At 61.4% G+C, this 55881-nt stretch carries 48 protein-coding genes and 12 pseudogenes (1 of these 60 only partly in view); 27 read left to right on the top strand and 33 right to left on the bottom strand.

Going from position 1 to position 55881, the window contains the following annotated elements:
* A partial coding sequence (gene trhA, locus GR303_RS20530; protein ID WP_161747599.1) for a PAQR family membrane homeostasis protein TrhA occupies nt 1-650 on the top strand: 650 nt, incomplete at its 5' end.
* Nucleotides 651-837: 187 nt separating this feature from the next.
* Here the strand turns inward: trhA and GR303_RS24915 are convergent.
* A pseudogene (locus GR303_RS24915) lies at nt 838-1062 on the bottom strand (IS3 family transposase); the annotation flags it as partial.
* A gap of 397 nt (nt 1063-1459) precedes the next feature.
* Between GR303_RS24915 and GR303_RS25505 the strand changes: the two are divergent.
* The 5 genes and pseudogenes from GR303_RS25505 (at nt 1460) to GR303_RS20555 (ending at nt 4393) form a co-directional block, all read left to right on the top strand.
* Nucleotides 1460-1729 carry a PilZ domain-containing protein gene (locus GR303_RS25505; protein WP_425487130.1) on the top strand — a complete coding sequence of 90 codons (270 nt, stop codon included), beginning with the start codon at nt 1460-1462 and terminating at the stop codon, nt 1727-1729.
* On the top strand, nt 1695-2024 hold the full coding sequence (locus GR303_RS24390) for a hypothetical protein (RefSeq protein WP_201752172.1): 330 nt from the start codon (nt 1695-1697) through the stop codon (nt 2022-2024). Before GR303_RS25505 ends, GR303_RS24390 begins: the two co-directional genes overlap by 35 nt.
* 102 nt (nt 2025-2126) lie before the next feature.
* Nucleotides 2127-2399 (top strand): annotated as a pseudogene (locus GR303_RS20545) (SWIB/MDM2 domain-containing protein).
* 1229 nt (nt 2400-3628) lie between these two features.
* Nucleotides 3629-3907, top strand: a complete 279-nt coding sequence (locus tag GR303_RS20550) for a DUF3303 family protein (protein WP_161725586.1) — start codon at nt 3629-3631, stop codon at nt 3905-3907.
* A 36-nt stretch (nt 3908-3943) separates the two neighbouring features.
* Entirely contained in the window at nt 3944-4393 is a 450-nt protein-coding gene (locus GR303_RS20555) for a cupin domain-containing protein (protein WP_161725584.1), read from the top strand.
* A gap of 753 nt (nt 4394-5146) precedes the next feature.
* Here GR303_RS20555 and GR303_RS20560 read toward each other — a convergent pair.
* The gene (locus GR303_RS20560) at nt 5147-5344 is read right to left on the bottom strand and encodes a hypothetical protein (RefSeq protein ID WP_161725583.1); all 198 of its coding nucleotides are present in this window, start codon (nt 5342-5344) and stop codon (nt 5147-5149) included.
* A gap of 214 nt (nt 5345-5558) precedes the next feature.
* On the opposite strand from GR303_RS20560, the gene GR303_RS20565 reads away from it, so the two are divergent.
* The gene (locus GR303_RS20565) at nt 5559-5936 is read left to right on the top strand and encodes a hypothetical protein (RefSeq protein WP_161725582.1); all 378 of its coding nucleotides are present in this window, start codon (nt 5559-5561) and stop codon (nt 5934-5936) included.
* Here GR303_RS20565 and GR303_RS20570 read toward each other — a convergent pair.
* Entirely contained in the window at nt 5922-6128 is a 207-nt protein-coding gene (locus tag GR303_RS20570) for a hypothetical protein (RefSeq protein WP_161725580.1), read from the bottom strand. The two genes, GR303_RS20565 and GR303_RS20570, sit on opposite strands and share 15 nt — an antisense overlap.
* 290 nt (nt 6129-6418) lie before the next feature.
* Complete coding sequence (locus GR303_RS20575; protein ID WP_161725579.1) at nt 6419-6658, bottom strand: BrnA antitoxin family protein; 240 nt, start codon at nt 6656-6658, stop codon at nt 6419-6421.
* 1000 nt (nt 6659-7658) lie between these two features.
* Between GR303_RS20575 and GR303_RS20580 the strand changes: the two genes are divergently transcribed.
* Nucleotides 7659-9488 (top strand): calcium-binding protein, encoded by a 1830-nt coding sequence (locus tag GR303_RS20580; protein ID WP_161725577.1) that lies wholly within the window; start codon nt 7659-7661, stop codon nt 9486-9488.
* A 182-nt stretch (nt 9489-9670) separates the two neighbouring features.
* Here the strand turns inward: GR303_RS20580 and GR303_RS20585 are convergent.
* A pseudogene (locus tag GR303_RS20585) lies at nt 9671-10397 on the bottom strand (IS6 family transposase).
* A gap of 182 nt (nt 10398-10579) precedes the next feature.
* Between GR303_RS20585 and GR303_RS20590 the strand changes: the two are divergent.
* From GR303_RS20590 to GR303_RS20600, 3 genes are all read left to right on the top strand, one after another.
* Nucleotides 10580-10939 carry a hypothetical protein gene (locus GR303_RS20590; RefSeq protein ID WP_161725576.1) on the top strand — a complete coding sequence of 120 codons (360 nt, stop codon included), beginning with the start codon at nt 10580-10582 and terminating at the stop codon, nt 10937-10939.
* 44 nt (nt 10940-10983) lie between these two features.
* Nucleotides 10984-11199 carry a hypothetical protein gene (locus GR303_RS20595; protein WP_161725574.1) on the top strand — a complete coding sequence of 72 codons (216 nt, stop codon included), beginning with the start codon at nt 10984-10986 and terminating at the stop codon, nt 11197-11199.
* A 1318-nt stretch (nt 11200-12517) separates the two neighbouring features.
* Nucleotides 12518-13312: a M10 family metallopeptidase C-terminal domain-containing protein gene (locus GR303_RS20600; RefSeq protein ID WP_161725573.1), complete on the top strand. Its 795-nt coding sequence runs from the start codon at nt 12518-12520 to the stop codon at nt 13310-13312.
* A gap of 150 nt (nt 13313-13462) precedes the next feature.
* On the opposite strand, the gene GR303_RS20605 is transcribed toward GR303_RS20600, so the two are convergent.
* Together GR303_RS20605 and GR303_RS20610 are read right to left on the bottom strand one after the other, a co-directional pair.
* On the bottom strand, nt 13463-14812 hold the full coding sequence (locus GR303_RS20605) for a cytochrome c peroxidase (protein WP_161725571.1): 1350 nt from the start codon (nt 14810-14812) through the stop codon (nt 13463-13465).
* Nucleotides 14813-14816: 4 nt separating this feature from the next.
* Nucleotides 14817-15668 carry a hypothetical protein gene (locus tag GR303_RS20610; protein ID WP_161725569.1) on the bottom strand — a complete coding sequence of 284 codons (852 nt, stop codon included), beginning with the start codon at nt 15666-15668 and terminating at the stop codon, nt 14817-14819.
* Between the two features lie 109 nt (nt 15669-15777).
* Between GR303_RS20610 and GR303_RS20615 the strand changes: the two genes are divergently transcribed.
* On the top strand, nt 15778-16437 hold the full coding sequence (locus GR303_RS20615) for a Fe2+-dependent dioxygenase (RefSeq protein WP_161725568.1): 660 nt from the start codon (nt 15778-15780) through the stop codon (nt 16435-16437).
* A gap of 138 nt (nt 16438-16575) precedes the next feature.
* On the opposite strand, the gene GR303_RS25510 is transcribed toward GR303_RS20615, so the two are convergent.
* Together GR303_RS25510 and GR303_RS24395 are read right to left on the bottom strand one after the other, a co-directional pair.
* Nucleotides 16576-16977, bottom strand: a complete 402-nt coding sequence (locus GR303_RS25510) for a calcium-binding protein (RefSeq protein ID WP_161725595.1) — start codon at nt 16975-16977, stop codon at nt 16576-16578.
* Nucleotides 16965-17203 (bottom strand): annotated as a pseudogene (locus GR303_RS24395) (IS6 family transposase); the annotation flags it as partial. The pseudogene GR303_RS24395 and the gene GR303_RS25510, both read right to left, overlap by 13 nt.
* Before the next feature lie 390 nt (nt 17204-17593).
* Here GR303_RS24395 and GR303_RS24920 point away from each other — a divergent pair.
* The 4 genes and pseudogenes from GR303_RS24920 to GR303_RS20645 all read left to right on the top strand — a co-directional run.
* Nucleotides 17594-18208 (top strand): annotated as a pseudogene (locus GR303_RS24920) (AAA family ATPase); the annotation flags it as partial.
* Nucleotides 18209-18433: 225 nt separating this feature from the next.
* On the top strand, nt 18434-18643 hold the full coding sequence (locus GR303_RS20635) for a cold-shock protein (RefSeq protein WP_161725563.1): 210 nt from the start codon (nt 18434-18436) through the stop codon (nt 18641-18643).
* A 98-nt stretch (nt 18644-18741) separates the two neighbouring features.
* Entirely contained in the window at nt 18742-18921 is a 180-nt protein-coding gene (locus tag GR303_RS20640; protein WP_161725562.1) for a hypothetical protein, read from the top strand.
* Nucleotides 18922-19488: 567 nt separating this feature from the next.
* Nucleotides 19489-20220, top strand: coding sequence for a restriction endonuclease (locus GR303_RS20645; protein WP_161725560.1), 732 nt, complete (start codon nt 19489-19491; stop codon nt 20218-20220).
* A gap of 85 nt (nt 20221-20305) precedes the next feature.
* Here GR303_RS20645 and GR303_RS20650 read toward each other — a convergent pair whose 3' ends face one another.
* From GR303_RS20650 to GR303_RS20660, 3 genes are all read right to left on the bottom strand, one after another.
* Nucleotides 20306-20758: an RNA polymerase subunit sigma-70 gene (locus tag GR303_RS20650; protein WP_161725558.1), complete on the bottom strand. Its 453-nt coding sequence runs from the start codon at nt 20756-20758 to the stop codon at nt 20306-20308.
* Nucleotides 20759-21026: 268 nt separating this feature from the next.
* A complete protein-coding gene (locus GR303_RS20655) occupies nt 21027-24086 on the bottom strand; it encodes a PAS domain-containing protein (RefSeq protein WP_161725556.1) in 3060 nt (1019 codons plus the stop codon).
* Nucleotides 24087-25195: 1109 nt separating this feature from the next.
* Complete coding sequence (locus tag GR303_RS20660; protein WP_161725555.1) at nt 25196-25714, bottom strand: hypothetical protein; 519 nt, start codon at nt 25712-25714, stop codon at nt 25196-25198.
* Between the two features lie 763 nt (nt 25715-26477).
* Between GR303_RS20660 and GR303_RS20665 the strand changes: the two genes are divergently transcribed.
* Together GR303_RS20665 and GR303_RS24400 are read left to right on the top strand one after the other, a co-directional pair.
* Nucleotides 26478-26990, top strand: coding sequence for a GNAT family N-acetyltransferase (locus GR303_RS20665; protein WP_161725594.1), 513 nt, complete (start codon nt 26478-26480; stop codon nt 26988-26990).
* A gap of 258 nt (nt 26991-27248) precedes the next feature.
* Nucleotides 27249-27458: pseudogene (locus GR303_RS24400) on the top strand (IS3 family transposase); the annotation flags it as partial.
* Nucleotides 27459-27602: 144 nt separating this feature from the next.
* On the opposite strand, the gene GR303_RS20675 reads toward GR303_RS24400, so the two are convergent.
* Nucleotides 27603-30005 carry a bifunctional diguanylate cyclase/phosphodiesterase gene (locus tag GR303_RS20675; protein ID WP_161725554.1) on the bottom strand — a complete coding sequence of 801 codons (2403 nt, stop codon included), beginning with the start codon at nt 30003-30005 and terminating at the stop codon, nt 27603-27605.
* 179 nt (nt 30006-30184) lie between these two features.
* Nucleotides 30185-30571: pseudogene (locus tag GR303_RS20680) on the bottom strand (Tn3 family transposase); the annotation flags it as partial.
* A gap of 90 nt (nt 30572-30661) precedes the next feature.
* Between GR303_RS20680 and dmeF the strand changes: the two are divergent.
* The gene (dmeF, locus tag GR303_RS20685; RefSeq protein ID WP_161725551.1) at nt 30662-31687 is read left to right on the top strand and encodes a CDF family Co(II)/Ni(II) efflux transporter DmeF; all 1026 of its coding nucleotides are present in this window, start codon (nt 30662-30664) and stop codon (nt 31685-31687) included.
* A gap of 23 nt (nt 31688-31710) precedes the next feature.
* A complete protein-coding gene (locus GR303_RS20690; protein ID WP_161725550.1) occupies nt 31711-31899 on the top strand; it encodes a DUF411 domain-containing protein in 189 nt (62 codons plus the stop codon).
* A 362-nt stretch (nt 31900-32261) separates the two neighbouring features.
* Here GR303_RS20690 and GR303_RS20695 read toward each other — a convergent pair whose 3' ends face one another.
* Both GR303_RS20695 and GR303_RS20700 read right to left on the bottom strand, forming a co-directional pair.
* The gene (locus GR303_RS20695) at nt 32262-32636 is read right to left on the bottom strand and encodes a helix-turn-helix domain-containing protein (RefSeq protein ID WP_161725548.1); all 375 of its coding nucleotides are present in this window, start codon (nt 32634-32636) and stop codon (nt 32262-32264) included.
* 11 nt (nt 32637-32647) lie between these two features.
* Complete coding sequence (locus tag GR303_RS20700) at nt 32648-32899, bottom strand: type II toxin-antitoxin system RelE family toxin (protein ID WP_161725547.1); 252 nt, start codon at nt 32897-32899, stop codon at nt 32648-32650.
* 308 nt (nt 32900-33207) lie between these two features.
* Between GR303_RS20700 and GR303_RS20705 the strand changes: the two are divergent.
* Nucleotides 33208-33684, top strand: a pseudogene (locus GR303_RS20705) (IS5 family transposase); the annotation flags it as partial.
* On the opposite strand, the pseudogene GR303_RS20710 reads toward GR303_RS20705, so the two are convergent.
* A pseudogene (locus GR303_RS20710) lies at nt 33683-34311 on the bottom strand (IS6 family transposase); the annotation flags it as partial. The pseudogenes GR303_RS20705 and GR303_RS20710 overlap by 2 nt on opposite strands.
* A 95-nt stretch (nt 34312-34406) precedes the next feature.
* Nucleotides 34407-34934, bottom strand: coding sequence for a hypothetical protein (locus tag GR303_RS20715; RefSeq protein WP_161725545.1), 528 nt, complete (start codon nt 34932-34934; stop codon nt 34407-34409).
* A gap of 827 nt (nt 34935-35761) precedes the next feature.
* Here GR303_RS20715 and GR303_RS25515 point away from each other — a divergent pair.
* Nucleotides 35762-36583, top strand: a pseudogene (locus tag GR303_RS25515) (IS630 family transposase).
* Nucleotides 36584-36846: 263 nt separating this feature from the next.
* Here GR303_RS25515 and GR303_RS20730 read toward each other — a convergent pair.
* A pseudogene (locus GR303_RS20730) lies at nt 36847-37870 on the bottom strand (IS110 family RNA-guided transposase).
* A gap of 137 nt (nt 37871-38007) precedes the next feature.
* Nucleotides 38008-38703, bottom strand: a complete 696-nt coding sequence (locus tag GR303_RS20735; RefSeq protein WP_161725542.1) for a helix-turn-helix transcriptional regulator — start codon at nt 38701-38703, stop codon at nt 38008-38010.
* A 74-nt stretch (nt 38704-38777) separates the two neighbouring features.
* Here GR303_RS20735 and GR303_RS20740 point away from each other — a divergent pair, with 74 nt between their 5' ends.
* Together GR303_RS20740 and GR303_RS20745 are read left to right on the top strand one after the other, a co-directional pair.
* Entirely contained in the window at nt 38778-39146 is a 369-nt protein-coding gene (locus tag GR303_RS20740) for a VOC family protein (RefSeq protein WP_161725541.1), read from the top strand.
* A gap of 416 nt (nt 39147-39562) precedes the next feature.
* Nucleotides 39563-39982: a hypothetical protein gene (locus GR303_RS20745; protein WP_161725540.1), complete on the top strand. Its 420-nt coding sequence runs from the start codon at nt 39563-39565 to the stop codon at nt 39980-39982.
* 124 nt (nt 39983-40106) lie between these two features.
* Here GR303_RS20745 and GR303_RS20750 read toward each other — a convergent pair.
* Nucleotides 40107-40809, bottom strand: a pseudogene (locus tag GR303_RS20750) (IS6 family transposase).
* 59 nt (nt 40810-40868) lie between these two features.
* On the opposite strand from GR303_RS20750, the gene GR303_RS20755 reads away from it, so the two are divergent.
* Nucleotides 40869-41447: an NAD(P)-dependent oxidoreductase gene (locus GR303_RS20755; protein WP_161725539.1), complete on the top strand. Its 579-nt coding sequence runs from the start codon at nt 40869-40871 to the stop codon at nt 41445-41447.
* 216 nt (nt 41448-41663) lie between these two features.
* On the opposite strand, the gene GR303_RS20760 is transcribed toward GR303_RS20755, so the two are convergent.
* The 7 genes from GR303_RS20760 to GR303_RS20790 all read right to left on the bottom strand — a co-directional run bounded on the left by GR303_RS20760 (nt 41664) and on the right by GR303_RS20790 (nt 49297).
* Nucleotides 41664-42941 carry an alpha-hydroxy acid oxidase gene (locus tag GR303_RS20760; RefSeq protein ID WP_161725538.1) on the bottom strand — a complete coding sequence of 426 codons (1278 nt, stop codon included), beginning with the start codon at nt 42939-42941 and terminating at the stop codon, nt 41664-41666.
* A 44-nt stretch (nt 42942-42985) separates the two neighbouring features.
* Nucleotides 42986-44209 carry an MFS transporter gene (locus tag GR303_RS20765; protein WP_161725537.1) on the bottom strand — a complete coding sequence of 408 codons (1224 nt, stop codon included), beginning with the start codon at nt 44207-44209 and terminating at the stop codon, nt 42986-42988.
* 257 nt (nt 44210-44466) lie between these two features.
* Nucleotides 44467-45975 carry a tripartite tricarboxylate transporter permease gene (locus GR303_RS20770; RefSeq protein ID WP_161725536.1) on the bottom strand — a complete coding sequence of 503 codons (1509 nt, stop codon included), beginning with the start codon at nt 45973-45975 and terminating at the stop codon, nt 44467-44469.
* Nucleotides 45976-45985: 10 nt separating this feature from the next.
* The gene (locus GR303_RS20775) at nt 45986-46450 is read right to left on the bottom strand and encodes a tripartite tricarboxylate transporter TctB family protein (RefSeq protein WP_161725535.1); all 465 of its coding nucleotides are present in this window, start codon (nt 46448-46450) and stop codon (nt 45986-45988) included.
* A complete protein-coding gene (locus GR303_RS20780) occupies nt 46450-47406 on the bottom strand; it encodes a tripartite tricarboxylate transporter substrate binding protein (protein ID WP_161725534.1) in 957 nt (318 codons plus the stop codon). Before GR303_RS20780 ends, GR303_RS20775 begins: the two co-directional genes overlap by 1 nt.
* Before the next feature lie 171 nt (nt 47407-47577).
* Nucleotides 47578-48255 (bottom strand): RraA family protein, encoded by a 678-nt coding sequence (locus GR303_RS20785; protein ID WP_161725533.1) that lies wholly within the window; start codon nt 48253-48255, stop codon nt 47578-47580.
* Nucleotides 48256-48304: 49 nt separating this feature from the next.
* Nucleotides 48305-49297 (bottom strand): hydroxyacid dehydrogenase, encoded by a 993-nt coding sequence (locus tag GR303_RS20790; RefSeq protein WP_161725532.1) that lies wholly within the window; start codon nt 49295-49297, stop codon nt 48305-48307.
* 190 nt (nt 49298-49487) lie between these two features.
* On the opposite strand from GR303_RS20790, the gene GR303_RS20795 reads away from it, so the two are divergent.
* The gene (locus GR303_RS20795; protein ID WP_161725531.1) at nt 49488-50369 is read left to right on the top strand and encodes a LysR substrate-binding domain-containing protein; all 882 of its coding nucleotides are present in this window, start codon (nt 49488-49490) and stop codon (nt 50367-50369) included.
* A 200-nt stretch (nt 50370-50569) separates the two neighbouring features.
* Here GR303_RS20795 and GR303_RS20800 read toward each other — a convergent pair whose 3' ends face one another.
* The 4 genes from GR303_RS20800 to GR303_RS20815 form a co-directional block, all read right to left on the bottom strand.
* Nucleotides 50570-51187 carry a DUF938 domain-containing protein gene (locus GR303_RS20800; RefSeq protein WP_161725592.1) on the bottom strand — a complete coding sequence of 206 codons (618 nt, stop codon included), beginning with the start codon at nt 51185-51187 and terminating at the stop codon, nt 50570-50572.
* 92 nt (nt 51188-51279) lie between these two features.
* A complete protein-coding gene (locus GR303_RS20805) occupies nt 51280-52413 on the bottom strand; it encodes a flavin monoamine oxidase family protein (RefSeq protein WP_161725530.1) in 1134 nt (377 codons plus the stop codon).
* A gap of 3 nt (nt 52414-52416) precedes the next feature.
* Entirely contained in the window at nt 52417-53160 is a 744-nt protein-coding gene (locus GR303_RS20810; RefSeq protein WP_161725529.1) for an SDR family oxidoreductase, read from the bottom strand.
* 16 nt (nt 53161-53176) lie between these two features.
* Nucleotides 53177-54415 (bottom strand): MalY/PatB family protein, encoded by a 1239-nt coding sequence (locus GR303_RS20815; protein WP_161725528.1) that lies wholly within the window; start codon nt 54413-54415, stop codon nt 53177-53179.
* 122 nt (nt 54416-54537) lie between these two features.
* On the opposite strand from GR303_RS20815, the gene GR303_RS20820 reads away from it, so the two are divergent.
* Nucleotides 54538-55467, top strand: a complete 930-nt coding sequence (locus GR303_RS20820; RefSeq protein ID WP_161725527.1) for a LysR family transcriptional regulator — start codon at nt 54538-54540, stop codon at nt 55465-55467.
* A gap of 175 nt (nt 55468-55642) precedes the next feature.
* Here GR303_RS20820 and scpB read toward each other — a convergent pair whose 3' ends face one another.
* Nucleotides 55643-55881, bottom strand: the 3' portion of a protein-coding gene (gene scpB / locus GR303_RS20825; protein WP_161725526.1) for an SMC-Scp complex subunit ScpB. The gene runs 430 nt beyond the window's last position; 239 of the gene's 669 nt are visible here — the last part of the coding sequence; the start codon falls outside the window, past its right edge — the gene reads right to left on this strand; it ends in the stop codon at nt 55643-55645.

Genomic DNA, 55881 nt, shown 5'->3' on the forward strand with positions numbered 1-55881 from the left:
AGGGTCCGTCATGGCGTGGTCTCCAATGGGACCCTGGCGCTCCAACGCCCGAATCCCGTTTTGTGGGCTTCAACACCCGGAGACTACGCCACCCTCTCAAAAGTCCACCACATCCCAGACGGCACCCGTGGGAGTTCGCGTCAATTCTGATCTATGGCGTCAGCCTTCTGACGGCTCTCACTGTCTCGGCTCTGTATAACCTTTGGCCAGTCTCATCCGTCAAATGGATGCTGAGACGGTTTGATCATTCGGCCATCTACCTCCTGATTGCCGGCACTTATACGCCGTTCATCACTCAAATGAAGGCGAACGCGGAGTCTCTGGCACTGTTGCTCGGTATCTGGCTTACTTCATTTGTAGGAATCCTCCTCAAACTCCGCTTTCCAGGCCGTTTCGACCGGCTCTCGATCCTGCTCTACATGTTCCTGGGATGGAGCGGCGTGATGACTTATGAATCCTTCTTCGGCGCACTTCCAGGATCCACCCTGTGGCTTCTTGCCATCGGCGGCAGTCTCTACACGGTCGGCGTAGTGTTCCATCTCTGGGATGACCTGCGCTTTCAGAATGCTGTCTGGCATGGCTTCGTCCTTGTCGCGGCAGCCTGCCACTATGGGGCCGTGCTCGATTGCATGGTGCTTGCCCAAGCCTGACGTGCGTCATGACGGAGCACAATCAGCCTGGACTTGCGATTTGCTCCTGGTCACCAAGTCCGTACTGTTGCGTAGGGAGGCAAGGCGCTCCACGTCTTCTTGATCGGTTAGCATTGTCCGTCGTCGGAGTTTTTGAGACAGCGGGCGCTTTGAGCTAAGGGAGACTCTGGCTCATCCGGGCTGCAGATTAAGCGACCTGCCTCTGGTGCTGCAAGCGGCGGCTTTGGATGGTCTGCCGCTTGATCCTTTTGCGTTGCTTCAGAATGGCCTGTCCGCGTCCGAAGGAGACGTCGGCAGGCGTGAGATCGTCGAGGTTCTCGTGGTAACGCCGGTGACTGTCATGCGCCACAACGGCCTCGGTCTGCGCCTCCAAACCACCCGGCAGAAAGGAGTTCTCCAGCCGAACCCAGTTCCAGACCCGCATGGGGCAGAGCCGCCGATCCTCCAGAGCCTCAGGGCCGCCGGGCTGGTCGAGATCGACACCTGTAGAAAGTGGCCCTCGCGAGGCGGTCGAGCCCACGGACGCGGACTGCTCCGTGAGGGCACCGCTGACGGGAACAACCATCGTCCAGCCGAGCAGGTTGGGCTTGGCTCGCCACAAGACGTGCGGCTGCCAAACCACCTACTGCGTCTGTTAGTGCCGGTGGGCTATTGATCGGATTGCTCGTGCGGCTTTGACGGCTGTGGGCACCGATCGATCGCGAGAAATTATCATAGTGGCCCATGGGGACTGCTATGGAACTCAGCCGTTGGCAGCGTCATTCCCAAGCCTATGCATTGAGATAGAGGCATCGATCCAGAGGGAGGTTATGTCTAGGCAGGGCGAGCGCCGCGCACATCATCGGCGGCCAACGTCACTCAGGGCACAGGTTCTGCAGGGGATCGGATCGCTAGGCTTGAGTTGTACCGTTCGCGACATCTCGGCAGGTGGGGCTGGATTAATCTTCGCAGAACCGACCGAGCTGCCGGCAATGTTTGTCCTATCCGTACCCGATCTGGACCTTATAGTTGCGGCTCACCTGAGATGGAGCCGGGACGGGCGACATGGTGTATCGTTCGTATGGCCGCAGCATCAGTAGCGCGCAAGTAGGCACTTACCAAGGAGACCCTATGGCGAGAAAACCGCAAGACGAGGAAGCTCAAACCGATACCAAGGCTCAGGCCAGCACCCCTCAAATCGACCGGCTTGAGAGCCTTGCCAACACGGCTGCGACAGCCGCTCAGGCGAGGCAGTGGCGAGCCCGCCAATATGGCCTACGGGAGCAGGAAGAGGCCTCGGAGGTGCGCTCTCTGAAGCATGATGCAGAGGCCCGAGCACAGGCCGAGGCGGCGATGAAGCGGATGATGGCCAACCCCAAAGGCAAGCGTCGCTAGTTCAATGCTGAGGGTGCGATTAGCGGACCGTCTAACCTTCGCTGGCCATGGTCCGGCCCTTCGCCCGTGCAAGGGAGTGCAGCGTAACATAGGAGTTCTACAATGGCAGAAGCCTCCAAAACCAAGAGGCCGAACGCAGCTCTCGCAACGCCACTGCAGCCCACTAACGATCTTGCCGCTATTGTTGGATCGTCTCCCCTGCTCCGCACGGAAATAGTGAGTAAGGTGTGGGCGTACATCAAGGCTAATAACCTCCAGAGCCCTGCGAACGAGCGCTAAATCCTGGCAGTTGACAAGCTGCGTCGGGTCTTTGGTGGCAAGGACAAGGTCAGCATGTTTGAGATGAACGAGCACTTCGCCCAGCACCTCTCTTAACCTTCCGTTATTAGGGCACGCTGACCTGCACGAATTGTTAGGCTTAGTTGTCTGACGATGCGGGCAACGCGCGTATTGCGTATGCCCGTACATTTTCCATAGCTCCCAATGCTTGGAGCCGGCCCTAGCTGAGAGCCCTTCCCCTCTCGGCCGGGGCTTTTTCCTTCGTCATTTGCCGGTCGATGGCACGAGACCGTTTTGAGGCGCGTGAACCATTTGAGGCTGTTCATCTGCTGGAGCGGCTACCAAATGTGCCCGCCTGGGTGGTGGCGGATTGCGGCTATTCCAGTCACAGCTTCCACAAGCGCATCTGAAGCAGTGGAACCGCGGTTGTACGTCAGATGCGTTGCACGTATTTCAGCCGCGCAGCGAAGAGCTGCCGATAATGAATAACAACGTAAGGGAAATTCGATGAATGTTAGTCATGCACAGCTCGCGATCCTCAAGCTGCTGGAGGTAGGGCCGGCGAGACGGGTCTACAGAACAACGCGTATGGGCGACTCCTCCTGGGTGCATTCGGGCAGACCATCTCCGATCACTCAGGCGCTGCACCGTCTTCTTCATGGTCGGATATGCGACCGTGAGTGAGGCCGATAAGGATTCTGCGTTGATCACTGAACGGGGTTTGGCGGTTCTCGGTGAGAGAGATTCCTCAAGCCTGAGAATGGCTGCATAGGGCGCCCCCAGAACCGTCTCGATGAGGTAGGTTATTTCAATGGCCGACGCGATTTAGTAACAAAAAGAAATGGGGCCTGAGCGACCCCTCATTTTTCGCCCGTTACCTTTCGAGCTTAGGATGTGTGTATCCTTATCGACTGGGGCCGTTAGCATCTGAGCGCGTCGCCTTTGATCGAAGGGAACGATGATGCTGACAGGCATGCCGTTGACGTAAATTATCAATCCACCTCAGATTTGAGCTGCAACTCTCCAGGCGCGAGAAGCGCTAGCCACGCCCGCAGCAGCTGCGCCATCATGAAATGCCGAAGGTGTGCTGAGGGTCTTGTGGCCAGGGTGATGTTTCATCAGCGATGAGCATAAAGACTTTGCGATGTTCCGTAAGTCCCCTCGCCCGAGCTCCGGGGCAATTTTCCTACTTTTTTGAGGAACACACACGCTGGCGCCCATATCCTTTTGCGCAAGGCCCCTCCCGGTCAGAACTGTTTAATATGGTCGGCCTCGGCGGTCCTTAGCGCGCCTCAATGTGGAGCCGCCGAAAGATGGAGGCATCCATGTTGTTTGTTGTCATTGGCAAGCCAAAGGCTGCGAGTACAGGCAAGGAACGGATCGCCCGCCGCATGAGCTGGCAATATCCTGCGGGTATGCAGATGGTTGCAGAATACTGGCCGATGTCCACTGAGGTGGCGGTGGCCGCGGCGGATCATGTGGCCTCAATCATGCAGGCAATCGTGGATTGGGATGATGTCTTTGACTTGTCCGTCGTGCCCGCAATGACAGCCGAGCAAGGTCTGGAAATGGCGAAGCAGATGCAGACCGGCACCTCCGCCTGAGCCAACCAGCTCCGCATGTGACGTGAGGAGAATACGATGCGCGACGAGCTCTCTGGCCCTGGTGTTCACGAGTGGTTGGGTGTGCGCTACAAGACGATCCTCACTTCCGCCGAGACGGGTGGAGCGATGGCCATCGTGGACAGCATAAGCCCAGCCGGCAGCGGCCCTCCTCGGCATGTTCATGAGCGCGAGGACGAGGCCTTCGTCCTCCTGACTGGAGAGTGCGAGTTCTGGCTTGAGGGCCAGACCTTTAGAAGGGGAGCGGGCAAGGCAGTCTTCATCCCACGTGGGCGTGAACACACGTTCCGGGTTGTGGGAGATCAACCCTGCCGTCATCTGGTCGTTCTTACGCCCGGCGGGTTTGAGAGCTTCTTCGCGGATATGGCGCAAGGTGGCTTTCGTATTCCTGAGGACATGGAGCAGATCGGCGCCTCAGCGGCGCGGCACAACCTGCGCTTTACTGGCCCTCCACTCGGAGCTGAGTGACCAGAACTCTGCGTCTTGACTTGCGCCAGGCCCCCTCCCCTCAGCCGAGGTGCGGTCCGCCTCCTGGCCGGCCTGCTCGAGGGCCCGCGCCAGATCGCCGAGCGACTGGGTCACAGCCTGTCTGCCAGCCAGCTCGGCCCGTGATTGCTCAACCCGGTGCAGCAGTTCGCCCGGTGGAGTTTGGTCTGCTGTGGAGTCGGTGCCGGAGGTCGTGGGCTGATCGGAGGAGTTCATGGTCGGTAGAGGATGCAATCGCGGCAGTTGACAAGCAGGACCAGACCACCCGGCGGGCCGAGGCATCAACAACGGCCAGACCCGCACCCGGTCACAAGTCCAATCCTCAGTGCCATACCACAAGCTCTGTTGGCTGGGGAGTTGGAGTCCCTGCAGGACGCCGAAACGCCGCAGGATGATCTCTTGGAGCCGTGCTTGATTTGGTGCGCCACCACCATAGCTCAAAGCCAACTTATGTTAATCGATGCAGGCGGCGATCCATTGTTACTTCGACTACTCGAGATGCCGATGGTCCCGAAGACTCCTGTCGACCGCGTGCTCCTGTGCATCGTGCTGGCGGCAGCCTTCGTGGCCGGGCTGATCTGCTCTGAACTCCCATGACCGGCCCACGCAGGCTCCACCTTCTCCGCTGCCCTGGATGAGCGGCGTGGAGCGCCCTGGGGCGCTTCCCCACATCCCCTAAATGGGTTCATCCAGGCTAGACACTGGCCTGGTCTGCGCCTTCCGGACGAGGCGCTGCTAGCCGTCCTCTAAACAGCGGATGTGATACTGATACCCGGCATCGCCCACTGGGAGCAGACGCTCGACACGCCAGGTTCGATGCTCCTCCTGCTCGTCGAACGAGGTCACGAGGTGGAGGAAGCCTTCCGCCGCGTTCTGTGGGGCCGTTTTCGAATTGAAGTGAACGCGATCATCGACCTTGAAGCGGTGCGGCATCGTCCTTCCCTGAGCAAAGCATTCAACCTTGGCACCTGGCGCACCATCTCCCTGAATCAAGGGCGGGTTAATCATTCCGGATCGCGGCTGCCGCTCAAGGCGGTGCAATGGTGGATCGGAAGCCGAAAGCACCGGGCTCGCCTCGATCTCGCCCTCACCAAGCCTAAGTTCCGGATTTGCCTCAGCCGGCAAACCAGAGTGTCAGGGAGATCAGATGCTCTTCGACTCGCCTCTTCCCCTCGAAGCGGTCCCGCAGCGGGCCAGGCGTGCCATTCTCGAGGTGTTCGACGGCCGCTGGCCGACGGTCCGGGAGGTCGCCCGGATCTCCGACAAGCAATGGCTTGCCACGCCGGGCGTGGGCGCGACTGTTTTGAGCGCCCTTCGCCAGGTTGCGCCCTCCGAGCATGAAGCGGACAATCGCCCCTGCACCTCCCGTCTGTCCGACGAGAAGCTGCTGGCGCGCCTCGAGCGCCTGCAGGACGAGCTTCGAAGCATAGAGCGGCTGGTCAGGGTCAGGCTCAGCGACCCACCACAAGGCGGGATCCGCGGCCGGCAGCCGAAGGCGCTCTCCGCTGGGTCACCGTTGGCTTGAGCGCACCGACATCCGTTCGGCGTCGTCGAGCTTCTCGACGAGAGCCATCAGCTGACGAGGATAAGCCTCTTTGAGAATGTCCGCATAGATGCCCTGGAGAAGGTGGCCTATCCCCGCCGCGGTCTGGCTCGGCGGCAGCTCAAGGGTGTTGGGAAGCCGCAGCCCCCGGATCTGCTCATCGTCAGCCAACATGGCCCGGCTTCTCGGACCTAGCATTCCCCTTGCCATCGGGGAGCCAACCCCGCTGGACGGATCGGGCTTCAGCGTAGCCGCCGGTATCAATCCTCTGCCTCGGAAGGCCTGCTCCGGAGCATGGCCCGGATCCTTCGCCAGAACCGTCTCTTGATGCGAGCAATCTCGCCACGACGCCCTTTGACAATACGCTCGGATCGGCGCTGGAAAGCCTCCTACGCGTCACCGTTGGTTTTCGAGCGGATGCTGCGGCGGGCCATAGCCTGACCTCCTGTTCCGGCTTCGTCGCCTCAGTCCTTACCGGCTGCCTTGCGGAGGGCTGCATTGATCCGGTCCTGCCAGCCCGGACCATCCTCCTGGAAGAACTCCAGCACATCCTGATCAATCCGCAGGGTGACGGTCTCCTTCACGCCAGGGATCGCGGCAGCCTTCGGAGGACCCTCGATCGGCTTGGTCGTGGCCTTGTTGAAGGCTGCCTCAGCGGCCTTCAGTGGGTCGCTGGGGCGCCGTCCGCTTGGTGATCTCGACATCATCTCTCTCCCATTTTCCTTCGATAATTCGCGAGAAGCGCCTCAACCACTGGACGATCCCGCGCCTTGTGGCTGCTCGGGCGGGAGCGCCGATCGTGCGCAAGATCCATGCAATCTATTTGGCTCGGTTCCGGTCCATGCCAAACAAAATCATCGGTGCCGCTCAGATAAAGCGGCGCGTACTGGCTGACCATCCTGATCTCAGCCTGTCTCACAAGTCTCTGAGCCTACCCCTCGACTTGAAGCGGCTCTGGATCGGCTGTTGCAGGGTATTCGGCATAGCCGAGGCGGATGAGATTACGGTTAAGCCAAACTATGAGCCATGAAGACAAGCCTGACTTGGCGACAATCGTCGACCTCAAACCGGCCTTCTCGTTCCAAGCTCCTGCATGACTTGTTGAAGATGCTCAGGTCATGAGGAGGAAAAAGCCATTTCAGGCGACCTTCCGCTCCCGCGGCAGGATTTGACCCTTGGGACAGCACTGCTCCACCAAAGGCTCCAGCATGGCTCCTCCTCAAACAGGGCGAGCAAAACGCCTCCAGGTGCAAAGGGTTCAAGTCATAACAAGCCGTAGTATATATTTTCTCATCCCTGTTCTATATCAGGTCGTTAAGGTGCTATTGCTGGTGTTAGCGATGCAAGCTAAGAAGATATACTTCCTGACGAAGTGGAACCTGGGACCGGAGCACGTGAGCGGCTACTTTTTGTCAGGATTTTTCTAATGATACAACACTCAGCTTCATGGTCCGGCGTATCGGTAGTTCCACCCAAAAACCAGAACGTCTCCATCGGCAGATGCCGGAAGCAGCCGGAATCTTTGCTCAAACGTGGAGCACCCGAATTTCCGAAAGTCTGTAAACTTTACGGCCTAGCCCACTGCTGACGCTCGCCAAAAGCATTGCACTGATGTCGCACCAAACCAGAAGAACCTTTTCCTGTCTTTGAAGGCAAGGTATGTATCACCGCGGGAAAGAACTGCTTCCCTTGGGGTGAAAAGGCATGGCTACGGACGGCAACGATACTGTCAGCGTTTACTCGTACGGCATCAAGAATGCGAGTTTCGACGGTGGGCCTGGGCAGGACACCCTCCGGCTCATGGGAGGCGGGTTCTTCGACCTCACGCAGGCGGCTTCCTTCGCCAACTTCGAGATCATTCAGGGCACGGGAAGCCACGACGACATCCTCGTCAGCGGCACACAGCTCGCTGGCGTTCAGACCATCGATGCCGGCGGCGGCGAGAATGATCTGTTCCTCGTTGGGCCGACAGTGGACCTGGCAGGCAAGTCTGTCCTGGGCTTCAGCAGCATTAGCCTAGCAACAGACGGAATGACCGTACGGACCAACAGCCTCGATGTCGCGCTCCTGCTTCGCGGACGGTACGCCGACAACGATGGCCTGATCCTCGACGGCGCGACCCTTACCGACGCGCAGCGTCTGCTTCTCCTCGACCGGGGGATTGACCGCATCACCGACGCTTCGGGCGTGACTACCGTAAACGAGGCCGCCCAAGTTTCAGGCCTGGCCGGGGAGCGGATCATCGTCCAGAACGGGCCATACATCCTCCTCGACGCAGGTCGCGATGCAGTCATCACGGACGACCGCGGAGCGATCAGCTCCCTGTCAGTGAGCTTCAGATACCCGAACCTGCACAATGTGGACGGCAGGTTCATCCTGACCGCCACGGATCGGGTCACCTACGAGACCTATAACTCCTTCGCCCACTCCGTCTACGTCGATGGCATCCTGATCGGCGAGTACCGGGACGTCGGCGAGTTCTCATTCACGTTCAACAATAATGCGACGCCTGAGCGGGTTACTGAGGTGCTGCGGGCGGCCGCCTTCCAAGCCGGGTTCCTGGGCTATCCCCCGGCAGCCGAGGCCGCGGTCGATATCCGCGTCACCGATGCCGGCGGACGTGTGACGGTGACCTCGATGACGCTGGAGAACGCTAACGATGCGCCGGTGGGCCTCCAGCTCACCTGGGGCAGGGTCGCCGAGGACGCCAAGACCGGCTGGTACGTGGGGCGGCTCTCGGCGGGCGACCCCAACTGGGGCGACTACGAGACCCTTCGGTTCTCGCTGGTCGACGACGCAGGCGGGCGGTTCAAGATCGTCGGTGACCAACTGGTCGTGGCCGATGCTGCCAAGATCGATTACGAGCAGGCAAAGACCCATCAGGTGGTTATCCGGGTGACGGACCGCAGAGGTCTCTATCAGGAGAAGGCGTATACCATCACGGTCACCGACGTCGTCGCGGAGAAACTCATCGGCACCAGTGGATCGGAGCCTCTGCTCGGGGGGCGCGGCAAGGACAGTCTCTATGGCGGAGCCGGGCACGACGTTCTGTCCGGTGGGACCGAGGACGATGTGCTTCAGGGCGGTTCCGGCAACGACGTGTTGAAGGGCGGCGCTTCAGCCGACAGGCTCTACGGCGGTACGGGCCATGACATCCTCTTTGGCGGGAACGGTCAGGACCATCTGCACGGCGGCTCCGGAAAAGATGCCTTTGCGTTCACCTCGACGGCCTCCCGAGCCAACGTCGACCGGATCGCCGACTTCAACGTGAGGGACGACCTGATCTACCTCGACAACAGGATCTTCACCAAGCTCGGAAAGAAGGGATCTGAGACATTCCCTGCTGGCCTGTCGGCGCAGTTCTTCACGGTGGGCGAAAAGGCCAAGGACAGGAACGACTATGTCATCCATGACAGGAAAAATGGCTTGCTCCTGTACGATGCGGATGGCTCGGGCACCGGCCACAAAGCGGTGGAAATTGCGACGCTGTCCAAGAACCTGACCATTTCCGCATCGGACTTCTTTGTGATCTGAGGCTGTGCTGATGCACCGTGGGGAGGTCCTTAACACAACGTCCCTGAGGAACCGAGCACAAGGAACTCAAGGAGGGCAATGGCCTCGCGTGCTTGGTTCGGGATGTCGACTCATGGCACATTCGAGGTTCTGTCGCAATTTTTGGTGGTCGAGAAGGAAAGGCCAGAGTGAACCGCAGACTGCTATGCAGCGTGCTGCCCGAACTGCTCGGCGAGGGATAGCTGCGAACTGTGGGTGTACTTCGCCTGCCTCTTCCGCTTTATGTGAACCATCTCAATCCCGCCCAGGATGGCCCGAGCGCTGTACATGGATTTGAAGCCGAGCATCGGGCGAATCCGTCTTTCGACGGCACGATGATCCTGCTCGATACAAGTGTTGAGGAACTGACTCTGCCGAATCATGATTTGAATGAGCGGATGTCTTGAGCCATCCTGTAGACGGCTTCCTGTAGACGGCTTCCTGTAGATGGCTTCCTGCATCACACGACAAGATCGCTTCGCGATTGGTCTGGCTTTCGTCCATGACGATCCGCTCAGGCCGATCGTGCCGCTTGAGCGCCTTGCGCAGGAACCGTTTGGCAGCAGCCGGATTGCGCCGCTCGCTAAACCAGAACTCAACTGTGTCCCCGTTGCTGTCGATTGCTCGGTAAAGATGCATCCAGCGGCCCCGGACCTTGATATAGGTCTCGACGATGTGCCACTTGCCAGTGACGGCTCGCTTACGACGATTGAACCGCTCCAGCAGCTTGGGTGAATACTGGGCAACCTATCCGTGAATGGTCGCGTGGTCGACGGAAATGCCTCGCTCGGCCATCATCTCATCAAGGTTTCTCAGGCTCAGATTGTAAGCTAGGTATCAGCCGACACAGAGCAGGATCACAGATTGATCAAAATGCCTGCCCTTGAACACGCTAGCCCCCACCCTTGAGCCCAGGGAGGAATAGATGAAACTCTGAAGCAAATTCTCGCGACAGATTCAGTTCTGAGGCGCTTGAGCGGACCTGGTCTTTCCAGGATCAAAGACACAGAGACATCCCAGCCGGAGTGTGCGAGGTCGTCATGGTGAGAATGCTACCAGTCGTTGCTACCTTCATGCCCGTGCTGCTCATGGGCGGCGCGGCTTACGCGCAACAGGGTTCTCCTGGAACCCTCCCGGAGCAAATACCGCCAACAGCCCAACGAACTCCGATGGGTCATATCAGTGGCATCGCGCTCGCCGCGATCTTGGCAGCGATGCCTGAGATCCAGAAATTTGGCATGGACGTGAAAGATTACAATTTCAGGGTCTCTGACGCAGGTGATTATATAGTTGTATTCCTTGAGTACAAAGAACTCCATCCCGCGATGAAGAATGCAACAGGCGTGAGGGGAAGCAGGGGGCTGAGGCCCAGTTTCTCCGTTGCCCTGGAGAAAGCCAGCCTGAAGCCGGTTCGGGCGAACTTCGTCAGGTAGCCCTCTGCTGGACAGAATACCACGCTGAAGGACCTGTGCCCGCCATGGCGAAGTTCCCGGAGGGCCACCGCCTGTTTTATGCCGCGGAGTTCGGCGAGCCGTCCGACAATGTGCTTCGTATCGCGGTGGTGGAGGCCGGCGCTGGGGATGAGCCTGCCATGATGCAACAGTCGATAGTCCGGCTCAAAGACGGCCTGCCTGCGGATCAAGCTGATGTCACGCTTCCGTGCCTCTCAGGAGTGCCTCAGTGCCGCCGTTGAGCAGGGGATGAAGGGCGATTCTGAATCGACCGAGAGCCGCATACTCAGTCAGCAAGCACAGGAGCGCCCGTTGCTGGATGGTCGTGCCAGAGCCAACCGCAGGCTCATTTGCTAAGTCGACGCATACCAGCAACTTGCCCGTTATACCTGCCGGGGCAATGGTGAGGCCGACGTGCTCTTGATCATACCAATCCGCCGCGAAGGCTCCCCCTCCGCCTAAGATATTCACAGGTGCGTGCGACGAGAGGGTATTCGCCAAGCGCGCGGCTGAAAGCAGTGAGGGCGTCACGTCTGCGAGACAGCCTTTGCGCGATTGGATCCTGCTCGGGGTGAACTTGGACTGGAAGCAGGGCGAGGTGGTGCTCAGCGTCTCCTGGCGTGGCGAAGCCAATTCTATATAGGGCCCATGTGGCTCTTCCGAATTTGAAACACCAAAGCCAATCTCGTTCTCCCCCGTCGACATCCTGATGAACCTTGCATCATCTGGGTCGGCATCGGCAAAATTCACGGAACGAGCCTCAAGGAATAAGTCGACTCAACGGCCTCAGACGCTGAGGCTGATGAGCGTTACTCGACCATCCTTCCTGGAGAGACAGAGGTAAGGGTTCCCCCCGCCCTTGCGCGGCAAACGACCCTTGCGCGCTTCGCCAGGCCGAAAAAGCGCACGATCGACACACCACTCGTCCCGAGCAGCCCAGTATCTCGCCTCATAGGGCTCAGGGTACCTCAGAGCTTTCGCTCCATAGCGTGCCGTCAGGATGGCCATTCCCACGGCGTAAGCGGTCGCTGCATTCGGCAGGACGTCACTCACCTCCAGACATGAGTCCGTTCCCTGGCGTCGCTCGGGAGCGAGCTGGCAGGGCGGAACGGGCTTTGCCGCTGCTGGCAAGGCTGAATCCTGACCCCATCCCGCAGTCGGAGCAAAAGGCGCCATCAGGATGCCAAGCCAAATCGCTGTCTGAAAAGGACTCATCGAGTGCTCCCGGGATCCCAATCGAGCATACGCTGCGTTGCCTCCCTGTCCAGGCCGAGGACAGAGCCATGCTGGCGTCCCTCGCGAGATGCGGCTTCCCCAACAGTGACCAGTTTGCCGCGCAAGGCCGGGACGAAGGCTCAGCTTATCAGCCGTACTCGGCCAGCGCGCAGGAACGATTAAAAGAGTGACCTGCTCCGTTCGAGACTTCAACTGCGCCTGCCCGAATGTTGCAGTGGTTACGGGGGGCCTCGTTGTGTGTGCAAAAGCACCTCCAGTGGGGCAATGCGCCGCTAGGTTCGTCTAAGACAGCAATGACACCCAGCAGCGGGTCCAGGAGGGGCAATGGCTCAGGTTATCTATACGGGACCATATCAGTTGCGGTCGCACAATTTTGATGTCAGCAAGCTCATTAGGGGGCTCTGGTATGAGCAGAGCCCGACATCCTTCAAGGCCGTGACTGGCTCGCAAGGGCAGTTCTGGATCGAACTGCAAGGCACAGGCTTCACCTTCGCAGCCTCAGGTCTTCCCATCAGTGGAACTGTAACGAGGTTTACCTCAGTCGATAACTCTGGGAATAGCTTCTCCATAACCGATCTGAATATTCCCGCGACAGAGCTGATTGCCGTAGCTTCAACCTCCAACCCGAATGACCACGTGAAGCTCTATAAGTCGATCCTCTCCGGGAACGACGTAATCAGGGGCGGCAAGTCCGGTGATCTGGTCGAAGGCTTCAATGGCAATGACATTCTGATCGGTTCGGCCGGCTCGGATGACCTCTGGGGCGGCAAAGGTGCTGACCGGTTTGTGTTCGAGTCTGTAAACGACTCGCGAGTCCCTGGCCGCGGAATAGATTTCATTCTGGATTTCTCGCGGTCTCAAGGCGACAAGATCGACCTCTCGTCGATCGACGCCAAGACAGGGATTGCCGGCAACCAAGCCTTTCATTTCATCGGCACAGCCGAATTCTCCAAGGTGAAAGGTCAACTCCGGTACGAGCCGACGAAGCTCAAGATTGGGTGCGGTGACGTCGTTCAGTGGTCGAGGGTTCAGGCTGACACGAATGGCGACGGCAAAGCCGATTTCGAAATCTCTATCGATAAGGTCGGCTCAATTGCGAAGAGCTACTTTATTCTGTGACTAAACCTTCGTCCGGGCCGCTCTTTTCCTTCAAGCCCATCGATACGTTGCGTAGGGCCGACATTCGCGGTGCCTTCCTGACGCTCGCCTCATTCCCGATCCCCCGGCGCTTCTCTGACGGCGAACCGGATCCGCTTCGCTGGACACGGCTCAAGGCTCCACCTGCACGGTAAGGCGCATCTCCGGGTGAACGCCGCAGATGGCGTCGTAGCGGCCCGGCTGGTCGAACCCGACCGTGACCGTGTCGCCCGGGTTCTGCGCGTCCGAGTTGACGCTCATGCCGGGGCCGTCGATCCGTACGTTGTGGACACGCGTGTCGTCGTTCACGATCCGCAGCACCTCGCCGACCTTGAGCAGCACCGCGCCGGGCGTGAAGCGCCGGTTCTTCTGCCCGACGAATGTAGTGGCGGCTTGCGCGTCGCCGCCGAGGGCGATCGTGCGGGCCGGCAGGCTCGCCGGGCGCGGCGGGTCCTCGCTCGACAGGGTGCTGAGGAACGCGACGAGCTGGGCGCGCTCCGTCGCGTTCAGCTCAATCCGCCGAGGCAGGTCAGCCGACACGGTTGGGCGCTCGATCACCCGATCGGCATAGTGGTCCACCACATCTTCCAGGGTCGTGAGCGAGCCGTCATGCGTGTAAGGCGCGGTCCAGACCCGCTCGCGCAGGCTCGGGGTTTTGAAGGCATTGTCGACTTCCTTCAGCCCTAGAACCGCCCCGCGGCCGGGATCCGTGCCAGGCAGGCCGATGTCGTGGAAGGCCTCGTCGGTGAAGCGCCAGCCTGTGTGGCAGCTCACGCATCTGGCCCTGCCGACGAAGAGCCTGAAGCCTGCCATCTCATCCTGATCGAGAGCATCGTCGTTGCCCTTGACCCACCGGTCGAACTTCGTCTCGGGCGAGACGAGGGTGCGCTGGAACGCCGCGAGCGCCTTCAGGATATTGTCCCGCGTGACAGTCGGGTCCTCCGGGAAGGCCCTGGCGAAGCTGCGGCTCGCGCTTGCATCCGCCGCCAGGATCTCGACCGCGCGGCGAACGTCGCCGGCCATCTCGCGCTTGTTCAGGATCGGCTCCGCCGCCTGAGCCTCCAGGCCTGCGGCGCGACCGTCCCAGAACCACGAAAGGCCCCAGGCGGTGTTCCAGAGGGACGGGGTGCGCCGGTCGAGGGGCTGCCCGTCGTGGCCCTCATGGCGCGGGACGCCGTCCGTGAACGAGAGCTCGGCCTGGTGGCAGGTGGCACAGGAGACGGTGCCGTCGCCGGACAGGCGCGGATCCTCGAACAGCATGGCGCCGAGCGCCACCTTCTCCGGTGTAGTCGCGTTGCCGGTCGGCATTGGCGCATATTCGGGCCGGGCGAAGACTCGGCGCCAATGATCGGCATCGAAGGTGCCGGAACCGGCCCGCACGCTGGCCGAGAATGCGCCGAGACACAGACCGGCCAGCCCAAGGCCGGCAAGCGCGAGGCCTGCCAGCCTCAGACCGGGTTCGAAGCGGCGGGTGCGGGGCATGGTCCTACCGGAACTTGCCCAGCTGCAGCTCGAACTTGGACACGGCGCTCAGGAACTCGCCCGCATCCTTCACGGCCTTCTGGGGCGGCATAGGCGTCGGGAAGGTCGCCTTGAGGTCGCTGAGGCTTGCGCGGAGCGCCTTCATGGCCTCGGCGTCCTTGGCCGCCAGCGCGTCGGCGACAGCGCCGACGAGGCGGTCCACCTCGTATACGAAGCCGCGCGCATCCTGGTACTCTACCACGTTGGCGATGCGGCCGTTCTCGACCGCCTCCTCGTATTCGTCAGAGGCCTGCTGCAGGGTTTCGAGTGCCGTCTCAAGCACGAAGTAAGGCTTGTTCTCCTCCTTCGCGAGTACGGCGGACTCCGCCGCTGCGAGGCGCTCCTCGAGTGTCGCGCGGGCGCGCGCGTAGGCTTCCTTGTTCTTGGCCTTGACGGTCTGGGAGAGCGCCTTGAGGGTGGTCTGGAACGGCCCTACCCCGTAGGCCTTCAGGTCGTTGCGGAGCGATGCGTAGATCTCTTCCTCGGGATGCAGGAAGTGGGGCAGGGCCTCCTTCCAGCGGCCGGCCTCGATCAGCTCGCCGCCGATGAGAAGATGACCGCGGATCATCGCGATGCCGCGGGCGAGATGCAGGCTCGCGGGAAGCTCGGCAGCGCCGCCTTCGCCCTCGCCGTCCCGGGTGGCCGGCATCGCGGCTCCGCCGTGGCCCTGGTGCTGGGCGAGTTGGACGAGACATTCGTCCGCCCTGGCCTCAATGGCGAATGCCAGCTGAGCCGGCGACGCGGCGGCTTGCGTCGCCGCCGGGGTGGCGATCAGGACCGCCGTGCTCAAGTTCGTCCAGATCTTCCGTCGCTTCATCGGTTGTCCCTCGACTTTCGAGGCCAGTTTGGAATGCTTAAAAACTACCAGCCTTTACAAGCAGTTAGCTGCATTCTATGGCGTCTGAAGGCAACAAGGTTCTTCATCTATGGTGATCACCATCGCGGACGTGCTGTCGCCGGTCGACGTCCAGGACATCCGATCCACCCTCGCGGCCATGCGCTTTGAGGACGGCCGCGCCACAGCTGGATGGAGCGCCAAGCTTGTGAAGGAGAACGAGCAGGCCAAGGAAGGGCCGGCGCTCGGACTGCTGCGCGAGCGGGTGTCGAAAGCCATCCTCAGCAACGTGGTGTTCAGCCTCGCGGCGCGGCCGAAGGCACTCACGCCCCTCCTCTTCAGCCGCTACGGCGGCGGTCAGCATTACGGCACCCACGTGGACAACCCGCTCATGGACGGCATCCGGACGGACGTGTCCTTCACGCTCTTCCTGGTCGACCCCGACTCATATCACGGCGGCGAGCTGGTGATCGAATCCGTGTCCGGTGAGGAAGAGGTGAAGCTGCCCGCCGGCTTCCTCGTGGCCTATCCGTCCACGAGCCTGCACCGGGTCGCGCCGGTCACCCGGGGCGAACGGCTGGTGGCGGTAAGCTGGGCGCAGAGCTATGTGCGCGACTCCGCCCGGCGCGAGATGCTCTTCGATCTGGAGAACGCCAAGCGCGGCTTGTTCGCGACATCCGGCAAGACGCCTGAGTTCGACCTCCTGGCGAAGACGAGCGCCAACCTTTTCCGCATGTGGGCAGAGACGTGAGGCTGGCTAGATCTGTTCCCATGTAAGTGGAAACAGATCTAGTCCAATACCGGGCGGAGCTGACGAAAGTACCTGACCGCGGGAGGTCGGTACCGCTGTGCGTGTGTGCGTGTTGAGCGGCGTCGCAGCGTGCAGGCTCTAGAAGAGGTAAGAGTCAGAGGCTTTAAGAGATAGGTGAGGCTTCAGCTTCGAAAATCTGAAGCCATCGCCACCCTCGCTGCTGCTCCAATCTGTCGAAAACCACACATCACCAGTTTTGGGATTGTATGCGATCTTGGTGTCGCCGTTCCAGTTCTTCAGGCCATAGGCGGACGGTTTTGATTTGTGATACCCGCGCTTCATGGCACAGCCGTCCAAATCGAGGTCACACTTGACTGTATCGTAGCGCGAAGAGAAATCCATGACAGTTGTGATGTCTCGGGGGCCAAGATCAGCCTTCACGACAAAGGTGTTGCGCCCGGCGCCACCATAGAGAAGGTCCCGGCCGCCGCTGCCATTTAGAACATCGTTTGCTGCGCCCTGCCTCAGACCTTGATGTATGTCTCATCGATGTACCATTTGCCAGTGACAGCGCGCTTACAAGGATTAAAGTGCTCCGGCAGCTCGAGCGAGTAGCAAACAAACCAGTGATCCTCCATCCCATGATCGACGGAGATGCCCCGCTCCGCCATCACCTCTTCCAGGTTCACAGGCTGAGACTATAAGCTAAGTACCAGCGGCCGCGGCGCAGGATCACCGGTCGATCAAAATGCCTGCCCTTGAACATGCTACCTTCCGTGACTGAAGTGAGGGAGCAATAGCTGGAGCTCTGAAACAAACTGTTTGCGACGGGTCTCGGCAAGGACGCCCAGGTTCGCGACTTCCTGGTCTTCGCCGACGAGGTGCACCGTTCCAGCGGCAGCCTGAATGACTATCCTCTCGGCTTCGTTGAGGACTGAGTCTTTGAACTGATCGGTGCGATGACCGGCAATCCGAGCGTCCTCCTTACCCCTACCCTCGTGTCATACGTGACAATCTTCCGGCCTGAGCCACAAACAGTCGTGGACATGAAGGATGTCGTGGCTCGCACCGCGGCCCATTTAAGGAGAAGGAGGTTTCGGTCACTGCTGAGGAAGCGGCTCTCGCGCAACTCACTGCCCATGCGCACGGCGATGCCAGGTGCGCACTCACAGCCATCAACCGGCTGACGTCCCAAGCCACTGTTGGCTCAACGCTTTCGATCACAAGCGAGATGGTAGCAGACCTGTTCCCGTCGTTGCCAGTTTTGCATGACCGGAACGTCGATCAGCACTACCAATCTCTCAGCGCCTTCATCAAATCGATGCGAGGCAGTGATCCCGATGCGACCCGATACTGGCCCGCAAAGCTGATTCATGCCGGCGAAGATACGAGGTTCATCGCCCGGCGCATTATGATCCATACGTCAGAGGACGTGGGCGTAGCCGACAACACCGCTCTACAAACGGCCGTTCCGGCGCTCCATGCTGTACAGCACATTGGCTACCCGGAGGCACAAATTGTTCTGGCGCATGCCGCCCTGCATATCTGCCGGGCTCCGAAGTAAAATCCGGTATGCCGTGGGATCGGTCGAGCAATGGCCTACGTTCAATCTGCTCCGCTGATTCCCGTGCCGCTGGGTCTGCGCGGCGCTCACTACGCGAGTGCGAAAACGCTTCATGGCTATGGCGGTTACGTCTTCCCTCGTGACGATGTTGGAGGTTGGATAGAGCAGGAATATGCTCCAAGTATCACACCTAGCCAGTTTTATTAGAGCGACAGCTGGGCCCCGAATACATTCGAAGGGCGTGCGGATCAGTTCTGGGCAGGGGTCACCGGCCAGGAGCAGCCGCGGCACCCGTAGGAGCGTTAATCCTGATCTTGCCTCTATATTGCCACGGCCTCCGTGTCCAACTAGCCTCCTTCCCGTGACGACCTGTCACTAGAGGGCGGAGCATGATGTTCCGCCGGCGGGAACTACTAGGGACTAGAGACGAGAATGGCGACTGGTACTGTAAAATGGTTCAACGAGACCAAGGGATACGGCTTTATTCAGCCGGACACTGGCGGCAAGGACGTGTTTGTTCACATTTCGGCCGTGGAGCGCGCAGGACTTCGTAGCCTGAAGGACGGGCAAAAGATCTCCTACGAAATCGAACAGGACCGTCGCTCGGGGAAAGAGTCCGCGACCAACTTGCAGCAGGTCTAAGACCTCTCACATTTGCGGATTGCTCCGCCAACAAGATCAGCCGCTCCATTCTGGGGCGGCTTTTCTTATTGTGCCTGATCCAATGGAGAATCCTTACCATGGCAGCTTCCACGCCAGAGTTCCTCAGCGATGAGCGGTTCATCAACGAGCACCGCAAGATATTCGTGATGTTCATGGGCCGTGACGGCTACTCGGAAGAGATGTCGACCGAGGAACTCCCTCGCCGTCAGCAGACCGTCAAACTCGACGCCTGCCCAAGCGCCTATCCCCGGCTCTAACGTACCGACTCCGGCTTTGCCCTGCATCGGCGCAAGAAGATGGAGATCGCAGACATTTACCATAAGTCAGGGAAACATGCGTACTATGGCTACTGGCTTGCGCTCGGCATCAGGCCCGAGTGATTGGTCCTTGCTGCCCCGCCTATTACCAATCTGTCGAGGGAGAACTAGTTAGAGCGATCAACCCCTCTGACCCAGGACTGGAAGGAGACGCAGTGACTGCCCGCCTCATGGATATCCTAGACCGGGACGCGGCTATCCTGAGAGCTAAGGTGGCTGAAGTCATGCCGATTGCCGACGGCGAAGCACAGCGAGCTTGAGAGTGGATGATCCTCTTGCATACTGGGCTCTTTGTCATCCAGCGGGATGAGACCAGCTCTGCCGAAGAACGGCGACAGTTCGCCTGACAGATTCTCGAGAGGACCCGGATTACCAGAAAATAGCAGACGAAATATTCCTGTGAGTTTCGGCAGGCCTGCGGCTTCGCGAAGCCGCTGGTAACCGCAGCCAACTATCCAAAACTCTCGCAGTTATACTGAAAGCGGCCGCTGACTGCCGGATACGGGAATGTTTCGCTACCTCTGGAGACACAAGGCGTTCAGCGCCGTACTGCTCTTCCTCTTCGGCATCGGCTTGGATCTCCAGCCAACCGCCGCCTGGGCCGGGCTCGCGCTACTGCTGTTCCTGCGCCTGACCAAGGTTCACCCGCTTCTGCTGATCTATGATCTGACGGACCGGGCCGCGATCAAGCATATCCGGACGCTGGCAACCAAACGCGCCCATATGCTCTCGCCAGACGAATACGGGAATGTGTCTGAGGAGACATGGGACAAGCACCTCAACACCTTCATCAAGAAAACGCTCCTACCGGAGTTCCAGCGCAGGAAGGTCGACCATCTCCTCGCGAAGAACCCGAAGCGGTACGCGGGCCGCCTGAGGACGCGGATCAACCGGATCATCGACCGGCACCAGCCAGCCCAGCCCCTAGCTGAAGTTGACGAGACGATGACCGGAAGGGAGTTCGAGCTCTACTGCCGAGACATTCTGCAGGAGGCTGGGTGGCACGCTGCGCTTACGCCTGGATCGGGCGACCAGGGCGCCGACATCATCGCGGAGAAGGATGGCAGGCGGGTGGTCATCCAGTGCAAGTTCTACAACGGCGCTGTCGGCAACAAGGCCGTTCAGGAAGCATACGCCGCCGCTGCCTTTCATGATGCACCTTACGCCGTGGTGGTCACGAATTCGGTCTACACCAAATCCGCCCACCAGCTCGCCCAAAGAATGGCGTGCTGTTGGTGAACCATTCTGATTTGGAGAGGCTTGAACTGATCGTCACCAGCAGGGCAGGCTCCCCCTGATACAAGATCCGTTTCTACCGTTCAGCTTACAGGAAGTCATCGATCGACAGTTGCGTCGTGTTGCGTGGCTTTGGTTTCTTTGAGCCTTCCTCGACACCTGCGGCAACAGGCTGGTTGCGTGGGATCGGTGTATCTTCGGACTGCATGCGCTTCATGCGAGCCTTGGCCTTGTCACGCGCTTGGGCTTCCTCAGACTGGGGATCTTCGTCAAGCCATCTGCGACGCTTGATGACCTCGTTTACTCTTCCCTGATTGACACCAAGCTGGAAAGCGATCTCCTGCTGGGTCATATTTGTGGTGCTGTGAAGCTCGAGGATCTTGCGGGCGAGCTCAGGGGTCATCTTGCGCCCGGACACCCGACGCGCCGGTGCGATCGACCGGGTCTTCTTATCTTCCTCGCGCATCTTCTCAAGGATAGCCAAGGCCATGTGCATGCCTTGAGTGCGCAGGGCTTCTTCGAATTGCTTCAGCGTGGTCAAAAGAGAGACTCCTGAACTCCTGCCCGATGCGCTCGCACCGGTTCAGACCGACTTTTGAACGACGAAGAGGTGATGACACGATCCAGAAGCCCCGCACGGCGGCTGGAAGAGGTAAGCCGAATTGAGGCACCCTGAAACAGAATAGAGTCAATGATTCGCGCTTTTCAAGCGGGGATGAGCAAATTCGTTGTTGATTCGTTCCTCACCGGCATCTGCAAGCTCCCGGGAAGTCCCCCGACTTCCTCGAATGGCGCTGGCCTGCACCTTTTCAACGCTTGGCGGGATCCAGCTTGCTGTCCTCTCCCTCGGCGTGGTTCCGGTCGAGCCTCGTGCCCACTGCTCCAGCACGGATTAGCCGCTCGACCGTACTGATCAGTTCCGTTGCGGCGAAGGGCTTGGCGAGCACGGGCACCCCCGTGAACCGCTCCGGCAGAAACGAGGACGCGTCGAAGCCGGTCACAAACGCGAACGGGATCCGCTTGGCGGCAAGGATGTCGGCTACCCCAAAGCTCCGATCACCCGCGACATCTACGTCGAGGAGCGCAGCGTCCGCCCCGGCCCCGTAGAGAAGATCCATCGCGTCGACGATGCGAGATGCGGGGCCGACGACCGTGCAGCCGACTTGGACTAATGCCTCCTCGATCTGAACCGCGATGGGGGCCTGATCCTCAAGCACCAGGATCCGCTGGCCCCGCACCTCCACGGCCTGGCCTCTGAGTGACGTGCGCTCCTTGCCGTTACCCTTGCGCCCTGTGAAGGTCTGGGAGGTAACCTGTTCGGCCGGGATGGTCATCTCGCACAGGAGCCCGTCACGGTTCCAGTCGAGCGTCACTTTCCCTTGGAGCTGCCGCTCGACGCTTGCCCGCATGATCGTCGCGCCAAACCCGCGGCGGGTGGGAGGAGCCACGCTGGGGCCGCCGCGCTCCTGCCAGCGCAGGCCGAGCCGTCCGTCCTCTTCCCCAGCGACGGCGAGCGCCCAAGTGACGTCGAGGCGTCCGCCCGCAGCCGAGAGCGCCCCGTACTTGGCGGCGTTCGTCGTAAGCTCGTGGATCACGAGCGCCAGCGCCTGCGCCGCCTCTGGGCGGAGCCGGATGGCCGGACCGTTAATCCGTATCCGGGATGAATCCTGGCCCCTGAAGGGCGCGAGCTCCTCCTCGATAAGGTGCCTCAGGTCGGCGCCTTCCCAGCGGGAGGCGGCGAGAAGACTGTGCGCCCGCGCAAGCGAGCGGATGCGACCAGTGACCGCGTCGGTGAAGGCGGCGATGTCGTCCCCGCGGGTCAACTGCACCACCGACTGGACCACCGCCAGGAGGTTCTTGGCCCGATGGTCAACCTCACGCGCCAGCAGGCGCTCGCGCTCCTCGGCGCGCCGGCGCTCGGTCATATCGCTGGTGACGCCGACGAGGCCGATGATGGCTCCCGTCGGATCGCGCAGAGGCGACTTGACCGAACGGTAGTAGCGCGTCTCGCCGTCGGGCCCTGTGAATGCCTCGTCCACGTCGAACGTGTCACCGGTTTCCATCACGCGCCGGTCATTGGCGATGATCCGCTCCGCCTCCTCGATGCTCGGCGCCCAGTCCCGGTCCGAGCGGCCGAGGATCTCCTCGATGGGCCGACCAATTGTCCGCCGGACCGCAGCATTGGCATAGAGCACCCGGCTCTCGCGATCCTTGGCGTAGATCATGTCAGGCGTGGAGTCGCCGATCAGCCGCAGCAGGGCCGAGGTGCGGTGCAGCTCGTCGGCCGTGCGCTTCAGGTCATCGATGTCGGTGCAGGTGCCGTACCAGCGGGTGATCCGGCCCTCCTCGTCGCGCACGCACTGGGCACGGCCGATCACCCAGCGATACTCCCCCGACCGGTGCCGCAGACGGTACTCGATGTGATAAGGCTCTCCGGTCGCGAGGCAGTGCCGCCATGTAGCCCAGGCGCGCTCCCGGTCGTCGGGGTGGAACATGCCGTTCCACCCTTCCCCGTCGGTCGAGCCCTCCGGCACGCCCGTGTAGTCATACCAGCGCTGATTGTAGTAGTCGTGGTAGCCGTCGGGCCTGGTCGACCAGATCATCTGGTCGATGGAGTTCGCGATCGCCTGGAACTTCGCCTCGCTCTCGCGGTGCGCTGCTTCGGCGGCCTTGATGTCGGTGATGTCCTGCGCAATCCCGGCCACGCGCTCCACGCCGCCGCTGCCGTCCCTGACCGGAAAGCCGGTGTCGCGGATCCAACGCACCGCGCCGTCGCACGGGCGCACGATGCGGTACTCCTGAATGCAGGTCTGCCCGGCCAGCAGGCGCGGAAGGCCTTCCCGGGCGCGCTCGCGGTCCTCAGGATGGACAAGTTCGGCCCAGCGTCTGAGGTCGGCCATGACACGCTCGCGCGGCTCACCCCAGATTGCCTCGTAGGCTGGGCTGAGGTACTCAAGTCGGCCGTTCGCCGCGTCGGCGATCCAGAGCACGTCCGTCGAGTTCTCGGCAAAGCTCCGGAAGCGCTCCTCGCTGGCGCCCAACCGCTCATCCGCCCGGCGGCGCTCGGTGATATCAGCATCGTAGCCGATCATGCGCATGGGAAAGCCGGCTCGGTCGCGCACCACGAGGCCCCGAGTAGAGGTCCAGCGGACCGAGCCGTCGGGTCTCACCATCCGGAACTCGGCCGCATACTCCGCCTCCCCGGCAAGGGCACGCCGGAGGGCAGCCTCGACGCCTGAGCGGTCGGCGGGATGGACGACCGCCAGGAACGCCTCGTAGGTGCCGCCGAAGCCCTGTTCCTCCAGGCCAGTCGCGGCCTCCAGGTCGCCGGACCAGGTCACGCGGCCGGAGCCGATGTCCCATTCCCAAGGAGCCAGCCGCCCTGCAGCGAAGGCCAGCCGCATCCGCTCCTCGCTTTCGCGCAGCCTCTGCCCGGCGAGCACTTGGCGCGTCGTCTCACTGCAGGCGCAGAACAGGCCGGCTACTGTCCCGGTCTCGTCACGAACGGGGGAGTAGAAGAACGAGAAGTGCGTCTCCTCCGGCTGGCCGCGCCGCTCCATGACAAGGGCGATGTCATCCATCCGCACGGGCTCGCCGCGGTAGACCTGCTCGACGAGCGGCAGTAGGTCCTGCCGGATCTCATGCCAGACCTCGAGGAAGTCGCGCCCCAAGGCGCCGGGGTGCCTATCGGCCAGGATCGTGGCATAGGCATCGTTGTAGAGCAGCGTGCGCTGGCTGCCCCAGGCCACGAACATCGGCTGGTTCGAGTCGAGCATCATGGCTGTCAGCGTCCGGAGCGTCTGCGGCCAGAGTTCCGTCGGCCGAAGTGGGCTCGCGGACCAGTCATGGGTCCGGATCAGGTTCCTCATCTCGCCGCCGGCGGAAATGGGCGGCTCGGCCGGACGAGGGAAGTCCGGTCCTGTAGGAGAAGGCCCAGAAGAGGTCATGCGGGTTGCGGCGGAACGTGGATGGTGCGGCTCAAGGCCGTTCGCGTGCAGTATAGCGCCGGCCGCACCCACGCCAAGCGACACATTTGTGAGATGGTCTCCATGTTGCCAGTTGCGGCGTGCCAAGCTCGATCGGGAATCGCCAACGGTGCCATCAGCAGAGAAGCTGAACTGGACACCCTTCCCCCCTGAACATGCGACTAATGGCCTCGGCGCTTTCCCGGCGCACCGACGATTCCTCCTGTCCCTCAATCCGTTTTACCGACGTCATGGAGATCTTCGGGGCTTCGGAAAGCTCCGTGATGGACCAGTTCAGCAGTCCCCGGGCCACCCGGATCTAATCGCCAGAGGGCAGCCCCGTCGCCTCGAGGTCGAGATGGCGCTCCCATGCCTCAGCTGAGAGCGTCTCGATGGCAGCCTGACCTGTCGAGGCCAAGTGGTGCAGCCAGAGCTCATCAACCACCGGCCGACTTAAACCCTTCGGGAGCCTGGTTTGACCGAGGCTGAACTCACGCGGCTTGGTGTCGACGACACACAACGAGCCCGGGTGAACCCGTCGCCGGATCGTCAGTGGAGCTCTAGCATAGAACCTGATGTAGGGTTCCCCAACAACGTAGCGGTTTTGGGCAAAGGAGCGTTCAGCCTGGGCGTCCGGTACGACAAAGATCCCTTCGTGTAAGATCGTGTAGTTGCAGAAGGCATCTCACGGGAGGTTTCGGTTATCTCTGCGTCCTTAGGCTTGGCCTTGAACCACTGCGGATGAGCGTCGAGCAAGGTGACAAACCCCATCGGCCCATCAAACACATGTCTGCCAATTCTGCAGATACGATTGATGGACGGCGAAGGAGGTGTGTCGAGAATGGCGAGCGCATGGAGGGCGAACAGACGCTCGGCCTCGTTAAGTGACTGCGGGAAAGGCATTCGGCCGGCAAAACTCTAGCTATACAATGTAGCCTCTTCGATTGAGGCCTCTCGGTTCGCCGTTGCGGCGGGCATAAGGCACAAAGCTAGTGTCAGCCTGGACTCTAGTCCTATCGCGCGGGTCGCCCTTGCAACGAGACGCCGGCCGGCACCTTCAACTCACCGTCCTCCTGATCTAGGTCGATGAAGCGGTTGTCCTTGGGGATGACCAGCCCCTCCCCGATCTTCGGCAGCTTTGCGAGAGCCGTGCACGTAATCGCGGATCTTTCCCCTGGCGAGATTTCGGTGCCGATGAGCCTCGCTGCTTTCTTGCCGGGGTCGGATATGCTGCCCTCGATTCGGATGCTCTGATCCGGGAAGACCCATGTGAAGCGCCGGCCCGTCTGCTGCCACTTGCCCGGCCATTCTCCTGGCTTCGTGCGAGAGGCGTCGAAGATGTACGGGCTCACCTCGCCATTCCCGATCTCGCCTCCCCCGACGCCGCCGCCGGGATGGAAGGTAATCACGAACTGGGACTGATCACTGGATCGGGCGCAGCGCCAAAGCGAACCGGTCAGGTTTAAGCCGTCGGCTATGGCTGCGGACGGCGCCAGGCTGATCCCGAATGCGGCGAGCAGAAGGGCTCTCATGGTGCTGTCTCCTGTCGGTGCAGGTGCCGGAGCAGCACCGTAGACAGCAGATCGTTACCAAAAGTCTTCAGGAAGGGGCGTTCGAACGGTCATTGTTGTTGCCGCTGGACTCCAGCAAGCACACCAAGGCGAAGATGCTGATCACCGCCAGGAACTCAGCCCCTGTCAGGAGCCATTCTGGCGAGACGCCCCGCAGCGGCCCAACGGCCGCAAGCGAGAGCAGAAAGGCTACAACCGTACCCCAAACCAACATAGACCGCCGTCCCTCAGGATGAGCCAAAGTTTTTACCTTAGGGAATGTGAACGGTTGATGACAGGCTCTAGGCCCGATCAATCCCTCTATAGAGCCTCTGAGCCTCGTAAAAGTAGCTGACTGGAATGAGTCCTGCTTCGCGAAGGTCCTCCTCCATCCAGGCCAGGATGACTCCATCCCGACTTGGCCATGGATGCCCGTCAAACCCTGCATAACGCGACATCTGCGGAGTAGAGGTCCCTTTTGCCCACTCGAAGGGTGCCGGGATCAGCAGGCCTCTCTCAAAGGGGCTCTCAGACATGGCCATAATCGCTCAAATGGCTTAGGACTAGCCTAACAGCCTCGCATGCACCTGAGAAGATTGTCCGCCAATTGCACGGAGTGCCGTTTATGAAGATGGGCATTTTTTGCTTAATTCAGGTTCTGCATTCTGACATTCCTTTATGGTGAGATATATCATTGCTTCCTGAACTTCGTGAGATCCCGACGGAAATCAGAACGCCTCGCCTCATGTTGCGCTGTCCGCGGTATGGCGATGGCGCCCGTCTGTACGAGGCCATCCGGGCGTCCTTGCCTGAACTGAAGCCATGGCTGGTGTGGGTTCAAAAGTCTCTTGATACAGAGGGATACGAAGCCAGCCTCCGGCAAGCGGCCAGCCGGTTCCTCGTGCGCCAGGAACTGCGCTACCTAATCTTTGACGCCACCCAGGAGATACTGCTGGGCAGCACAGGGTTCCATGCCTTGGATTGGCGAATTCCCAAAGCCGAAATCGGCTACTGGATCGATACACGCCACGCTGGGCAGGGCTATGTGACGGAGGCGGTTGAGGCTCTGACTAAGCTCGGGCTCAACGTCTTAGGGTTCCGGCGAATTGAAATCCGATCTGATGCCTTAAACGAGCGCAGCCACGCGGTTGCTCGCCGGCTGAACTATCAACTCGATGGGCGGCTTGTGAATAACTCAGTTGCGGCTGATGATCCTTCGTGCTTGCGCGACACTCTCGTTTTCTCACGGGTGAGTTGATCTGATGGAATGCTGACTGCGGCTTGCTGATTTCCCAGGAGCTCCTTTGTAAAAGAGGATCGCGCTGGGAGGATAGGTTGAATAAAGCCCCAGATTGACCAGGTCTCACATTCCGGCTCGAGGCAACCGTAGTCCTTGGGGAAACTTTTGCTCTGCTCGCCGTCGGCCAGGTTCGTGCGGCCGGAGGCTGCTCCCTTGGTAGAGCATGGAGCCTGTGTCTGCGGTCAGCGCTCATGAGGCAGATCGTGCGAGTTTCGGCTGGAGAACTCCTCTCTGCCGGGTGGTTTGGAGGAGCAGACCAAGGCCGTTGTGGCGCATTATGGGCATTGGCGTTACCACGAGAGCCTCGACGATCTCACGCCTGCCGACGTCTCCTTCGGACGCGGAGAGGCCATTCTGAAGCAACGAGAAAGGATCAAACCGCAGACCATCCAAAGCCGCCGCTTGCAGCATCAGAGGCAGGCCGCGTCATCTGAAACCCACACAAGCCGGAGCCTCCCTGAGTTCAGACCGACCGCTGTCTCAAAAACTCTGGCGACGCACACACGTGAATGAGGTCACGTTGAGGAAGTTTGTCCATATGGCTTGCTGGCTTGGTCATGGAGCATCCGCTCAGTGTGCGGCTGCTCTCATCAGCGATCTTGGGAGCACGACAACGTTGTCACAGATTAGCGAAGTCAGCTCGTTGATCGGCACTGGGCGGCCGAATAGGTAGCCTTGAACCTCGGTGCATCCCTCCTGCCCAAGGAACTTCAGTTCCTCGGGCGTCTCTACACCCTCGGCAATAACGGGAAGTCCCAAGCCCCGCCCCAGGCCGAGCACAGCCCGAACGATTGCGGCAGCCTGCGGTTTCGTGTGGATTTCCTGAACGAAGGAGCGGTCGATCTTGATCTTGTCGAACGGAAAGGCCTGAAGGTTTGAGAGCGATGAGTAACCTGTTCCAAAGTCGTCCATGGCGATGGTGACACCAAGCACCTTGAGCCTTTGTAGCGCCAGCAGCGCGCGATGAGGACCCCGGACCAGGGCCGTCTCGGTGATCTCGATCTCCAGCCTCTCGGCCGAAAGGTTGGTTTCTTTCAGAATGCTCTGAACCAAGTGCGGGAAGCCGTCGCTGCTCAACTGCAAGGCCGAGACGTTAACAGCAATGCTCAAGGGGCGTGTCCAGGTAGCGGCTTCCTGGCAGGCTTGGCGCATCACCCATTCGCCGATTGTGAGGATCAGCCCGCTTTCCTCGGCAATTGGAATGAACACGGAAGGTGGCACAAGGCCCCGCACCGGATGGTTCCAGCGCAGCAGAACCTCAAAGCCAAAGACCTCTCCTGTCTCGAGCTGCGCCTGCGGCTGATACACCAAGCTCAGTTCGCCGTTATCAATAGCGTTGTGCAGATCATGTTCGATGCTGCGGCGCTCGCGGATCTGGGCACCCATCGCGGCTTCGAAGAACCGGTACCCACCTTTGCCCTCCTGCTTCGCGCGGTACAGGGCGGTATCGGCATTGGACAGAAGCTCGGTGCGGTCCTTTGCATCGGACGGATACAGGGCGATGCCGATGCTGACGGAGACGGTACCGGCTGAAGATCTGTTCCGATCTCCATTCTTAAGCGCCCTCAAAAGCCTCTCGGCTAAGTGCCCGGTCTGTGCCGGATCTGTCACATGGGGAACGATGATTGCAAACTCGTCCCCGCCGAGGCGGGCCAGCATCTGATCGTCCGCCAGAATGGCGGAGAACTGCCCGGCAATGTCCTTGAGCAACTGATCGCCTGTAGCGTGGCCGTGGAGGTCGTTCACCTCTTTGAAGCCATCGAGGTCCAGGCACAGAACAGCCAACTGCTGTCCAGCTCGCTGATGCAACTTGAGCTCACGGTCCAGCTGCTGGTCGAAGCTGGCCCGGTTGTCGAGTCCAGTCAGCGGATCATGGTGGGCCAGGTAGCGGATCTGAGCCTCCGCGTTCCTGCGGTCCCGCAGGTCCCGGAAGGCCACGACGTTGTGCAGATGTCCATCATAGGTGATCTGACGGGCAATCAGCTCGACCGGGACCAGATTCCCATGACGGTTGCGCAGATCGGCCTCGACGGCTTGTCCCAAGCCATCAAAGAGTGCCCTGAGTTTTGCTGCGTCAGGGACACACGACCTTAAGTTCCTGCCGCAGATCTGCTCGGGTTGGAAATCGGCTAGGCGGGCAAAGCTCTGGTTAACCGAAACGATCGTCTCGCCGTTGCAAAGGACGAGTCCTTCCACAGCGGCATCGGTCAGATCGCGCATTCGCTTCATCTCGAGAGCCGAGCGCCGCCGCTCCCTAAGGTCGAGGCCCAATGCCGCGCAGGCAAGCAGGAGAATGATGAGGCTGATGATGGCGACCCCAATTGCCAGCCAGTGAGATGGAATAGCCAGCGGCGAAAGCTGGATGGTGGTGTCGGGCGTGATAGCAACGGCACCCATAGCAGTGAAGTGATGGCTACAGATCGCCAGCGTCAACAGCAATGCTCCAGTAAGCTTCCAGCGTGCGAGATTACTCCTCAGGCCTATGGGCAGAGCGACAGCACCGAACAATGCGCCGAGCACGATTGAGGCTGCAACCAATGTCGGATCCCAGGCGATGGTGCCGGCCACCTCGAAGGCTGCCATACCCGTGTAGTGCATGGCGGCGATACCGCCTCCGACAATGGCTCCCCCGAGCCACATGGTCCCTACAAAGCCAGGTATGAAAGCAAGGCAGAAGCCGAGGCCGGTCAGCGCAACGGCGGCCAGCAAGGAGATGACGGTCAGGGGGACGTTGTAACCGGTCGGCAGGGCGGGAGAGAAGGCCAGCATGGCAATGAAGTGCGTGGCCCAGATGCCGAACCCAGTGGAGACAGCTGCAATGCCGAGCCATAAGCTGTGCCGGGTGCCCTCCGATCGTCTAACATGATGCAGAAGGTGAACCGCTGTCAGGGACGCGAGGCCGCACACCAGAGCCGCCAAGGCAACAAGCCGGAGATCATGATCTGAACTGATGCAATTATAGACTGTCAGCATGGCAAGCCTTACGTCTCAGGCGACCGCGGCAGCCATGGCTCAAAGTGGCTTGATCGGAAGCCCTGATCCTAAAACGAAATTTCGAAACAAACCGGGTTCGCACCGGAATGGCGGAGGGGCATCATGCCTTTAGACCGTCGTTAATCAACGACGGCCAATCTGCCATCACTATCGTAGCCTTAAGCATCCAGCGACAGGCACGTTGAATCAAGGAAAACCTCTATTTCGCGGAGTCTATCTCCGATAACGGTTAACAGCAGCGGCAGTAGGTCATCGCAGTACTCCATGATCGGACTGGTGTTGAGCGGCACGCCGATATGCCCCTGGGACGCAGGATGAGCATTGGGCTTCTCGACGGTATGGAGCTTGCGGTCCTTGAGATTACGAGAGCGTGGAGCAAACCGCCGGCCCGTCAGGGTGAAAAGGCCAAGCACGTGGTCACTCACGTCGTCCGTGTCCGTGAAGCGCTCTTGGATGTCGAGTTCTGTCTCGTGGTCGAGCAGGCCATCAAGCCCGTAGGAAGCCTCACCCTCGGTGACGCTGATTGGCAAGAAGCTGAAGTAGCCGTATTGACCGGAGAGACGGCTTTAGAACTTCGAGCGCTCCCCGGCACCACTGGAGGCCCTATCTAGGTTGGAAGCAACGAGAGCGATCAGATGCACCATGATACCCTGCAGCATTGGCAGCACGACCACGTCTTCCTGGGAGAGCACCACGACCAGCACGAGCGGCGCACCTGGCTTGTGGTCGGCCTGACGGCGGCCATGATGGTGGCCGAGATCATCGCCGGGACGATCTTCGGGTCCATGGCCCTGGTGGCCGACGGTTGGCACATGTCGACACACGCCGCGGCGCTCGCCATCGCGGCTCTGGCCTACCGCTTCGCCCGCAGGCACACCCACGACCCCCGCTTCTCGTTCGGCACCGGTAAGGTCGGCGAGCTCGCGGCGTTCTCCAGCGCGATCATCCTGGCGCTCATCGCCCTGCTGATAGGCTACGAGAGCCTTGTGCGCCTGATGAACCCGGTGCCGATCCAGTTCGGCGAAGCGACAGTGGTGGCGGTCATCGGGCTTGCCGTGAACCTTGCCAGCGCCTGGCTGCTGGCCGGAGGCCATCATCACGGTCACGGACATCATCACCATGACCACGGACACCATCATGGCCATGGGCATGAACACCATCATGACCATGAAGACCACCATCACGATCATGCGCAGAGAGACCACCATCATTATGGCGGCGACACGAACATCCGCGCCGCCTACCTGCACGTTCTCGCCGATGCGCTGACCTCCGTTCTCGCCATCGTGGCGCTGCTGGCCGGGCGCTTCTATGGTTGGAGCTGGCTTGATCCCGTGATGGGCGTTGTCGGGGCCCTCATCATCGCGCAGTGGTCATGGGGGCTGATCCGAGCAGCCGGGGCCACCCTCCTCGACGCGGTGCCTGACCGGATGCTTGCCCGGTCCGTCCGCGAGCGGATCGAGGTCGGGGAGGACCGCGTGACGGACCTGCACCTCTGGCGCCTGGGACCAGGCCATGCCGGCCTGATCGTCTCGGTCGTGTCCGACGCCCCTCAATCGCCCGACGTCTACAAGCAGCGGCTCTCCGGCATTGAAGGGCTGTCCCACGTGACCGTCGAGGTCCATGCTTGCCCCAACCACCCGCAACGCGAGGAAGCCTGAACGGCTGCCGGAAAGGCGATCCGATGAAAACTATTCCCATGACCCGGCGCAGCCTCGTTACCGGCCTTGCGGCCAGCGCCCTGCTGACGCATTCCCGTCCGGTTCGAGCCCAGACTCTTCCGAAGATCGTCGTCAGCAAGGATCCGACCTGCGGCTGCTGCACGGGCTGGCTCAACCGCCCGCACAATGCGTCGGCGCAGGTCCTGCGATAACGGTGTGGTCATGGCGAGCCCCTGTGCTCACACCCCTGACCACATCGAGTCAGATCTTCCGATTCCGTTCAACCCCAAATCGCTCTAGCGCCCTGTCCGGTTTCAACCGGACAGGGCGCTTTTTGTGTCTGGCTTAATTGCCGTCAGAGGCGGCCTCTAGCTCGGTATCCCGAAGCGCGTTCACCGCGTGGACGATTAGATCGGCCGCCTCTTCGATCCCAGCAAAGGCAACGTACCGAATCCGGAGATCATTACCTTCAAGGATCGGGACTTTACCGCTCGGATGCGAAGTCGAAAGTCTCGACATTAACCAACGCGACGGGGCCAAACATTCATAGGTTTTCATTGTTCGGCCCTACTCATTAGGCCAGGTCGTCGAGGCTGACACTCAAAGCCTCGGCGATTTTCTTCATGGTTCCGAAAGATCCGTCGCGCTCGCCGTTCTCGATCTGGCTCAAGAACGCGGCGCTGATCTCGGCCTTTGCCGCGAGATCCTTCCCATTAAGGCCGCGATATTCGCGCCAGACGCGGATCGGGCTCTCACCGTCGAGGATGCGGTTCGCAAACTCCGCAGGGAGGAGTTCGTCCTCGCCGGTCGCGAGGCGGCGCTTTGCCTCGTCATAGGCGCGGACGTCGCCGGTCTCCTCGGCCGCGCCGGCGAGGCGCTCATAGTCGGCGAGGGGAAGGATCGCCAGGCGATCCCCACTCGGAGTTTCGATAATCGTCGGCTTGTTCATTGCCTCACCTTTCACCCGTAAATCCCGCCACGAGGGCCGATATCCAAGATCGCCAGCACGTTTCCGGGGTCGTCGAGAATAACGCGCCAGTCGCCGACGCGGAGCCGATAACCATCCCGGCCATGGAGCTTCGAGACGTTGTTCGCCTGAGAGGCCGGATCGGCGGCATATTGCTCGATCTTGCCACGGATCTTTGCAGCTTCGTTCGCCGGGATCCGGCGAAGCGTCTTGAGAGCCGCTTTGCTGTAAGCGATCTGTTTCATGAGTTTTTTATAGCCATTTGCTAACTAAACCGCAAGGGAAATTTGCATTTAGCTAATATGAGAATTTGCAGGTGACGGGTTTCTATATACTCCGATTAGCGACGGAGAGTTTTCCCGTGCGGTCGATTAGCCGTGTGAACGTTTTAGGGTGCGCTTGCACCGGCCGCATCAGACGTAAACGTCGCGCGTGGAGGCCTCGGCCGTAGACAGCGGAGTGGAACCTCGATCTTAGGTATGAACTCCTGAGAGCGGAACGGGCACTAGAGATTGTTATGGACCTGGCCTGAGATCGCAGCCGTTGGAGCGGGATGACCTCGGCTCGCAAACCTTACCCCTCCGATGTCTCTGATGAAGAATGGGCGCTGGTGGCGCCCTACCTGACGCTCCTGCCGGAAGAGGCGGGCCAGCGGGAACACTCCCTGCGTGAGGTGTTCAACGGCCTGCGCTACGTCATCAAACCGGGTGCGCCGTGGCGCTGGATGCCGAACGACCTGCCACCCTGGGCCGCCGTCTATCAGCAGGCCCAGCGCTGGCTCAACGCCGGCTGCTTCGAGGAGCTGGCGCATGATCTTCGCGCCGCGCTGCGCCTCGCGGCTGGGCGAGATGAGGAGCCTACGGCGGCGGTTCTCGATAGCCGTACCTTGCGCTCCAGCCCGGAGAGCGGTGCTCGCGCCGGCTATGATGGCGCCAAGCGCAAGAAGGGCTCCAAGCTGCACATGGCAGTCGACACCCTCGAGCATCTGCTGGCAGCCCATGTGACGCCCGCCACCGCCGATGACCGGGCCGCTGCTTGCGCATCATGTGGATCATCTCGATCCCACCGAGGATCACACGGGCAGTGGCCATGGACTGGAAGCCCAGCATCGGCCGCACCCGCCTCTTGATGGCGCGGTGATCCTGTTCGATGCAATTGTTCAGGTAGGCACTTCGCCGGATCCGGATCGGCTTCAGCTCGCGCGGTCCTGAAGCCGGCTTTCCGTGTCGCAGGCCAGGATCGCCTCGCGGCTGGTCTGGCTCCCGTCGATGACGATGCACTTGGGACGGCCATGCCGCTTGAGGGCCTTACGCAGGAACCGCTTGGCGGCTGCCAAATTTCGCCGTTCACTAAACCAAAATTCAATCGTATCGCCGATGCTGTCGATTGCACGATAGAGATACCGCCACAGGCCTCTAACCCTGATATATGTCTCGTCGACATGCCACTTTCCCGTGACGGCTCTCTTGCGGCGATTGAACCGCTCCAGCAGTTCGGGGGAGTACCGGATGACCCATCTGTGAATGGTCGCGTGATTGACCGAGATACCTCGCTCGGCCATCATCTCTTCCAGGTTTCGCAGGCTCAGATTGTAAGCCAGGTACCAGCGGACACACAGCAGGATCACCGATAGATCGAAATGACGGCCTTTGAACATGATAAACCTCCAGAGCTGGCCGGAGGCATAGACAGAACTAAGTTACTGATAGGTTTGCGACAGTTCCAGCTGCTCAGGAGAGTTTCTCTAGGCCTCTAGGAACGCGGCCGCTGAGTGCCCCAAGGAAACTTGCCGTGGCGGAGTATGCCGCGCACCACAGGCCAGTTCAGGTCGACCGGTTGCCTGATCAGAAGATGCGCATATCGGGAGCCTGTCCGGTGCAGACAGTTGCCGAGGGCGAAGAGCCCGAGAAGAGGAATGAGCACTGTCCACGCGCCTGCGTAGAAGCCAGCGTAGAGGGTTAGGCCAAGGAGAAAAGGGACCACGAGCACCAAGCCTGTGATCTTGATCGACCTTATGACGAAGTCGAGAGGCCCATGCAGATTGTCTGCCGCGATAAAAACCAGTGCGCTGCTGAATACCCAAGCCACGGCAACGAAGCCGAGTATGTAATATGGTTTGAGATACTGCTTCATATAGGACGGGCGTTTCGGATGACAGTTGCTGGCTTTTGCCAGCCAGCATAACGTCTCTCGTGCGTGTGAGACAATTGTTCGACAATTCGGCTTTTCACAAAGCTCGCCATTCAAACTTCCGGTCCACATTTCGGATGATGTGCCCACCACAGCCTCCCTGCCAGGTAGACGTATTCAAGGCATGTTCCCGGACGACGTAGGAGCGGCTATCGATGGAGACCTCAACGAATTCCTTGCTGAACCAGAGATAGTCCAAGCCCAGCAGATGGCTTACCACTTGGCCGGAGATGGTGCTCCGCAGCCTTCCTGACCGGTGAGGACTAAGGGCGAAGCAGGCCGTGTCAGAGCCATCATGAGCACGGATCGGATCATCGATCCTGAGCGGGAAGGCGCTTTCATCGAAGCACTTCAGATCAACGCATTGGCTCCAGAGCGCTCCGTAGGCCACCCCTGCCATACCGGTAGAACAGAGCAGGCCTATAGCCAGCAGTGCCCATAGACGCCGCATCGAAGCTCCTCGTGTCAGTTCAGCGGATGAATGGCGGGTGCACCCTAGCGGTCTTTCGCACGCGTGAGAAGACTGTCCGCCAATTTCGGGTAAAACCCTTTATGGTACGAGCAGCTTAGTCTTGCTTGGTTACGCAGGCCGGCTCATCAGGACGCTGAGAAACATAACGGCCAGCCCCCCCACGAAGGCACTGAAGACAGCCATTCTCAAGGGATAGAGGCCAGCCGCCCGAGCTTCTTGCCACCAATCCCGCCGAAAGATCCGAGATTGCCAATAGGGGCTGAACGGCCAGAGGGGAGAGTAGCTTCTGCCTTCACGTTGGCAGACATGGCGGAGGATGGCGTCATCAAGGATGACCTGCACCAGCACCAAGGCTGTTCCGAGGGCAAATAGAGCGGCTTGGGGTTGAACGGAATCGCGGGATCTGACTCGATGGTGGTCAGGGGCGTGAGCAAAGAGGCTCGCCATGACCACACCGTTATCGCAGGATCTGCGCCGGCGCATCGTGCGGGCCGTTGAGAACGGCAGCTCGAGCGCATCGGGATCTGCTCCGCGCCCTGGTGGAGGGCAAGTCCGGCATCACGCTGGCCGAGATCCAGGCCGAACTGCGCACCCGCGGGATCGTGGTGCAGGCGCTCTCGACCATTCACCTGATGCTCAAGCGCATGGACCTGACGCACAAAAAAAGACGCTCAGGGCGGCCGAGCAGGACCGGCCGGACGTAGCCCAGGAGCGCCGCTGCTTTCGGGTGTGGCAGCGCTTCATGGATGCCGGCCGCTTCGTGTTCCTCGACGAGACCGGCACGGCCACCAACATGACCCGGCGCTACGGCAGGGCGCCACGCGGGCAGCGGGTGGTTGATGCGGTGCCGCACGGGCACTGGCTCACCACCACCTTCGTGGCCGGTCTGCGGGAGAACGGGATCGTCGCTCCGCTCGTGGTGGACGGTCCCATGAGAGGCGAGATCTTCCGCGCTTATGTCGAGCAGATGTTGGCGCCAGCCCTCTCGAAGGGTGATGTGGTCGTGCTCGACAACCTTGCCGCTCACAAGGTGGCGGGCGTTGAGGAGGCGATCCGAGGTGTCGGAGCCAGCCTGTTGTACCTGCCGCCGTAGAGTCCCGATCTCAATCCGATTGAGCAACTGTTCGCCAAGCTCAAGGCGCTCCTGCGCAAGGCGGGCGCACGTACCAAGGAGGCGCTCTGGACCACGATCGGAGACCTGCTCGATGAGTTCTCGCCCGAGGAGTGCCGCAACTACCTCAGCAACTGCGGGTATGAGCCCGTCTAAGTCGATTCTGCTCTAGATCTGTTTGCGCTTTCATGGAAACATGTGTAGACGCCCCTGGTGGCGCAAGAAGAATCATTCGGTTTTGTGCGGCCTCAACTGCGGCTCACATGCCGCGGGCCCGGTTGGAAGTAGGCGGAACAGATCCGAATCAGTTCTACGCGCTCGAAGCGCTTGTTCCCAAGCTGGTTTATCTGACCCCGTCTCATTGACCGTTGCGTCATCCCTCTCCTTCGCTCTTCCAACGGCCCCTCGGCCGCGACGGCTTATGCCACTGGAGCCGGAGCCCGATACACTTTACCTCGTCAGCAGCGCCCAGACGTTGCGAGCCATCGTGTTGGCGCGGGCCCCCCGCACCAGCATCGGCGGCTTGCGCGCCAGCATGCGGCCGATCCACGACCCTGCGGGAGCGCCATGGCGGGCAACTCATAGCGACACACTATTGGCTCGCATGATGAGCAGGCGGCGGAGCGTTTCCTCACCCATCTTGGAGATCGTGCCCAGCTTCTGCTTGCCACCGGTTGAATGCTGCAAGGGCGTGAGCCCCACCCGAGCAGCGAAGTCCCGTCCGCAGCTGAAGGTCCCGGCTGGCGGAGCAAGGGCGGTCAGCGCCACCGCGGGGACGGGGCCCACACCGGGAATGGTCATCAGCTGATGCGCCGTCTCATTCTCCTTGGCCCACTGGGCGACCTCGCGGTCCAGACGGACGATCTGCTCGTCCAGTACCCGGAGCGCTCCGATCAGCATCCTCACGATCGGCCGGGCGAGCTCCGGGATTGGTTGTGCCTCATCCTCGACAGCCCGCACCAGGTGTGGAACGTGAGCCGAGCCTTTGGTCACGATGATGCCGAACTCCGCCAGATGACTCCGCAGGGCATTAATGATCTGAGTCCGCTGTCGCACAAGCAGATCGCGGGCTCGGAACACGAGAGCGGCGACTTGGGCCTGCTCGCTCTTGGGCGCCACAAAGCGCACGGTCGGGCGCTGAGCCGCCTGGCAGTTCGCCTCGGCATCCGCGGCATCGTTCTTCTGGCGCTTCAAAAAAGGCTTCACGTAAGCCGGCGCGATCAGCCGAACGGCATGCCCAAGCCGGCCGAGCTCGCGGGCCCGATGGTGCGAGCTGCCGCAGGCCTCCATCGCTACCGTGCAGGGCTGCTGGGCCGCGAAGAAGGTGAGAACCTGGTGTCGCCGTAGTTTCTTGCGGAACAGGACCGCCCCAGATGCATCGGCGCCGTGAACCTGGAACACGTTCTTCGCCAGTTCCAAACCGATTGTGCTAACCTCTCCCATGGACGCCTCCCTCAAGTGGTGCTTATCAACACCTCTACTTTGGAACAGCGAGGCCGTCGGGGGGCGTCTAGCCCATCATTTCTTGTTCCTCCTATTTGGCGCAGGGGCCAGACCGTGCTCGACCTGGGCCATGCTACTCAGTTTGGTGGCGACGAAGCAGACTGATGCTTGAGCCATTCGCGCAGCATTGTCGTGCGCCGGCGCGGGTAGCGGTCGGCCAGAGTGCGTGTCCCGACTAATCTGTCGGTGCGGAAATGGCGGTAATCCTGCCTCAGCTCACACCAGCCCACCAGGATCCTTCCGCTGGTGAAGTAGCCGATGGCAAACGGCCAGATTACCCGCCTGCTCTCGTGGCCGTCCTTGCCGCGGTAGCGAACTTCCAGCTTGCGCTCCCGCCGGATCGCATCGCGCAGGCTCGTGAGATCTTCCGTCAGGGACGCGGCTGGGCCGGGCGGTCCCACACGCAGGGGCACCGCGCCCATGCCGTCTCGGGCCTGCGGCGGCAGAACATCCTCGATCTTTGCCAAAGCATCGGTTGCAGCCACCGCCAGCGAACGATCTGCGAATGACGAGACCCAGCGCATGCCCAGGATCAAGGCCTCCAGCTCGGCCTGCGAGAACATCAGAGGCGGCAGCAGGAAACCAGGGCGTAGGACATATCCGACGCCCGGCTCCCCCTCAATTGTCGCGCCCAGGGCCTGGAGGGCCGCGATGTCCCGATAAAGGGTGCGGATGCTGATGCCTAACTCGTCCGCCAAGAGCTGGCCGGCGACCGGGTGGCGATGACGCCGCAGGATTTGCAATAGGCTGAGGAGTCGCTCGGTGCGTGCCATGACCAGATTATCCTGCCACTTTCTGACAGTAATATCTCGTACGATCAGCTCTGCCACCACTGGAGAGCCAGATCATGCTAATTCCCAACCTCATCCTCCTCTATGTCGACAATCCCGAGAGAAGCGCCGCGTTCTATGAACGGCTGTTTGCGGCTCCTCCGGCGGCCGTACTTCCGACCTATGTGGCCTTCGAGTTCGAGAATGGCCTAACCTTCTCTCTATGGTCCACCAGCGCCAAGAACTTCGTATCCGGCGGTTCTGGCCACCGGTCGGAGATCGCCTTCATGGTCCCTGAGGATCAGATGGTACGAGAGCTGCATGAGCGCTGGAGGCAGGATGGCGTCACGCTAGAGCAGCCCCTGCATGAGGCTGTCTTCGGCCTGACCTTCGTAGCGGTGGACCCAGACGGACATCGGATCCGTGTCTGCACCCCCGACGGGTAGATATGTTGGGCCATGTCCCAAGTTGCGGACAAGACCGTCTGGAGACGCCTGTCGATTCCACGACGCCGAATTCTTGGTCGGACAGTACGTGAAGACCACACGGCAATGGGCACCGGCGGACCGTTACGGCGCGGGTAGCCTCCTGTCGGCGCTCAGCCACCGGGAAGATGAGCAACGGATCCCTACCGGTCGAAACAGCGGCATTTCCAGGAGGCGCAGGGCCTAACTCTTCCTATACCCCGCGCCTGAGGAGCGGTCGTCCCCTGACATCGTTCAAGGTGAACCGAGGCTGGATACAGGAGTCCGGGGTACTGGGCTAGTAATATGGTTCAGCCTGTATTCAGGCGGGCGTGTTTAGAAATGAACCTAAGTTGAGGTTCTATATTGTTCGCTTCGGACTATTCTGGAGACATCACATGCATAAGATCGCTACTCTTGCCGCAGTGGGCGTCCTGGCGCTCGGCACCTTCTCGTCGTCCGACGCGGAAGCCCGCTCAGGCCGCCGCGGGGCAGCTATTGCCGCCGGGGTTGTCGGCCTTGCCGCCGGCGCCATGATCGCGGGCGCGGCCTCGCAGGCCTATGCTGCTCCCGCCTACGGGTATGGTTATGCAGCCCCGGTCACCTCGTACCACTACACCTATGATGACGCCTACTACGCTCGACCTGTCTATCGCGAGCGGCGCGTGGTCCGTTACTATGACGAACCGCGTCCGGTGTACCGCACCCGTCGCGTGGTGCGGACGTACGATTATGACTATGCTCCGGTCAGGACCCGTTCGGTGACCTACAGCTACGGCTCGCCGTATTATGGCTCCAGCTACTACAGCGGCTGGTAACAGGCAGCACAAAACTAAAACGGGGCGGTCACGATGACCGCCCTTTTCACATGGTACACCGTTTCGGTGCTGCCACGTTAAACAGCATCGGGCGCATTGAGGCCGCCTCGATCGCCGGACACGCTCAAGTGGCAATGCTGGCCGCAGACTTCCACGCGGCCATGGCATTGTGGCGGTCAAGGTGGGTGGCAAAGGCAGAGCGGCGGGAGCGAGGGGGAACGAACAGGTTGCGGACCGCAGAGAACACACATACAAATCTCTGTAGCACTCCCGGTGTTCGAAATCCCTGCTTCGCCCGCTCACGTTTTCGCAAAGGGAGATGTGAGTTCTCTGCCCGATTATTTAGACCCTTATGCGAGCGATGCTCAACCGCCGGCATAATCTGGCGCCGGGCGGCTGCATAGGAACCCAACTTATCGGTGATCAGTCGCCGGGGTGGGCAGCCCTGCTTCTTCAAGAGCCGCTTCAGCAAGCGCTTGGCCGCTTTGGTATCGCGCCGCGTCTGGACGATCTCATCGAGGACATAGCCAATCCTGATCGACAGCCCGCCAGAGCCAGTGCTTTTGGCCGGCAATGGTGATCACGACCTCGTCGAAGTGCCAAACATCGCGCCGGCTCGACCTCTTGCGTTTGAGGCCGCGGGCGTAAGCAGGCCCGAACTTCAGCGCCCATCGGCGGACAGTCTCATAGGAGACGAGAATGCCGCGCTCGAGCAGCATCTCCTCCACCAGCCGCAGGCTCAATGGAAACCTGAAATAGAGCCATAGTGCGTGGGCGATAATCTCAGGCGGAAAGCGATGGCGCTTGTAGTTGACGGGCTTGGTCATGCCGGCCCATCTACACGCCTGGCTTTCATATTCGGGTTAATGTGACAACACCGGCGCTCATGGCGACCTGCCCGCCCAGTGCGGTTGAGGCGATCGACGACCGCATCCGCACGGCCGGGCGTCGGCTGATCGACTCCCCGGTATCGGGAGGGGTCGCGGGCGCCAAGGCGGCAATGCTCACGATCATGGCGGCCGGGCCGAAGGACACGTTTGAGGCCGCGAAACCTGCCTTTGACGCGCTCGGGGACAAGGTGCTCCACGTCGGCGAGCGCCCTGGTCAGGGGGCAATGGTAAAAACCGTCAACCAACTCCTCTGCGGCGTGCACATTGCCGTGGTGGCGGAGGCTTTCGCCCTGGCGGCGAAGGTCGGTGTTGATCTCAGGATCCTGCTGGAGATCATGAGCGGATCCTCCGCTTCGAGCTGGATGCTGGAGAGTGAGCCGGAGGTGACGAGCGCGGTCGACATCTTCGTGAAGGATCTCGGCATCGTGCTGGATACCGGCCGGGACGTAAAGGCAGCGCTGCCCTTGGCGGCGGCCGCTCAGCAGATGTTTCTTGCAACCTCGGGGCGCGGAGATGGCATGGCGGACGACAGTCAGGTCATCCGGTCCTACCTCGCCCTGAATGGCATCAAGTAACCTGACAGCCCTATTTGCCCCACTGGAGAGGCCCATTCTTCTCGGGCTCTGTCATGATGGTCTTCTCCCGCGGGGCGATTTAGAGGTCTCATATGGGTCAGGGCCTGAAGTTCCCCTGCCCTTCGCGAATATCCGGTGTTCCTGTTCTAAGCTGACACTCGGTCTACTTCTTGGATGTGCCATCCGGACCTTACGGTCCGATGCCCAGCAGGGATTTCAGACCTTACTGACATCAACATGTCGGAGATTGATCAGTCGATCCAGGCTCATTTCTCCCAGTGAGTTGATGCTGAGAAGCCCCATGTTCCGGCTGATCTCGGAGGAAAGGATATTAATCGCGTGGCTGACACCAGCCTTGCGGCCGGTTGCAGCCGCATACAAGAACGGGCGGCCAACGAAAACGAACTTCGCTCCAAAGGCGATGGCCTTCAGCACGTCCGAACCTCGCCGGACACCGCCGTCCATTATGACGGAGGTCGTCGCTCCGACAGCAGCGGCAATGGCGGGTAGAACACGTAAGGGCGATACCGCTCCATCAAGTTGCCGGCCGCCGCGGTTCGAGACGACGATGCCATCGACGCCACCATCTCGGGCAATGCAGGCATCCTCCCTGGCTATGATACCCTTCAGAACCAACTTCCCCTTCCACCGTCCGCGGATCAGCTCCAGATGACGCCAGTTCAAGTGATCCTTGGCGTCGAAGTCCCGTATCACGCTCTTGGCCAGGATCGGCGCGCCACGTGTCGCATAGGAGTTCTCGAAGTGGGGCATGCCGTGGTTCAACAACGTTCGCAGGAACGCGTCCACCGTCCAGCTCGGTCGCATTATGCCGTCCCATGCCAGACGAAGACTGGGCCGAAGAGGTGTGGATAAGCCTCTTCGGACGTTGTTCTCGCGATTGGCCGACACTGCCGTGTCCACGGTTAACATGAGCGTTTTGAAGCCCGCCCGCTCCACTCGCTCCAGCAGTCCGAGGATCTGATCAGGCTCACCTGGAAGATAAGCCTGAAACCAAGCCGCCGGATTCGCCTTGGCGACGTCTTCCAGGAGAATGAGGGAAGACCCGCTCATCACCATTGGGATGTTCGCCTGCCCAGCCGCCTGCGCAAGCACCAGATCGCCACGATATGCAGACAAGGCACTGATCCCCATCGGAGCAATTCCGAACGGGGCGGCATATGTATGCCCGAGCAGCTCAACCTTCTGCGTTCGCTTGGAAACACCGACGAGCACCCGCGGGACGAAGCCGAACTCTTCGAAAGCCGACCGGTTGTCCCGAAGGGAGGCATTGGTCTCGGCAGCTCCCGACACATACCCGAAGATCGGCCGTGGCAGGTGGCGGCGTGCCGCGACCTCGAAATCGTCAAGTGCCAGGACCTTGCGCAGACGGCGTGGGAGGGCAGCAGGCGGCGTTGGCACGATACCCTTCCCAAGTGTGGATTCCAGATTCGTCGATGAACGCTCCATGCTGCGCAGCGTGTCCGAATTCCTCATGGCAGTTCTCCTCACTTTAATCCCCGACGGTCCTGAGCCAGTCTTCACAAGTCGAGGCTCTTCAGGATCAGCTTGCGCCGGGTATAGACGATCCCGCTGAAGGCGAACGTCGCGACCGCTCCGGCCGCCAGTGGTCCCCGCAAGCCTGTCACGTCGGACAGGGCTCCAATAACCAAGGCACCGAGGGCGGGCGCCCCCCGGAAGATCATGCTGTGCAGAGCAAGTATCCTGCCCCGCAGGCGATCGGGGACCGCAAGCTGGATCACGGTTTGACTGGCGATCCCGCTCACAACCATGCCGAAGCCCACGGTGAACAAAGCAACCACGCCCAGCCATTCCTGAGGCGCGACCGCTGCGACGAACAGTGCCGCACCCATCAACAGGCCATTGGATAGAGCCATCGTTGCGACGGATGCAGGGTCGGTCCGGCGGCTGAGCCAGACCGCCCCGACCAATGCACCGAGGCCAGTCACGGACGTCATGAAGGCGAACCTGCCGGCGTCCGACCCGAACAGGGCCGCATAGCTCGGCATGAGTTCAAGGATAGGGCGGATGCAGAGCGAGACGACCGTCAGCGTCAGGAACATGGCTCCGAGGCCGACATGGCCGGCTGCGTAGCGCCAGCCTTCGACGACGGATGTGATCAGCCCGACGCTGGTTGAATGGCCGACCTCAGGGTTGACCAAGCGGATGCGGGCGAGCGCCCAGGAGAAGATCGCAAACGTCCCGAAATTGATCGCGAATGCCAGCGTGAGGCTGCCCTTCTCAATCACGATGCCTGCGATGGCGGGGCCGATGAAACGGGCAGAGTTGAAAACGACGGAGTTGATCGCGACTGCGCTCACCAGGTTCGGACGCTCGACGAGACTGGGAAGGAGCGCCATGCGGAACGGCTGGTTGAAGGCCGTGATGATGCCGCCGACCAGTGCCAGCACCAGGACCAGCCCCGGGGTAAGCAGGCCGAGGGCACTGAGGATGGTGAGCAGTCCTGCATGCACCATGAGCAGGGCCTGGCTGATCCGCGTGACCTGCAGCCGATCGGATCGGTCGGCCATGGCGCCAGCCCATGGGGTCACAAGAACCATCGGGAACAGGTCTGCGAACGCGACCGCACCCAGCCATGCCCCCGAGTCCGTCAGCTCCCAGACCAGCCAGCCGAGCGCGACCCGCTGCACCCATGTTCCAACGAGCGAGAACACGTTGCCGATGGTGAAGATGCGGTAGTTCGCCTCGCGCAACGCTGCGCGAACTCCATGCCACCCGTTCATCGCATCACGCACGCCACCTGGATTATGCCACACTTTCCAACCTGGCCGGCTACCTGATCACGATGGCCTGGAAATCACTGACGTTCGTGCCGACAGCACCGATGACGAAAAGGTCGCTCACGGCATTGAACCCGGTCCACGCGCCGCTTCGCGCAGGAAGGTCATCCGCATCAGAACCGCCTGGGCTCAGTCCTGTTCATGGATGCGGGGAAGGGGGCGCGTAAGGCGCCCCTTCCCACAGTTCCCATATGCGGGCTTTAGGCCTCTTCCTCCCGGAACGCGACCTCGCGGGTTTTGCGGAAGGACGGCAGGACCATCAGGATGAACATCGCAGCGGTTGCCACCAGCAGGACGAGGCTGATCGGCCGTTCGAAGAACACGCTCGGGCTTCCGTCAGAGAGCACCATTGCGCGACGCAGGTTCGTTTCCAGCAGCGGACCGAGAACGAAACCGAGCAGCAGCGGCCCTGGCTCGCACTTCGCCTTCCGGAACAGGTACCCGAGGAACCCGAAGCCTGCGGCGAGCACGACGTCGAAGATCCGGTTGTTGATGCTGTAGACGCCAACGCAGCAGAACAGCAGGATGGCCGGGTACAGGAGACGGTACGGGACGGTCAGCAGCTTCACCCAGATGCCGATCATGGGCAGGTTGATGACGACCAGCATCAGGTTGCCGATCCACATGCTTGCCACAAGGCCCCAGAAAATCTGCGGCTGGGTTTGCAGGACCGTCGGACCGGGGGTGATGCCATGGATGATGAATGCGCTCAGCATCATCGCCATCATGTTGTTGGACGGGATGCCCAGCGTGAGCAGCGGAATGAACGATGACTGCGCGCCGGCGTTGTTGGCGGCCTCGGGGCCTGCCACGCCCGCAACAGCTCCCTGCCCGAATTCCTCAGGAGTTCTTGAGACCTTCTTTTCCAGGGAGTAGGCGCAGAATGACGACAATGTCGCGCCGCCGCCCGGCAGGATCCCGAGAAAAGTCCCAACGCCCGTTCCCCTCAGGACGGCAGGCCAGGCCTGCCGGAAGTCTTCCCGGGTCGGCCACAGGCGACTTAGCTTGCTGACCAGGACACCTCGCCCCTCCACGTTCTCAAGGTTCTCGATGATCTCGGTAAAACCGAAAACACCGATGGCGATCACGACGAAATCGATGCCATCGAACAGCTCGATCGCATTGAACGTCAGGCGTTCTTCGCCGGAGCTCGCATCGATACCGACCATGCCGAGGAGCAATCCGAACAGGATCATGCCGATTGCCTTCAGGACGGGGCCCCGGGCGAGGACGGTGGCGGCCAACAGGCCGAAGATCATGAGCGAAACATATTCAGCGGGACCAAACGAGAGCGCGAATGACGAGAGCATCGGACCTGCGATGGCAACGCCGAACGTCGCCACGGTTCCCGCAAAGAACGATCCGAGCGCGGCAACAGCAAGCGCCGAGCCGGCCTTACCCTTCTGGGCCATCCGGTAGCCGTCGATGGCAGTCACCACCGAGGATGCCTCACCGGGCAGATTGACCAGAATGGCGGTGGTCGATCCGCCGTATTGCGCCCCGTAGTAGATGCCGGCGAGCATGATGATGCCGGCCAACGGGGGAAGATAGAAGGTGATCGGCAGGAGAACGGCAATCGTCGCCGTCGGGCCGATGCCCGGCAACACCCCGATCAGCGTCCCAAGGAGGGCGCCCAGCAGGCAGAAGCCAAGATTGGTCGGGGTCAGCGCCTCACCGAACCCGAGCATGAGCAGGTCGAGGAATTCCATGTTCCGCTCCTCAGAAGGGCCAGATGGGCATCTGGACGCCAAGGCCGACGATGAAGACCAGGGCGCCGAAGGCGGTGAGTCCGGCCGTGAGCAGGATCACCTCACGCCACCTGGACTCGCGGTCAGCAAGGCTTCCGATCACCAGCAGCGAGATGGACGCGGCCACGAAGCCGAAATACTCGGCGATGAAGGCAAAGCCGACAACGGCCAGCAGAATGACCAGGAGCGGGCGGAGTTGCGGGAAGGCAATGTCCTCTCGCGCCCGGAAGAGGCCGATCCCGCCGACGACAAGCCCGACGAGGATCAGGAGCCAGCAGACGAGCCGCGGCAGGTATCCCGGCCCCATCGCGGCGGCTGTGCCCATGGTCAGGTCGCGCCCGGCCCAGAGGCCGAGCGCACCGAAACCCACGAACAAGATGGCCGTCAGAAGGTCCGGCCGATCGCCGGTCCCTCCAGCCTTGCGTGGAGCTGCCATCACTTCTGTTCCTTGACCAGCTTCCAGACTTCCCCGAGCCGCTCCGCGCGTGCCGGGAGTTCCTTGTTCCACTCTTCCGACGAGCGATAGGAAAGCGGGAGAGACTGCTGCTTGGCCTTTTCCTGGAACTCCGGATTGTCGACAGCCTTCTTGACGGCATCCGAATACTTCGTCCTGATCGCTTCAGGGACGTCGCAATTCATTGCGATGCCTCGCTCCGAGCTCATGATGACGTCAAAGCCCTGCTCCTTGGCCGTTGGCAGGTCCGGAGCGATGACGGCCCGCTGGTCGGCGAACTGGCCGAGAGCCTTGAAGGCGGACTTCTCGCTGCCGACGAACTCCCCGACATTGATCCCCATGGCCATGATGTGCCCGCCGAGCAGCGCCGTCCTCGCCTCGTTCGCGCCGTTGAAGGTGACCGGGGTCAGGTCGATTCCGGCCGATTTCTCCAGTTGCAGCAGGGCCAGATGCTCGTCCGTTCCGAGGCCGGTCGTGCCGACGCTGACCTTACCCGGATTGGCCTTGGCATAGGCAACCAGATCCTTGAGCGAGTTGAACTGGGATTTCGCCTGCACGATGAACGAGCCGGGATCCTCGACGATGCGGGCAACCAGGCAGACCTTCTTGGGATCGAAACGGACCTTCCGGTCCATCTGCATCGTCAGAAAGCCCGGCGTATTGAGAGAGGACAGCGTATAGCCATCGGGCTTGGCCTGCGTCATCGCGGTATATGCAATTTCACCGGATGCGCCCGGCCGGTTCAGGATGGTGATCTTCGCGCCGAGCTCCTTTTCGATGTAGGGCGCGAGCGTCCTGTGCATGACGTCCGTGCCGCCGCCCGGGGCGAAGGCGACGATCATTTCGATCGGCCGGTCCGTCGGCCACTCGGCGTGGGCGGCTCCGATGCTGACCAGCATCGACGTGGCAAGCGCGGTATTCCGGATCAGGTGCTTCATTCATTCCTCCCATGGATAGCGGTCACCGTGACCGCCCAAACGTTTCGGAGTTCCCCTCCGAACTCATTCAGGTTCCATCGCGTAAGCGATGGTGCCTTGGCCTTCCCCGGCACTCGCCATGCGTCGCGAGTGCCGGATTACCCGCTGATGCGGGCAGATCCGTACGCTGCCTTATGACGGCAGTTCGCAGCCCAGCTTGGCGAGTGTCTCGTTGAACCAGGTCGGCTTGTGCGTGCCTGCCTTGATGGCTTCGATCTGCTTCGTCTCGGCGGCATACTTGGCAGCCGTCTTCTCGTAGACATCCGCAACGTCGTCGATCGGCACGACGACCACGCCGTCGGCATCCCCGAGGACAAGATCGCCCGGCATGACAACCATTCCGCCGATGGCAATCGGGCAGTTCACTTCGCCGGGACCGTTCTTGTACGGACCGCGGTGCGTAATCCCGACCGCGTACGCCGGAACGTTCATTTCCAGGAATGCATCCGCATCGCGAATGGCTCCGTTCAGGACGAAGCCGACGACACCACGCCGTCGTGCATAGTCGAGCATCATCTCGCCCATCAGAGCATTGGTCACCTCCCCGCCGGCATCCACGACAATCACGTCGCCCTGCTCAGCCATGTCGATGGCCTTGTGCAGCATCAGGTTATCGCCGGGCGGCGCCTTCACGGTCAGGGCCCGGCCGGCGAGCTTGCCCTCCCGATGCATCGGGCGGAGTTTCGCCCCGCCGGCGCTCATACGGTGCATGCTGTCGCTGACATTGGCGACAGGCAGTTCCCTGAACTTCTCGACCCACTCCTGGTCGACGGCACGTTCCCTGTTCCGAACCCTAAATCCTATGCTCAACGTTTTCTCCTCATGGCTTTCGATACTGGGTTTCAAACTTGAGATTGGCTTAGGTCGATGCCTTCGCGAGCGCACGGTAGTTCACGATCCTGCCGCGGCCCGGATCGCGGCCCTGAATGACGGCTAGGATCCCCTCGACCGCATCCACTCCGACCCGCGCGTTGGCTTGTTTCGTCACGCCGCCAATATGCGGGGTCACGACGATCTGCTGGCGGCTCCAGAAGGGGTGGTCCTGAGCGGGAGGCTCGGTCGCGAAGGTGTCGAGGCCAGCGCCCGCGATGTGGCCGCTGTCTACGGCTCTGACCAGGGCGTCCTCGTCGATCAGGCCACCACGGGCAGTGTTGACGACAAAGGATCCGGGCTTCATCAGGCCGATGGCCCTCTCGTCGAGCAGGTTGCGCGTCTGCGGGGTCAGGGGGCAATGCAGGCTGACAATGTCGGACGCGGCGAGCAGGTCTTCGACGGCAGTGTCCCGGGCGACGCCGGCTTCCGCGAAGGCTGCGTCATCGGCAAAGGGGTCGAAGGCGCGGACGTCGATCCCGAGGGCTTTCGCATACACGGCCGTGTGCCTTGCGATAGCGCCGAAGCCGACCAAGCCCATAGTCAGGCCTGCAACCTCCACGCCAGAGAATCCAGGTTTTTCCCACCGGCCGGCGCGCAGGCTGCTGTCGAGCGGCACGATGCGCTTGACGGTCGTCAGCATGAGGGCGATGGCGTGCTCGGCGACCGAGCGGGCGTTGGCACCGGCTGCCACGATAACGGGGATCTCCCGGCGGGTTGCCGCGTCCACATCAATGTTGTCCACTCCGACACCGTGCTTGGAGAGGACGCGCAGCGAGGGTGCAGCGTCGATGGCGGCTGCCCCGAAGCGTCCCATTCGGACCACGACCCCGACCGGGTCGACATCGGCGACGATCCGGACCAGATCGTCCTCGTTCGTGTAGGGAGGGACATAAGCTACACTGTAGCCGTTATCTGCGATGAGCTCGGCGGCCTGCTCGTTGATGGCGGGGCCAGTGACCAGGATGTTGCGGCTATCCATGCGTTCCTCGCGGTCGGGTCGAGCGAGGACACGGAGCGAGGCTATCGCACCTTGGGTCTTGTCCTCCCTGGTCCCGAAGTTTTCCTCGGTGTTTCTTTGGCGAAAATTCGTAACATGGCATTTTCTTGAAAAAAGCGAAAAATTCTGACAATTATGTAAAGCATTTCTGGATTTTCGCCGAGTTGACCAAGTGGATATTCGTCAACTGAAGACGTTCATTGCGATCGTGGAGCATGGAACGCTCGCCAAGGCAGCCGATGCCGTTGGACTGACCTCATCTGCCGTCAGCCAGCAGATCCAGGTCTTGGAAAGCGAGGTTCGGGCCGAACTGTTCGACCGCTCCACCCGGCCCATGACGCTCAACAGTCATGGTCTCCAGATGCTGGAGGCGGCGCGCAACCTCGTGCGATCCGCAGACGACGTGATCGACGCGATATCCGGAAAGGCGGTTGCAGGAACCTTCACAATCGGCTCCGTCCGGTCCAGCGCCCTCTCACTGCTGCCTCGGGCTCTCGTCGCGTTGAAGGCTGACTATCCGGACCTCAGGTTGAAGCTTCATGTTGCCAACAGTGATGAACTCCTGAACGACGTCGTCTCAGGGAGACTGGACTCGGCGATGGTTGCGGAGCACCCGGGAATTCCGTCCACGCTGAGGTGGAGCCCGTTCATCAACGAGCCCCTGTTCGCAATCGCACCACGAGGCACGCCACAGATGCCTGCGACAGAAATGCTCTCGACTCTTCCTTATGTGAAGTTCAACAGTAGGTTCCGTCTTGCGCAATTGATCGATACCGAGCTGGCAAAGAGCGGCATCGCCACGAATTTGATCGCGGAAATCGACACCATGACGGCAGTCGTGGCCTGTGTTGTCCACGGCCTCGGTGCATCCGTCGCCCCATACAGCGCCCTGAAGGAGGCGGTTGGCGAGGTTGTGTCTGCTCCGTTCGGGAAGCCTCAGATCTACCGTCAGATCGGTCTCATAGAACGCCGTACGAGCACGCGAACGATTGTGATTGACAGGCTCCACCAGCATCTCGTGAGCTTCAGCGGCGAGTACGGTGTGGCCCGCTGAGTTTGGCCGCACGATCTGGTCGATCAGATCAAGACTTCCAGCATGGTGAGAGGAGCCGACCTGACGCCGAGGTCCGGACCGGGTCATGCAAGGAAGTTGCTAATTCCTGAGGAATGTCTGTTGCGCGCTTCGTCATCAGACATTTGATCGACTTCGTAGATGCACCAAAGCTGCCTCTATCGATCGGCGAATTCTCCAGGTTACTGGCGTTGAAAGACAAGGCTGAGGTTGTTGGCGGGCATCGGAACGCACTCAGTAAGCGTCAGCCCATGACTTGCAGCGAGTTCTGCTACCGCTTCGAGATCCCGAACACCCCAATCGGGATTTCTGTGTCTCAGATCGGCGTCAAAGGTTTCGTTGCTCGGAGCCGTCTGGGCGCCGTTTTCTTTATAGGCCCCGTAGAGGTAGAGCACGCCTCCAGGCGGGAGCACCCGCCCTGCCCCGGCCATCAATCCTTGCGTCGCCCGCCAGGGGCTGATGTGAATCATATTAATGGCCACAACGGCATCGGCCCGATCAACGGGCCATTCAGCCGCGGCGGCATCGAGGGAGAGCGGCGCGAGCAAGTTGGGCAGTCCTGAGTTCGCCCGATGGGCGGCGATGCTTCTCAGGGCCTGCTCGTCCTGGTCCGACGGCTGCCACGTCAGATGCGGCAGCGCAGCCGCGAAGTACACTGCGTGCTCGCCCGTGCCGCTGGCGATCTCCAGAACCGTCCCGGTTGGCGGGAGAACCCTGCGCAGCACGGCCAGGATCGGATCCCGGTTGCGGGCCACGGAAGGCGAAGCCAGTGCATCCTGGGAGGAAAATGTCTTCATCATGGGGGCAGATATACTCCAGTTCAGGGGCACGTGTCTGAGCCTCGAACGGCATGTCGCCGACGGATCGGATAGGGCTGCTATGATTGGAGCAGTCAGCCGGACGGCCTGATCCTCTCCAGCGTATCCGAAACGGCCCGTCTCGCAGCCTCCACCGCCCCGGCCAGAAAGCCCGGCTCCGTTGGACTGGTCTCACTGCCGGCCATCGCGAGGCGCTGGTGCCACGCTCCCGTCACCCAGCCGGTGCCCGCGGGAGTGGGATGGCCGGTGAAACCCCGATCCGCCGGAGTGGCCGTGAAGGGATCGGTCGCCCAATCCTTGTAGAGCGTGGCGCGGGGTTGGCGCGCCTGCGGGCCGAAGATCCGGGCGAACTGTTCCAAGCAGGCTCGGGTGAGCGCTGCCTCACCGACCGCCGCACGCTGGTCCGGCCCCATGCCGACGAAGCCGAACAACCCCGGCTGACCGGACGCGGTCGTCGCGTCATGAATTTCCATCATGGGCCCGACCATGCTCTGCGCCGTACCCGTCAGCCCGGCCTCACGCCAGAACGGGCGCTCGTAGAGAGCGAAGAACTTCGCGTGTGGGGCCATCCAAGTGGGCGTCTCGCGCCAGCGCCGTGCCGTTGATGGATCCAGCGCGGGCACGAACCCCACCGTCGCCTCGAGCAGACGCGGAGGAACCGCCATGATCACGTGGCTAACCCGCATGTCTTCCTCGCCACCGCTAGAGCGGGCGATGGTCAGCCGCACGCCGTCCTCGGCCAGCGTCATCCGGGTCACCCGCGCGTTGCACCGGATGCAGCCCTCCGGGAGGCCGGCCAGGAGCGCGCGGACGAGCGCGGCCGTGCCGCCGACAAGCCGGATCGACTGTGGCTCCTGCCTCGGTCCCGGATGACGGAGCGGGCCCTCACGCGAGAAGCGCTCGAAAACCACATCGCCCTCGCTGAATTGACGGAAGCCGGACAGCCCAAGCTCCTCGACCAGGGCACTCATAGCCGGCTGCATCTTCGGCCAGAACCAGGACGGGCCGAGATCGAACCCGTCCTCGCTCGGCCTGCCGGCCTCGTCGACCGACAGGATGCGCCCGCCGACACGGTCGCGTGCCTCAAGGATTTGGAATTGGACACCGGCCGCATGCAGCAGGCGAGCTGCATAGAAACCGGACAGGCCGGCCCCAACGATCGCCACCGTGACGCCTGGGACGGCAGGGGAATTCTCACTGATCGGCATGGCTCAAAGCTCCGCCCGGCCGCCGTCGACGACGATCTCGGCGCCGAGCATGTAGCTAGAGCCCTCGCTGGCGAGAAACAGAACGGCGGCGGCGATCTCTTCGGGACGGCCCATCCGGCCCAGGGGCACCTGCGCTCCCACCCTCTCCACATAAGCGCGGAATTCCTCGTCCGTCTGGTTCTTGCCGCGATGGATCGGCGTTTCGATCGAACCTGGGCTGACCGCGTTGACCCGGATCCTGCGGGGCAGGAGCTCCGCCGACAGGGTCCGCGCGAACGAGCGCACCGCCGCCTTGGAGGCCGACAGCAGGGATCGGCCGGGCGTGCCGACCTGATTGAGCCAGGAGGTGTTGAGGATGATGGATCCTCCCTCGCGCATCAGCGGAAGCACGGCCTGGATCGTGAAGAAGACGCCTTTCACGTTCACGTCCATCAGGCCGTTGTAGGCAGCCTCGTCCGTGGTGTCGATGGGCGTTCCGAAGGCCACGCCGGCATTGGCGAAGAGGATATCGAGTGTGCCGAACGCGCCGTTCACCTCCCGATATAGGCGAGCACGGTCGTAGGCCGAGGTCACATCCGCCTGAATGGCTATCGCGCCGGCACCAAGCTCGCCCAAAGCGGCGTCGAGCTTGTCCGGCTGTGTGCCCGTAATGGCGACCCGCGCGCCGCTTGCGAGCAGCAACCGCGCGGTTGCCAACCCGATGCCGCTCGAGCCGCCCGTGATGAGCGCGGTCTTGCCTTGAACCATGATCTCAAACTCCCGATCAAAGGTCGGAGATGGCAGCCGCGAGGCGGCGGATGGCCTCGTCGATTGTGGCGCGGGGACATCCGAGGTTGACGCGCATGTAGCCGTGCCCCACGGCGCCGAACTTCTGCCCCTTGTCGAGCCAGAGCCTGGCCTTGGTCAGCATGAAGGTGTTGAGCGCGTCCGCGTCCATCCCCAGCCCGCGGCAGTCCATCCACGCGAGGTAGAGCGAGTCCGCCGGAAGAACCTTGATCTTTGGGCTCAGGCCGTTCACCGCCATAGCGAAGCGGGCATGGTTCTGGCGCAGATAGACGAGCAGGTTCTCCAGCCACGGCTCGCCATGCGTGTAGGCTGCTTCCGCCGCAACCATGCCCATGATGTTGACCAGCGGGAACATGTTGCGGTCGTACTGGCGCTGGAAGTCCTCGCGGATGCGGCGGTTGGGGATGAACAGGTTCGCACTTTGCAACCCGGGCAGATTGAAGGTCTTGCTGGGAGCCGTACAGGTGATGCTGTTCTGAGCGAAGGCCTCGCCCAGTGAGGCGAAGGGAATGTGCCGCTTGGACGGATTGATGATGAGGTCCTGGTGGATCTCGTCCGAGATCACCAGCACGCCATGGCGCAGGCAGATTTCTCCCATCGTCCACAGCTCGTCCTCTGACCAGACGTTGCCGGTCGGGTTGTGCGGATGGCTGAGGATGAAGAGTTTGGTGTTGCCGCGGATCGCCGCCTCGAAGAGCGTCGCGTCGAAGCGGTAGCCCGTCTCCGTCCGCTCCAGCGGCGCGAGAGCCAGATGTCGGCCGTTCAGCAGCACGTCGTTGTGAAAGCGCGCATAGACGGGCGGCTGGATCAGGACGGAGTCCCCCGGTGCCGTGAAGGCCTGGATCCCGGTCTTCAGCGCCGTGATGATGCCGGAGGTCTGAACGATCCAATCCTTCGCAACCTCCCACCCGAAGCGCTTCGCCTGCCAGCCGATCACCGCATCGACATAGCTGTCGGGCGCGCCGCCTGGGTAGCCGAAGACGCCATACGCGACGGCCTCATGCAGGGCGTCGATAACGGGCTGGGGGGACCGGAAGTCCATGTCGGCCACCCACATCGGCAGCGGATCGGCCGCGAATTCCTCGGGCCTGAGCAGTTTCTGCCCATAGGCCCATTTCATGGAGTTCGAAGTCTTGCGGTCGGGCACCTCGTCGAAGACAGAGGCAGCCGTGCCACCAGCCGGGACGACCGTCTTCAGAGCAGCGGCGTACGTCATAGGGGATCCTAAGGGGCGGTCCGAGGAGATGGGCGCCGGGTGCGTCGATCCTGCCTCCGTAGCAGCTTCGTCTCATGAGAAAAAATGGTATGATCTCATGGATCGATGAGCAGGAGTCATGGATGCTCGACCGCCAACACCTCGCCCTCCTCCGGGAGGTGGACCGCTCCGGCAGCGTGACTGCGGCCGCCGAACGGCTGAACGTCAGCCAGTCCGCCCTGTCTCACATGATCCGCAAGGTCGAGGACCGCTACGGGGTCAAGCTCTGGATGAAACAGGGGCGCGGCCTGCGCCTCACGCAGGCCGGCGCCTATCTTCTTTCCGTCGCGCAGCGCGTCCTGCCGCAGATCGAGCATGCGGAGCGGGTTCTCGCCGATTTCGCCGAAGGGCGGCGCGGCTCCCTGCGCACGGGGATGGAATGCCACCCGTGCCAGTGCTGGCTGATGCGTCTGACCCCGCATTATCTCGCCGCATGGCCGGACGTGGATTTCGACATCCGCACGGATTTCCGCTTCGACGGCATCGCCGCGCTGCTGGGCTACGAGATCGACCTGCTGATCACCCCCGACCCGGTCGCTTGGCCCGAACTCCTGTTCACTCCCGTCATTGATTACGAGCTCGTGCTGGTCGTGCACGAGACGCACCCGCTGGCCCGTCGCGACTATGCCACGCCGCCGGATCTCCTCGACGAGGTGCTGATCACCGTTCCGGTCGGCGTCGAGCGGCTCGACATCTACACGCAGTTTCTCGTGCCCGGCCGGTGCCGCCCTCGCCAGCACCGGACGGCGGAAACGACCGACTTGATGCTGCACCTCGTCGCTGCCGGCCGCGGCGTTGCGGTCCTGCCGGACTGGCTGGTGCGCGAGGAGGGAGCGAACCTTCCTATCCGTGCCGTGAGGCTTGGCGAGGACGGCATCAGCAAGAGCATCAATCTCGGCATCCGCCGCGGCGAGGAAGCTATCGATTACATCGCCGGCTTCCTGTCCCTTGCACGGGACACGGGAGTCAAAGCTGAATCAACGGCCGACCGGAGCGGGAGACACTTGCCATGATCGGCCCAAGCGCGAGCGGCGGGCAAGGGTCAGGTGCTGACACTTCCTGCCCAGCTTGAGCGTCAGCTCACGCTTCCCAAGCCGACCTGAGGGTTCCAGCCTCCTGACGTTTCCACCCTCCTGTCGCTGCTCTCTCCATGATTCTTCGGTTCGCTCAGAGCAGATCGCTGTGCCCCTAATCCCGATCATCGCCAACCGGACCGAGCTCGCGGTCCAGAGCATCAACCGGCTCGTTCGTTTCGGCAGTGGGTTGCAACAAGCCTGCCTCTTCCAGCGCTTCAATGTCCGGCAGATCGCGCAAGGACGCAAAACCGAAGACCGATAAAAACTTAGATGTAGTGACATAAGTCAGAGGCGCGCCCGGCTCCGGCGCGCGCGGCCCGGCGCCGATGAAGTCCAGCCGCTTGAGCCGGG

Origin of the sequence: Microvirga arsenatis, from assembly GCF_009910705.1 — a bacterium.
Lineage (GTDB): Bacteria > Pseudomonadota > Alphaproteobacteria > Rhizobiales > Beijerinckiaceae > Microvirga > Microvirga arsenatis.

What these genes read in the sequence shown, in the direction of transcription:
- GR303_RS20660 (WP_161725555.1), bottom strand. Translation starts at nt 25,714, where the DNA reads ATGAGAGCCCTTCTGCTCGCCGCATTCGGGATCAGCCTGGCGCCGTCC.
- GR303_RS20615 (WP_161725568.1), top strand. Translation starts at nt 15,778, where the DNA reads ATGGTGATCACCATCGCGGACGTGCTGTCGCCGGTCGACGTCCAGGAC.
- GR303_RS20570 (WP_161725580.1), bottom strand. Translation starts at nt 6,128, where the DNA reads ATGTTGGCTGACGATGAGCAGATCCGGGGGCTGCGGCTTCCCAACACC.
- GR303_RS20645 (WP_161725560.1), top strand. Translation starts at nt 19,489, where the DNA reads ATGTTTCGCTACCTCTGGAGACACAAGGCGTTCAGCGCCGTACTGCTC.
- GR303_RS20565 (WP_161725582.1), top strand. Translation starts at nt 5,559, where the DNA reads ATGCTCTTCGACTCGCCTCTTCCCCTCGAAGCGGTCCCGCAGCGGGCC.
- GR303_RS20590 (WP_161725576.1), top strand. Translation starts at nt 10,580, where the DNA reads ATGCCCGTGCTGCTCATGGGCGGCGCGGCTTACGCGCAACAGGGTTCT.
- GR303_RS20600 (WP_161725573.1), top strand. Translation starts at nt 12,518, where the DNA reads ATGGCTCAGGTTATCTATACGGGACCATATCAGTTGCGGTCGCACAAT.
- GR303_RS20815 (WP_161725528.1), bottom strand. Translation starts at nt 54,415, where the DNA reads ATGACGTACGCCGCTGCTCTGAAGACGGTCGTCCCGGCTGGTGGCACG.
- GR303_RS24390 (WP_201752172.1), top strand. Translation starts at nt 1,695, where the DNA reads ATGGTGTATCGTTCGTATGGCCGCAGCATCAGTAGCGCGCAAGTAGGC.
- GR303_RS20555 (WP_161725584.1), top strand. Translation starts at nt 3,944, where the DNA reads ATGCGCGACGAGCTCTCTGGCCCTGGTGTTCACGAGTGGTTGGGTGTG.
- GR303_RS20595 (WP_161725574.1), top strand. Translation starts at nt 10,984, where the DNA reads ATGGCGAAGTTCCCGGAGGGCCACCGCCTGTTTTATGCCGCGGAGTTC.
- GR303_RS20790 (WP_161725532.1), bottom strand. Translation starts at nt 49,297, where the DNA reads ATGGATAGCCGCAACATCCTGGTCACTGGCCCCGCCATCAACGAGCAG.
- GR303_RS20580 (WP_161725577.1), top strand. Translation starts at nt 7,659, where the DNA reads ATGGCTACGGACGGCAACGATACTGTCAGCGTTTACTCGTACGGCATC.
- GR303_RS20605 (WP_161725571.1), bottom strand. Translation starts at nt 14,812, where the DNA reads ATGCCCCGCACCCGCCGCTTCGAACCCGGTCTGAGGCTGGCAGGCCTC.
- GR303_RS20775 (WP_161725535.1), bottom strand. Translation starts at nt 46,450, where the DNA reads ATGGCAGCTCCACGCAAGGCTGGAGGGACCGGCGATCGGCCGGACCTT.
- GR303_RS20805 (WP_161725530.1), bottom strand. Translation starts at nt 52,413, where the DNA reads ATGCCGATCAGTGAGAATTCCCCTGCCGTCCCAGGCGTCACGGTGGCG.
- GR303_RS20665 (WP_161725594.1), top strand. Translation starts at nt 26,478, where the DNA reads ATGTTGCGCTGTCCGCGGTATGGCGATGGCGCCCGTCTGTACGAGGCC.
- GR303_RS20655 (WP_161725556.1), bottom strand. Translation starts at nt 24,086, where the DNA reads ATGAGGAACCTGATCCGGACCCATGACTGGTCCGCGAGCCCACTTCGG.
- GR303_RS20550 (WP_161725586.1), top strand. Translation starts at nt 3,629, where the DNA reads ATGTTGTTTGTTGTCATTGGCAAGCCAAAGGCTGCGAGTACAGGCAAG.
- GR303_RS20765 (WP_161725537.1), bottom strand. Translation starts at nt 44,209, where the DNA reads ATGAACGGGTGGCATGGAGTTCGCGCAGCGTTGCGCGAGGCGAACTAC.
- GR303_RS20695 (WP_161725548.1), bottom strand. Translation starts at nt 32,636, where the DNA reads ATGAACAAGCCGACGATTATCGAAACTCCGAGTGGGGATCGCCTGGCG.
- GR303_RS20755 (WP_161725539.1), top strand. Translation starts at nt 40,869, where the DNA reads ATGGCGACCTGCCCGCCCAGTGCGGTTGAGGCGATCGACGACCGCATC.
- GR303_RS20745 (WP_161725540.1), top strand. Translation starts at nt 39,563, where the DNA reads ATGCATAAGATCGCTACTCTTGCCGCAGTGGGCGTCCTGGCGCTCGGC.
- GR303_RS20820 (WP_161725527.1), top strand. Translation starts at nt 54,538, where the DNA reads ATGCTCGACCGCCAACACCTCGCCCTCCTCCGGGAGGTGGACCGCTCC.
- GR303_RS20760 (WP_161725538.1), bottom strand. Translation starts at nt 42,941, where the DNA reads ATGAGGAATTCGGACACGCTGCGCAGCATGGAGCGTTCATCGACGAAT.
- GR303_RS20800 (WP_161725592.1), bottom strand. Translation starts at nt 51,187, where the DNA reads ATGATGAAGACATTTTCCTCCCAGGATGCACTGGCTTCGCCTTCCGTG.
- GR303_RS20675 (WP_161725554.1), bottom strand. Translation starts at nt 30,005, where the DNA reads ATGCTGACAGTCTATAATTGCATCAGTTCAGATCATGATCTCCGGCTT.
- GR303_RS20810 (WP_161725529.1), bottom strand. Translation starts at nt 53,160, where the DNA reads ATGGTTCAAGGCAAGACCGCGCTCATCACGGGCGGCTCGAGCGGCATC.
- GR303_RS20610 (WP_161725569.1), bottom strand. Translation starts at nt 15,668, where the DNA reads ATGAAGCGACGGAAGATCTGGACGAACTTGAGCACGGCGGTCCTGATC.
- GR303_RS20690 (WP_161725550.1), top strand. Translation starts at nt 31,711, where the DNA reads ATGAAAACTATTCCCATGACCCGGCGCAGCCTCGTTACCGGCCTTGCG.
- GR303_RS20735 (WP_161725542.1), bottom strand. Translation starts at nt 38,703, where the DNA reads ATGGCACGCACCGAGCGACTCCTCAGCCTATTGCAAATCCTGCGGCGT.
- GR303_RS20560 (WP_161725583.1), bottom strand. Translation starts at nt 5,344, where the DNA reads ATGCCGCACCGCTTCAAGGTCGATGATCGCGTTCACTTCAATTCGAAA.
- dmeF (WP_161725551.1), top strand. Translation starts at nt 30,662, where the DNA reads ATGCACCATGATACCCTGCAGCATTGGCAGCACGACCACGTCTTCCTG.
- GR303_RS20770 (WP_161725536.1), bottom strand. Translation starts at nt 45,975, where the DNA reads ATGGAATTCCTCGACCTGCTCATGCTCGGGTTCGGTGAGGCGCTGACC.
- GR303_RS20635 (WP_161725563.1), top strand. Translation starts at nt 18,434, where the DNA reads ATGGCGACTGGTACTGTAAAATGGTTCAACGAGACCAAGGGATACGGC.
- GR303_RS25505 (WP_425487130.1), top strand. Translation starts at nt 1,460, where the DNA reads ATGTCTAGGCAGGGCGAGCGCCGCGCACATCATCGGCGGCCAACGTCA.
- GR303_RS20575 (WP_161725579.1), bottom strand. Translation starts at nt 6,658, where the DNA reads ATGTCGAGATCACCAAGCGGACGGCGCCCCAGCGACCCACTGAAGGCC.
- GR303_RS20700 (WP_161725547.1), bottom strand. Translation starts at nt 32,899, where the DNA reads ATGAAACAGATCGCTTACAGCAAAGCGGCTCTCAAGACGCTTCGCCGG.
- GR303_RS20740 (WP_161725541.1), top strand. Translation starts at nt 38,778, where the DNA reads ATGCTAATTCCCAACCTCATCCTCCTCTATGTCGACAATCCCGAGAGA.
- GR303_RS20780 (WP_161725534.1), bottom strand. Translation starts at nt 47,406, where the DNA reads ATGAAGCACCTGATCCGGAATACCGCGCTTGCCACGTCGATGCTGGTC.
- GR303_RS20640 (WP_161725562.1), top strand. Translation starts at nt 18,742, where the DNA reads ATGGCAGCTTCCACGCCAGAGTTCCTCAGCGATGAGCGGTTCATCAAC.